Source organism: Pontiella desulfatans (assembly GCF_900890425.1).
Classification (GTDB): Bacteria; Verrucomicrobiota; Kiritimatiellia; order Kiritimatiellales; family Pontiellaceae; genus Pontiella; species Pontiella desulfatans.
Genome location: NZ_CAAHFG010000003.1, coordinates 922,314 through 979,984, shown reverse-complemented (window position 1 = coordinate 979,984; position 57,671 = coordinate 922,314). Strand labels below are relative to the sequence as shown.

The 57,671-nt window shown below is 52.6% G+C and carries 33 protein-coding genes (2 of these 33 cut by a window edge); 9 read left to right on the top strand and 24 right to left on the bottom strand.

Going from position 1 to position 57,671, the window contains the following annotated elements:
• A protein-coding gene (locus E9954_RS24670; RefSeq protein ID WP_136081932.1) for a hypothetical protein crosses the window boundary here: on the bottom strand, nt 1–1,501 show its start. It extends 1,895 nt beyond the left edge of the window; 1,501 of the gene's 3,396 nt are visible here — the first part of the coding sequence; its start codon is at nt 1,499–1,501; its stop codon lies off the left edge, out of view.
• Nucleotides 1,502–1,945: 444 nt separating this feature from the next.
• On the opposite strand from E9954_RS24670, the gene E9954_RS24665 reads away from it, so the two are divergent.
• The gene (locus E9954_RS24665) at nt 1,946–3,277 is read left to right on the top strand and encodes an ATP-binding protein (RefSeq protein WP_136081931.1); all 1,332 of its coding nucleotides are present in this window, start codon (nt 1,946–1,948) and stop codon (nt 3,275–3,277) included.
• Between the two features lie 207 nt (nt 3,278–3,484).
• On the opposite strand, the gene E9954_RS24660 is transcribed toward E9954_RS24665, so the two are convergent.
• The 16 genes from E9954_RS24660 to gnpA all read right to left on the bottom strand — a co-directional run bounded on the left by E9954_RS24660 (nt 3,485) and on the right by gnpA (nt 33,578).
• Nucleotides 3,485–3,862 carry a GxxExxY protein gene (locus E9954_RS24660; RefSeq protein ID WP_136081930.1) on the bottom strand — a complete coding sequence of 126 codons (378 nt, stop codon included), beginning with the start codon at nt 3,860–3,862 and terminating at the stop codon, nt 3,485–3,487.
• Between the two features lie 319 nt (nt 3,863–4,181).
• On the bottom strand, nt 4,182–7,370 hold the full coding sequence (locus tag E9954_RS24655) for a glycoside hydrolase family 2 TIM barrel-domain containing protein (protein ID WP_168442580.1): 3,189 nt from the start codon (nt 7,368–7,370) through the stop codon (nt 4,182–4,184).
• Between the two features lie 160 nt (nt 7,371–7,530).
• Nucleotides 7,531–9,765, bottom strand: a complete 2,235-nt coding sequence (locus E9954_RS24650; RefSeq protein WP_168442579.1) for a glycoside hydrolase family 95 protein — start codon at nt 9,763–9,765, stop codon at nt 7,531–7,533.
• A 192-nt stretch (nt 9,766–9,957) separates the two neighbouring features.
• Complete coding sequence (locus tag E9954_RS24645; protein ID WP_136081927.1) at nt 9,958–10,593, bottom strand: response regulator transcription factor; 636 nt, start codon at nt 10,591–10,593, stop codon at nt 9,958–9,960.
• Nucleotides 10,594–10,616: 23 nt separating this feature from the next.
• Nucleotides 10,617–12,746 carry a sensor histidine kinase gene (locus tag E9954_RS24640; RefSeq protein ID WP_136081926.1) on the bottom strand — a complete coding sequence of 710 codons (2,130 nt, stop codon included), beginning with the start codon at nt 12,744–12,746 and terminating at the stop codon, nt 10,617–10,619.
• Nucleotides 12,747–12,819: 73 nt separating this feature from the next.
• On the bottom strand, nt 12,820–14,481 hold the full coding sequence (locus E9954_RS24635; protein WP_168442578.1) for a sulfatase-like hydrolase/transferase: 1,662 nt from the start codon (nt 14,479–14,481) through the stop codon (nt 12,820–12,822).
• A 138-nt stretch (nt 14,482–14,619) separates the two neighbouring features.
• Nucleotides 14,620–18,498: a hypothetical protein gene (locus tag E9954_RS24630; RefSeq protein WP_136081924.1), complete on the bottom strand. Its 3,879-nt coding sequence runs from the start codon at nt 18,496–18,498 to the stop codon at nt 14,620–14,622.
• 403 nt (nt 18,499–18,901) lie between these two features.
• The gene (locus E9954_RS24625) at nt 18,902–20,272 is read right to left on the bottom strand and encodes a vWA domain-containing protein (RefSeq protein ID WP_136081923.1); all 1,371 of its coding nucleotides are present in this window, start codon (nt 20,270–20,272) and stop codon (nt 18,902–18,904) included.
• Nucleotides 20,273–20,552: 280 nt separating this feature from the next.
• Nucleotides 20,553–20,930: a response regulator gene (locus tag E9954_RS24620; protein WP_136081922.1), complete on the bottom strand. Its 378-nt coding sequence runs from the start codon at nt 20,928–20,930 to the stop codon at nt 20,553–20,555.
• 97 nt (nt 20,931–21,027) lie between these two features.
• A complete protein-coding gene (locus E9954_RS24615) occupies nt 21,028–21,663 on the bottom strand; it encodes a response regulator (RefSeq protein ID WP_136081921.1) in 636 nt (211 codons plus the stop codon).
• A 130-nt stretch (nt 21,664–21,793) separates the two neighbouring features.
• Nucleotides 21,794–24,064: a sensor histidine kinase gene (locus E9954_RS24610; protein WP_136081920.1), complete on the bottom strand. Its 2,271-nt coding sequence runs from the start codon at nt 24,062–24,064 to the stop codon at nt 21,794–21,796.
• A gap of 8 nt (nt 24,065–24,072) precedes the next feature.
• A complete protein-coding gene (locus E9954_RS24605) occupies nt 24,073–25,725 on the bottom strand; it encodes a sulfatase family protein (protein WP_168442577.1) in 1,653 nt (550 codons plus the stop codon).
• A gap of 13 nt (nt 25,726–25,738) precedes the next feature.
• Complete coding sequence (locus E9954_RS24600) at nt 25,739–27,781, bottom strand: beta-galactosidase (RefSeq protein WP_136081918.1); 2,043 nt, start codon at nt 27,779–27,781, stop codon at nt 25,739–25,741.
• Nucleotides 27,782–27,803: 22 nt separating this feature from the next.
• Nucleotides 27,804–29,801: a beta-galactosidase gene (locus E9954_RS24595; protein WP_136081917.1), complete on the bottom strand. Its 1,998-nt coding sequence runs from the start codon at nt 29,799–29,801 to the stop codon at nt 27,804–27,806.
• Between the two features lie 30 nt (nt 29,802–29,831).
• The gene (locus E9954_RS24590) at nt 29,832–31,373 is read right to left on the bottom strand and encodes an MFS transporter (RefSeq protein WP_136081916.1); all 1,542 of its coding nucleotides are present in this window, start codon (nt 31,371–31,373) and stop codon (nt 29,832–29,834) included.
• Between the two features lie 18 nt (nt 31,374–31,391).
• Nucleotides 31,392–33,578, bottom strand: a complete 2,187-nt coding sequence (gene gnpA / locus E9954_RS24585; RefSeq protein WP_136081915.1) for a 1,3-beta-galactosyl-N-acetylhexosamine phosphorylase — start codon at nt 33,576–33,578, stop codon at nt 31,392–31,394.
• 239 nt (nt 33,579–33,817) lie between these two features.
• Here gnpA and E9954_RS24580 point away from each other — a divergent pair, with 239 nt between their 5' ends.
• Nucleotides 33,818–34,981, top strand: a complete 1,164-nt coding sequence (locus E9954_RS24580) for a substrate-binding domain-containing protein (RefSeq protein WP_136081914.1) — start codon at nt 33,818–33,820, stop codon at nt 34,979–34,981.
• Nucleotides 34,982–35,054: 73 nt separating this feature from the next.
• Entirely contained in the window at nt 35,055–36,161 is a 1,107-nt protein-coding gene (locus tag E9954_RS24575) for a glycoside hydrolase family 43 protein (protein ID WP_136081913.1), read from the top strand.
• A gap of 78 nt (nt 36,162–36,239) precedes the next feature.
• On the opposite strand, the gene E9954_RS24570 is transcribed toward E9954_RS24575, so the two are convergent.
• The 6 genes from E9954_RS24570 to E9954_RS24545 form a co-directional block, all read right to left on the bottom strand.
• Entirely contained in the window at nt 36,240–39,323 is a 3,084-nt protein-coding gene (locus E9954_RS24570; protein ID WP_136081912.1) for a glycoside hydrolase family 2 TIM barrel-domain containing protein, read from the bottom strand.
• A 4-nt stretch (nt 39,324–39,327) separates the two neighbouring features.
• Nucleotides 39,328–41,325: a beta-galactosidase gene (locus E9954_RS24565; RefSeq protein WP_168442576.1), complete on the bottom strand. Its 1,998-nt coding sequence runs from the start codon at nt 41,323–41,325 to the stop codon at nt 39,328–39,330.
• A gap of 11 nt (nt 41,326–41,336) precedes the next feature.
• The gene (locus E9954_RS24560; RefSeq protein ID WP_222847305.1) at nt 41,337–42,878 is read right to left on the bottom strand and encodes a sulfatase family protein; all 1,542 of its coding nucleotides are present in this window, start codon (nt 42,876–42,878) and stop codon (nt 41,337–41,339) included.
• 173 nt (nt 42,879–43,051) lie between these two features.
• Nucleotides 43,052–44,473, bottom strand: coding sequence for a hypothetical protein (locus tag E9954_RS24555; RefSeq protein WP_187357967.1), 1,422 nt, complete (start codon nt 44,471–44,473; stop codon nt 43,052–43,054).
• Nucleotides 44,470–46,101 carry a right-handed parallel beta-helix repeat-containing protein gene (locus tag E9954_RS24550; RefSeq protein WP_168442575.1) on the bottom strand — a complete coding sequence of 544 codons (1,632 nt, stop codon included), beginning with the start codon at nt 46,099–46,101 and terminating at the stop codon, nt 44,470–44,472. Before E9954_RS24550 ends, E9954_RS24555 begins: the two co-directional genes overlap by 4 nt.
• 32 nt (nt 46,102–46,133) lie before the next feature.
• Nucleotides 46,134–48,071 (bottom strand): family 78 glycoside hydrolase catalytic domain, encoded by a 1,938-nt coding sequence (locus E9954_RS24545; RefSeq protein WP_136081909.1) that lies wholly within the window; start codon nt 48,069–48,071, stop codon nt 46,134–46,136.
• A 143-nt stretch (nt 48,072–48,214) separates the two neighbouring features.
• Here E9954_RS24545 and E9954_RS24540 point away from each other — a divergent pair.
• The 6 genes from E9954_RS24540 to E9954_RS24520 all read left to right on the top strand — a co-directional run bounded on the left by E9954_RS24540 (nt 48,215) and on the right by E9954_RS24520 (nt 56,413).
• A protein-coding gene (locus tag E9954_RS24540; protein ID WP_136081908.1) for an IS3 family transposase occupies nt 48,215–49,389 on the top strand; the annotation gives its coding sequence in 2 pieces (ribosomal slippage) (nt 48,215–48,479 and nt 48,479–49,389; 1,176 coding nt in all).
• 206 nt (nt 49,390–49,595) lie between these two features.
• The gene (locus E9954_RS32745) at nt 49,596–49,742 is read left to right on the top strand and encodes a hypothetical protein (RefSeq protein WP_168442574.1); all 147 of its coding nucleotides are present in this window, start codon (nt 49,596–49,598) and stop codon (nt 49,740–49,742) included.
• Between the two features lie 584 nt (nt 49,743–50,326).
• Nucleotides 50,327–50,920 carry a type IV toxin-antitoxin system AbiEi family antitoxin domain-containing protein gene (locus E9954_RS24535; RefSeq protein WP_136081907.1) on the top strand — a complete coding sequence of 198 codons (594 nt, stop codon included), beginning with the start codon at nt 50,327–50,329 and terminating at the stop codon, nt 50,918–50,920.
• A complete protein-coding gene (locus E9954_RS24530) occupies nt 50,917–51,837 on the top strand; it encodes a nucleotidyl transferase AbiEii/AbiGii toxin family protein (protein WP_136081906.1) in 921 nt (306 codons plus the stop codon). Before E9954_RS24535 ends, E9954_RS24530 begins: the two co-directional genes overlap by 4 nt.
• Before the next feature lie 929 nt (nt 51,838–52,766).
• Entirely contained in the window at nt 52,767–53,837 is a 1,071-nt protein-coding gene (locus E9954_RS24525) for an integrase core domain-containing protein (RefSeq protein ID WP_222847304.1), read from the top strand.
• Between the two features lie 563 nt (nt 53,838–54,400).
• Nucleotides 54,401–56,413, top strand: coding sequence for a right-handed parallel beta-helix repeat-containing protein (locus E9954_RS24520; protein WP_168442573.1), 2,013 nt, complete (start codon nt 54,401–54,403; stop codon nt 56,411–56,413).
• Here E9954_RS24520 and E9954_RS24515 read toward each other — a convergent pair whose 3' ends face one another.
• Nucleotides 56,414–57,671: the 3' portion of an arylsulfatase gene (locus tag E9954_RS24515; protein ID WP_136081904.1), read on the bottom strand. 155 nt of this gene lie beyond the right edge of the window; 1,258 of the gene's 1,413 nt are visible here — the last part of the coding sequence; its start codon lies beyond the right edge, outside the window; its stop codon occupies nt 56,414–56,416.

The following is a 57,671-nucleotide window of genomic DNA, read 5'->3' as shown; positions in this document are numbered from 1 at the left end:
TCGATGTGGAAACAACGGCCGAACCGAGTTCATTCCAAATGATCTGAACATCGGCGGTCGCAACCTCATTGGGGTCAAGCAGCGCCGTATTGTTGTTGAAGATTACCTCAACCACCTGGTTGGACGGCGTCGGATCATTCAAAACAAACGAAGTCGGAGTCACGGAGAATGCGCCGGAGGCATCATTGATCACGGACACGGTAGACACATTCACGTTGGTCGGCGGATTTCCGGCCAGATAGGAAACTTCAAGATCATTGGTAATGATATCGGTTGCATCCGGGAAGGACATGGCCAGCTCATCCGAAGGATTCAGTTGCAACACGTTCGGCTCAAGATCGGAAACCGTTCCGCCCACGAGTACGTTGTCGATAAATGTGCCAATCCAGCTACCTGCCGCACCCTCGAGATAAACGGTGAATACCGCCTGTTCGCCGGGTTCCAGCGTGTTATCGCCTGCCAGAAGGGTGGTCAAATCCAGGTCGAAATCATCCGCATCGCCTGTCAGTAAGCTTGTGCTGATCCCCGTAATATTGGTCAATGTACCTGCCGAGATGTCTCCGGAAGAGGAAACCGTAACCGCATCAGGAGCAGCATCACTCGCACGCCCATAATCAAAATGGAGATCGTCGAGGAAAACATCCTTGGCGCTTGTGTTATCGATGGTTAACGTCACGGTTCTTTTTCCCTCAGTCGCGGTAACGAGAGCTAGCGCGCTGGGGGGCTGGACGTCAGCGCCCGGATTCACAACCGACCCGAACGTTCCATCGGTGGATTGGTGATTGTTTTTCACCCCGTTCCCACCGCTAAACGAGCCGGTCAATTCCGGAACAATGAAATCAGCACTGGTGAATGTGGTGTCAAAACTTGCGAGCGTGGGATGCTCCGCCGGCAGCGTACCCGTCGGACCGAACTTGACCTCATCGATCCAAAGCCTGTACTGCGCGTTAGCGCCCGAAAAGATTTTTCCGACCCGCAACTGCATGTACTGGCCCACTACGCCGCTAAGCTCTGCAGCAGTGAACGTAGACGTATAGTTGTACATGGTGTCTTCCACTCCTGTTGAAGCGTTGGTTCTAGCTAGGGCCTCCGTGTAGGGGCCTGCCAGGTCCGAGCTCGTAAGAATTGAAACCTTGAACGTCGTATCACCTGTATAAGTCGCGTGCGGTGTCCCAATCGCGTGCCAAAGACTTACTTCATAGTCTTTTCCGCTTTGAACGGTGACTCCCAGATTTTGGAAGGTTGCGGAATTGGCTCCGTACCACTGCCACTGAATTGCATTCGGAAGGGAAATTACATTACCGAATTGGGCGTTCATTCTCATCCCGCTTCCGGTTTCCGTCGAGTCCCAAGGGCTCGTTCCCTCATCAGGATTATTGCTGCCGGCGGCAAACGAGTCGAACCCTCCATCGATAATCAGATCCGTTTCAATATATGCCTGGGCGGTACCGACACCGGCCAGGAAAACGGCTGTTAACAGTGCTACTATGCCTCTTTTCATCTCATTGCTCCTATTTACTGATTCACTTCCGGTTCCGCCACCCGGCGGAAACCACGACATCGGATCCGGCACCCGCCGAACCTTTTTTTCAATCTATGTCCCATTTATATCACGTCCCTTTTCAAACCGTCTACTAGAGAGATGAACAGGTCAGAAAAGCGGCGGCGGCCGTTGATCAGGGCAGGCTCGGATCGAATGAAACCCGTATGTCCACTCAGACAGAGCGTCCATGGCCAACAGTGCTGCGGTAGCGCGGGTTTCAGAGTGCAACTGGCTTAAGAGATTCTCGACATGTTTTCGAACCGTCTGCCTACTGATGTCGAATATCCTGCCGATTTAAACCATCAATATAGTTGATATTTGGCATTGTTAATCACGTATTACCATTGACATTCGGGATTGATCCTATAATTTACAGGCATTATCTGTATCCGGAGGTTGACGATGAAGCGGATCGCCGAAGAAAAAATTATAAAGTGGGCGAATTCAGCCCGACGGAAACCATTGATTATCCGGGGAGCCCGACAGGTCGGGAAAACCTGGCTGGTTGAAAATTGTCTGGCAAAGCAGTTTGACCGTTACGTCAAAATCAATCTGGAAAGCCAGCCGCACTACCATGGAGCGTTCTCGGGAGAACTCAGTCCGGAGGTCATGCTGAATGTAATCGAAGCGAGCGCGGGCCGGATTATTCCCGGAAAAACACTCTTGTTTATCGACGAAATCCAGAGCTGTCCGCGGGCCATCACCGCCTTGCGCTATTTCTACGAACAAATGCCGGAACTGCATGTGGTGGCCGCGGGTTCAATGCTTGAATTCGCCTTTGGAGAAATTTCAGTTCCTGTCGGCCGGGTGCAATATCTTCACCTTCAGCCGATGACGTTCTATGAATTTCTGCTGGCCATTGGCAAAGAGGTTATGGCGGAAAAATTACTGGAACCTCCATGCGGCCACCCGGCCGAAATTGTCACCGCCATCCATGAGCAACTGCGAAACTATTTTTTTGTCGGCGGGATGCCGGAAGCCGTTGCGGCATATCGGGAATCCGGCTCCTTGCTGGAGGCCTACGAAGTGCACTCCGAAATTATTACATCCTACCGGGAAGATTTTGCAAAATACCGCCCATCCGTCGATTACACATGTCTGGACACGGTTTTTGCGACCGCGGCCAAAACCGTCGGGCAGCAGATCCTTTACACCCGCCTTTATGAACATGCCACGGGGAAAACAAACCACAAGGCATTCGACCTGCTCTGCAAGGCAAAGCTGATGCAGCGGGTTGCTTCGGCAAACCCGTCCGGTCTGCCCCTGGGCGCGGATGGCGGAAAACGGTTTAAGGCCGCCATGCTGGACATCGGCATCATGCAGCATTTATGCGGCATCCCCCCCTCTGCCGCCGTGGGAAAGGAAAACCTTCTGTCGGTCTACAACGGACAACTTGCGGAACAGTTTGTTGCGCAAGAGCTACTGGCCTGGCACGGTGAAAATCTTCATTATTGGTCAAGAACAGCCCGCAGCGCCAATGCAGAAGTGGACTATCTGGCGGTCCGCGACGGACGGATTTATCCGGTTGAGGTCAAATCGGGGCCGTCTGGTCGCCTGAAAAGCCTGCACCTCTGCCTGAAAACATACCCCAACTGCGAACAAGGCTGGGTTTTGCGTGATGGCCCCTACGAAGAACTGCCCGAACAGAAACTGATATTCTGGCCCCTATATTCCACGCCTCACCTTGGAAACCGGCAACATTACCCCATGATCCTAGATTCGGGAACGGCCTAGTTTACTGTAGATGCAAGATTTGAAAGCTGAAACCTCGATGCTTTAAAACTGCAGCAGATGCCGCAAAATCGGGTTCTTCACGGAAGTGCGTTCCGGCACTGGATTAGACTATTCAGAATAGGGTTGTTTTGCCCACAGATCCGACACGAATGGGCGACAGAAATTTATCCCGGCTGCGCCGCGTCGCTAATCGCTTAAATTTCTGCCTCAAAGTACGAGACGTTTCCATTCCAGTGTGCCTTTGTGGCCAAAGTTTATGAGATAGCCAACTTTTTTGCCGGTGATGGCCAGATAGTTAAGCAATTGTGATTCATGCTCAGGAATTAATTGTTTTACAGCCTTCAGCTCAACAATGATTTCATCAAAAACGAAGAGGTCTGGAATAAAGTATGGTTTCAGTTTGAACCCTTTGTAATAAACATCCAACCGGAACTGAGGATCATAGGGGATTTTTCGACGCTGAAGTTCAGCTTCCAGGGAAGCCTGATAAATGTCCTCCGAAAGATGATGCCCCTGCTCATTATACACTTCCAAAGCTGCACCGATCAGTTGATACCCCTCGTCTTTAAATAGAAAATCATTCATCGGTTCATAAGAATACAGCTGGACACCTAATCATAAAGACTTTTTAAATGGAAAATGTCAGAGCTGTCATTTTTGAGCGATTAGCGACAGCGCGGAGCGGTGTAAAAATGATGGCTTGTTAGTGATCGATCTGTGGGCAAAGGCAGTCGAAGCAACGTTATCTGACTTTCAAGACGCACTTTCGTGATGAGGCCAAAATCGGCCATCCGAAGGATGGAAATGAAGGAAACAAACAGCCTGCCCCACAGCATGCAGGATTATTGTTTGTTTTTTGGACAAGGCAGGCGAAAGCCTTCGATACCCAACCTGCAACAGATACTCAGCTCCCGTCCGAACGCGCCACTGCGGCGTTGCCGGTGGCTGAAATGAACGGCGCCAGAATGAACTCAAACGAATGGGTACCGGGCAGGAGGCGGTAGCGCTCCAGCGGTTTTCCGCCCCAGCTGTTGGTTCCTCCCAGACCGCTCTGCTGTTTATCCACGTTGACGGCGATGAAGTCGCGGTCCGGCAGCTCGTGCCCGTGTTTTGCGCGGGCCAGATCCTCCTGGGAATAATTTCCCGCGCTGAAATTCAAACCCGCGGGTCCGGAGAGTCTGATGCCGCGCCCGTCGTTCCCAGTAAACGCCACCCAGCGCACATCCGCACGGTTGCCGTTTTCCTGCGGGGTGACATAGGGGTGATGAAGCCCGTCTACCGAATTCCGGAACAGACCGATCTCCGCACCGTCCTTGCGATCCAGATAGTTCTCATGGGGTCCGCGCCCATACCAGGCCACCTGGTCCAACATTCCGTCCAGTTTGAAAGACATGCCCAGCCGCGGAATCACACCCTGCTTTTTCGGCTCTGGTGTTTCCAGCTTCCAGGCCACCCGCACGGAACCGTCGCCGGCAAAAGAATAAGTCAACGTGTATTCGGACTCCACCTCCGGCAGCCGGAACCGCGCTTCGATGCTGCGCGTTGTGCCGCCCTGCTCTTCGGGAATGAGCGAGACCAACTGAATGTTTTCGGTCGCTTCGCGCCAAGCCCCCCAGAATCCCGGTCTGATATGGGTATCATTATCAGTTGGTGCCCGCCAGAAGTTGGGCTTTAACTTCCCTTTTAGCAGCTCCGATCCATTCACAGCATAGGAAGAAAGAAAACCGCTCTCCCGGCAGATTTCAGCTCGTACGTTACCCGCTGAAATCACAAAGCAGTCGTCTTCAGAGCTCACCGATACGGGCTGATCAGCAGCGGAAACTGTCGCCGGCGGCTGTTTTGCTGAAACAAGGAACTGATCCCAGGCCACTTCATGCCCTTTTTCAGCCCAGGAAACGTCATCTTTCAGCCGGAAAGAAAGCTTCACAAAATATTCCCGGTCGGGCCGCTTCACATAATCCTTCAGAGGAACCTCGATCGCGGCCGCTTGCTGCGGCGCAATTTCCGGCAGATCAAGTGATCCGTCCGCGACCGGAACCCCGTCTTCGGTCAACTGCCATACCGCGTCGAATGTTTCCAAACTTTGAAAAAAATATTTATTCTTCACCAGGAACCGTCCGGCGGCGGCATCTAATGCGGTCACGCCGATGTTCTGGTGCACCTTCTTCACTTCCCGCAAAGCCGGGCTCGGGCGTCGGTCCGGCAGCACCAGCCCGTTCACCAGAAAATTACCTACATAGTGCTCATGACCCTTCTGTTTCGTGTGGATGGTAACGGGACCGAAATCGCCCCCATAGGCAAAGTATTCTCGGCCATCATCCGTGTGATTGACAATGGCCTGATCCGCCCAGTCCCAGATAAAACCACCCTGCAACGCGGGATATTTTTCGATCACTTTCCAAAGGTCGGAAAAATTACCGACGCTATTACCCATGGCATGGGCGTACTCGTTAAAAATATTGGGGCGGGCAATAAACTCCTCATACGGGAAAAACCGTTTCCACTTTGTGGTCTTAAAACTGTCCGGTCCGGCATAGGCCCTTTCCAACTCGTCCGCTTCCACGTACCCGTCGTCCAGAATATCAAACAGGTACCCGCCGTCTTTCTCATCGGGATGGAACCGCATGTCGTGGTAGATCACCGGCCGGTCGGGCGAGATCTCACGAATCCGGTCGCGTGCACGGATGAATGCATTCCCCGCTCCGCACTCATTGCCCAGCGACCAGATCACAACCGCCGCGCGGTTTTTGTCGCGGTGCACCATACGCTCCACACGATCGACCACCTGGTCGCCCCACACAGGATCATCGCCGGGCAGCGGGCTGACCGCGCATTCCCATGGGCCGCTGACGACCCGGTTTTCATGCGACTCCACATTGGCCTCGTCATAAACATACAGGCCGTATTCGTCGCAGAGGTCCATAAAGTACGGGTGGCTGGGATAGTGCGAGGTGCGCACGGCATTAATATTGAACCGCTTCATCAACAGGACATCCTCGAGCATGCGCTCCCGCGTTAACGCATTGCCCCGCCGCGGATCCATCTCCGGACGGTTCACGCCTTTAAGATAGATCGGCTTTCCGTTCACCAGGAACTGGTTGCCGACCACCTCCACCCGTTTGAAGCCGATGTTAATGCACGTTGCCTCCACCACTTCATTTTCAAGCCGGAGCGATACAGCCAGCTTGTAGAGGTGCGGTGTTTCCGCGCTCCATTTCAGGGGCTTATCGATCGCCAACTGAAGATTCAAGCGGGCTTCCTCGTTCGCAACAATCCTTCCGGAAGCAATAACGGTTTTGGCATCGCGGCTGTCATACAGATCACAAACCACCTCACCGGCAGGCATCGCGGCTTCGGACAAATTTCGCACATCCGCCGTCACATCGAGCACGGCATTTTCATAGCGGTCATCCAGCCGGGTAACCGCATGGATATCGCGGATATGGATCTTCGGCTTGGAGAAAAGATAGACATCGCGGTAAATACCGCTCAGATCCCACGTATCCTGATCCTCCAGATAGCTGCCGTCGGACCAGCGGTACACCTCGACCGCCAGCGTGTTTTCCCCCTCTTTGAGGAAGGGACTGAGATTAAATTCAGCGGGCGTCATACTGCCCTGGCTGTAACCGACACGTTCGCCGTTCAACCAGATATAAAAAGCCGACTTCACCCCGTCGAAATGAATAAAGGTTTCCCGGCCGGCCCAGTGTTCCGGAAGGTTGAATGAACGCCGATAAGAGCCGACCGGGCTGTAGTCCGCCGGAATAAAGGGAGGGTTGTTCGGGAAGGCCATGGGCTGGTTCACGTAGATCGGAACCCCGTAGCCCTTCATCTGCCAGTTCGAGGGCACCTCAATCTCGTCCCAGCCTGAAACATCCGCTTCAGGCTGCATAAAGTCCAGGGGGCGGTCGCCCGCAGCTTTCACCCAGTGGAATTTCCACATACCGTTCAGCGACTGGACAAATTCCGACTCATGCCGTGCGCGTTTAAGTGCATCGTCCACCGAACCGAACACCCCGAAGGTGGCATGAGGCGGTTCCTTGTTGATTCCGATAACCGCAGCGTTCTGCCAGTCGGGCTGTTCTTCCCCCATAGCCGGAATTCCGCCCACGAAAATCACGGCGACAACAAGTGCTATAACACTTCTACGCTGAGGTGGGGTATTTCCTCGCTGTGGAGGGGCATTGTCCCCAATGCCCGCGGACGCTGAGGACAGCGTCCCTCCAGACTCTAAAGTTACATGCCTCATCATATTACCGCTCTTTAAAGCAGGCAGCGGTCATCGTGACCGCACCGCCGGATTTCGGTGAAATCAATTTTACGCGGTCGCCGTAACGCATAGTGGCCGTTTCCTGGAAGCCCGGATGGATGACGGCCTCGACCAACTGTCCGTTGTCCCAGCTGAGATCCACCGTAAAACCACCACGGACGCGCAGCCCTTTCACGTTCCCTTTCGGCCAAGCATCCGGCAGTGCCGGCAACAGGTGGAGTTCGCCGGCGTGCGATTGAACCAGCATTTCCGCGATACCGGCCGCTCCGCCGAAATTTCCGTCAATCTGGAACGGCGGATGGCTGTCGAGCATGGACGGCATCATCGATTTCCTGAAGAGCAGCATCAGGTTTTCATGGGCCGTATTTCCGTCCAGCAGCCGGGCATAAAAATTAATAATCCACGAACGGCTCCACCCCGTATGGCCGCCGCCGGAAGCCAACCGCGTTTCCAGCACTTTCACTGCAGCCTGCATCATATCCGGCGTCTGCTGCCACGTGTATTGACGCCCCGGATGCAGCCCGAAGAGATGCGAGATGTGACGGTGCCCCGGCGACACCTCCTTTACGCCGTCGGTCCATTCCAGAATACGACCGTCTTCTCCGATTTCAACAGGAGCAAGGCGTGCAAGGGCCTCAGTAAGCTCCGCTCGGAAGTCCTCATCCATGCCCAGCAGGGTTGCGGCCTCTATACAGGCGGTGAAATTTTCATGGATAATCTGATGGTCCATAGCCGGACCCATGCAGACCGCTGCGTGGTAGCCGTCCGGAGCAATGAAGCGGTTTTCCGGCGAGATCGATGGCCCCGACACCAATTTGCCGGTATCCGGATGCACACAGAGATAATCGAGGTAAAACAGGGCCGCCGCCTTCATAAAGGGATAGCCCCGTTCCCGCAGGAAAGTTTCATCGCCGCCATGAAGATAGTGTTCCCAGAAATGGGATCCAACCCAGCCCCCGGCCATCGGCCACATGCCGTAATTCGGTTTACCGAAGCCGGTGGTAAACAGCCAGGCATCGGTTGTGTGGTGTGCGGCAAAGCCGCCGCATCCATACATTTCCGCAGCGGTTTTATGTCCATTAGGCAGCAGCCGTTCCGAAAAGGTTAAAAACGGATCGTGGCAATCTGCGAGATTTAAAATCTCCGCGGTCCAATAGTTCATCTGCATGTTGATATTGACGTGATAGTCCGAGTTCCACGGCGGGTTGACTCCATCGACCCAGATGCCCTGCAGGTTGGCCGGCATTGTTCCTGGGCGCGAGCTGCTGATGAGCAGGTAGCGCGCGAACTGCGTATACAACACCATGAGAGCAGGATCGTTAGAACCGCGTTTGATGGCGTCGATTCGTTCATCGGTCGCAAACTTCGCGGCTTCGGTTTCGCCCAGGTCAATACTGAAGCGATTATAGAAACGCTGATATTCAGCTACATGGTCAGTAAAGGCCTTGTCAAAAGAGCGCGCCGAAGCGTCGTTAAGCTGCTGAGCAGTCAGCTCGGAAGGATCCCCGCCGGCATAATCGGTCGCGCCGGTAATCACCAGCAGCACCGAATCGGCCTTTTCCACGTGGATACCGCCGTCAACCTGCTGAATGGATCCGCCCGCATTGAGCACCCGCAACCGGCCATGTGCTTTCACTCCATTGCCTACGTGTTCGTATAGATGAATCTCAGCGCCTTCGGCCGTGATCGACGGCGCCCCGCCCGGACGGGACAGCGACAGCTCGCAATTGAGCATTCCAGGTTTATCCGCCGAGAGGCGGATATAGATTGCCTCATCAACAGCCGACGCGAACATCTCGCGCGTGTATTCTGCACGATTTTTCCAGTCACCGGACTGAAACGTCACGCGAGTGATCGCGGTTTCAAGATCCAACTCGCGTTGATAATGATCCGCTTTTCCCAGATCCGGAAAATGAATATTCAGATCCGCGAGCGCTTGATAGCAGTTGGTTCCGGCTGGCAGCCGTTTGCCCAGGAGTTTCTCGCTGATCAGTTTTTCAGCATCAGCGAAGCGGCCGGCAAAGAGTAACTGTCGGATTTCATCGATATGCGCATGGCCGCCCACCTTATCGGCATATTCGCCATTTCGGCTCCAGACACTCTCCTCGTTGAGCACGATCCGTTCGTCTGCCACACCGCCAAAGATCATCGCGCCCAAACGCCCGTTGCCAATCGGAATACCATGATCCCATTGCGGAGCCGGTTGTTTATACCACATCCGCATCTCATCCGATGCCTGACTGCCAACAGCCGTCAGAAGCAAACAAGTCGCACTCAAAAAAACCTTTTTCATTTCTGTAATCCCTTGATTTCATAGGGAACATAAACGGATGTCCCCTTTTATACTGAGAACATCCACTTTACTGAGAACAACCGTTTTGAACTACTGGTTAACTGAACAGGTGAGCCATCAGATGATTCCGCTTCGCAGCGCTTTGGCCACCGCTCCCGTTTGAGAGGAGACTTGTAGCTTCTCGTAGATATTGGATAGGTGAAAGCGTGCCGTACGGACCGTAATATCCAGTCTAGCGGCAATTTCCTTTGGAGCTAGATCTTCTGCCAGATGTTCGAGCACTTCAATTTCCCGGTCAGAAAGGTTGAAGGCCTCCTCGGGAGCCGGACGCCGTATCTCTTCGAGCACGATCCTGGCGACTGACGGACTCAAGACAGACTGCCCCATAAAGATGTCACGAATCCCATTGATGATCTCATCCTCAGTCGCAGTCTTCAGCAGATATCCGGCCGCACCGTTTTCCAGCGCCTCCAATACGGCTTCTTTTTCTTTGAAGGTGGTCAGAACCAGCACGGTGATTTCAGGGGCCCGTTTTTTCAACCGCTTAATGCCTTCAATGCCGCTCATCTTCGGGAGCCCTAAATCCATAAGTACAATATCCGGGTGCGGTTCCTGCTCTACGGCTTCAAGAAATTCTATGCAGGAAGGAAAGGTGTGCGCACAGGTAATCTTCTCCCTGCGCTCAAACATGCCCTCCAGCGAACGACGATACACGCTATCATCCTCAACTACCCAAACCGTCATCGGTATCATATTTTTCCTCGCTTCATATCCATTCAGTTTGACGTATTATACGCCTTGGTCGGTTCCCGCTGCAGCGACGTTAACGGAAGGATTAAGCAGATTCGGGTCCCTTTACCGGGCGTTGAATTAATATTCAACACGCCACTCAGTTCCTCTGCCCGTTGTCGCATGCTGTCCACGCCCCATCCCCGCTTTTGTTTCCGGACGTCAAACCCGCAGCCGTCATCTTCCAGACAAATCTCCAGCATCCGTTCCGAATCCATACCGACCGACATCATGACCCGTCCTGCCCCGGCATGGCGTGCACAGTTATGAACCGCCTCCCGGAAAAACATAATCAGATGCCGTTTACAGCTGAGGGAAACCTCAAGGTCGGGCAAATCAGGATGGATATCACATACCACATCGACACCGCTTAAGATCCGCTCCGCCCGTTCCTGCATTTTTTCAATGAGTGCCGGTAGGCGGATGACATCCTGATCCGTCACCCATACCACTTCGCGCAAGGATGATGCGGCCTCTCGCGCCATTAGGGATAAGTCATCCAAAGCGGACTTCATCTTTGCATCCTCCGTCATGTTCGCCAGCCCGCCGGACGTTAATGAAAGGCCTCCAAGACTGCTGCCCACTTCATCATGAAGATCGCGGGTAATCCGCACCTTCAGCCCTTTAAGGATGCGCCGGCGCTGCAACCGCTGCAACCCCATGGCAACCAGCAACCCCACACAAAGCAGACTGCCGCCCCAGATGCTCAAGCGCAACTGATGACTCCGCCAGGCTTCCCTCGAGGAACGCAGCTCCTGATTCACCTCATTCAGGCGGCGATCCAGCGGCCTGCGCTGCGCCAACCCCATAATCCATTCGGTCTCGGATAAAATCCGACGTCCCCTGCAGTTGCCATCCACCAACCGGGGCAGCGTATGAAGATGATGCTCAGGAATTCCCGATGCAGAAATTTCACATCCTTCAGAAAATACCTGCCCATGCTCCGAAACCGAGATTTCACCGATGCCCAGAACGCGCTGCCCATGATCTTCCCGCAGCGCATCAATCGTAAACCGGATATAGCGGGCGTCATAGGCATCGCACATGATGCGCAGAATATTGTTGTGATACATCTGCGCCCGGGCGTCATCAACCAGAATACGTTTTACACGTTTAAAATCCGGATCATCGGAAAGCTCCACCAGAATGGTTCCGGGAAAAGCATAAAGCGGGGCCACAATGCGGTCCGGAGCTTCCGTAGGCCAGAACTCCACACGACCAACCTGTTTTACGGTCCCCAGATCCAGGACAATCTGAACCGGTTCAGATGCTTCTTCTCCAAAACGAACCAAAAAATCCTGCCCCTCCTCTACCCGCTCTTCACTCAGAGGCACCCCGAGGCCGGCCAGCCCGTCATACAGGTATTCGACATCCCAGAACGGCTGCAGCGAAAAAGAATCCGAAACCTCAAACCGCTCAATGGAACTGGATCCCCAAACCGACATATTATCGGCAACCTGGCCATCCACCCCTTGAAACAGGTATAATTCGTTCAAGGCATAAAATGCATGGCCCAACTCGGAAGTAACATCCGGAACCGTAAGACGAATCTTCGCCACTTTGCTGTCCGGCATTCTGAAGAATACGGGATATCGCCCGGGATCCGGAAAATCCTCCCCCATCCAGTTCACTACCTCAACCCAGTTGAGGTTTTCCTGCACGAACCGGTTTTCCTGCTCAGACCAAACGCCTCGCTCCGATTCCAGGACCTCGATCCTGAATCGACGGGGAAAAGCATAGTTGCTGTCATGCCGATCCCTGGGATTCATCGCCGGAACCATTGAAATGCCCGCTAACACGGGTCGGTTGACAAAATGGACGGTTAACTGGTGCGAGGATAATTCTCCATCCTGCTTGGCGTAGCCGGAATGATACCCCAGACGGTTAGGAACCAAGGCGGGATCAAATTGCGGAAGAGCAGAGATTAACGCCAGCAACTCGCGCTGTTCCTCTTCCAACCTCTGTATCCTTGTAGGAAGCCATCGAGGCCGATCAGCCCCCTCGGCATGCAGCATCAAACGGTACGCCTCAGCGTTTAGCGGATCAACAGCTTCGGCCTGGATCGTCATCCCTACGATCCATCCCGACAAAATAATACTGGTCCACCTGAGGTTCACTGCTCACCACCTGCCATTATCGGTATAAGATGGCGCATTTTTCTGCAGAAAACAACTGGCGAACTGAACAGCTCTACGTTTCAAGTTCCGGTCGTGAAAGTACTCCATCCCCGTTGGCATCCCGCTGGGAAAATGTTTCTTTCTCGCGGGCCTCGTTGTAGGGCTTACCCTTCTTTTTTGATTTGGCTTTTGCGTGCTTCAACCATTCCTCTTCGGTTACGGATCCATCTTTGTCCATGTCCAGCACCGAAAACCAGTCCCATTCTTTTACGGGCTTTTTCTTTTCGGTCTTAGCCAGTGCCGGTGTAGCCGTTTTCAGCGGATCTCCAGTCGGAGAATTCCAGGCCACCGCATCAAGTTTTGCCTTAAACTCATTCACGAGATCCGCGTATTCCGGATGGGTTGCCAGATTGTTCCATTCATGCGGGTCATTTTTCAGGTCGTAAAGAGATACCCGATTTTCCGAAACCGTAAAGCGATAGCGATCCGTCACCAGACCGTAACGGCCCTTTGCGCAGGTATAGGTAATGTTGTCCCACTCCGCTTTTGGATTCTTCAGCAGCGGAACGAGGCTGTCGCCATGAAAACGCACCTCATCCGGTTTCTCGACACCGGTCAGCTCCAGCAGCGTCGGATACAGATCGGTGTTATCCACCACCGCATCCACCGTTGCACCGGAAAGACCGCCCGGAACCCGGATCATGAGCGGCGACCTCATGGAAACATGATAGGCCGTGTTTTTACGCCATAAGCCATGATCAGTAAGATGATAGCCATGGTCGCCCCACACCACGATAATCGTATTCTCGTAGAGCCCTTCATCTTTCAGCGTCTGAATCACCCTTCCCATCTGCGCGTCGACGTAGGAGGTGCAGGCCATGTAGCCGCGGATCAGCTTCTGCGCCGTCGCATCATCAACGCCTTCGTTCCAAACCTCATTCTGATTCTTTGGGGAAATCTCTTCTTCATCCACCGTTTTTTCAGCCCCCTCCGGAATATAGGCCAGCTGACCGGCATCCTCCGGGTACATATCGAAATATGTCGTAGGCGCGGCCCACGGCATATGCGGGCGAAGGAAGCCACAGACGATGGCGAACGGTTTTTCCGGATCGCGTTCTTCTGTAATGTAGGAAATCACGTCATCAGCCGTCTGGCCGTCGTTCAGGAGGTTATCCGGGCCATCGACCGAAAACCAGGCCAGTGCCGCCGGACCACGGTTTGTTTCCATGAATTGCTTAATGTGCTCCTCGCGCCCGCCGGTCTCCACCACAGCGGCGACGATTTTCTTATCGTTCGCGCCGCCTTTGCCCCCCGCGATATCCCATGCCGACTTATCCGGCCCGGGGACATTCCCGTGATACACCTTACCCCGCGCCGCCGTCCAATATCCCGCCTCGCGCAGTACACGCGGCCACGTTTGCTGCACACTGACCATCTGCGCATGATTCGGCCATTTCCCATTGGTGGGCTGGTTATCAAACCGAATCCCGTTCAGCATCGTCGCGCGCGATGGATTACACAGCGGATAGGCTACATAGTTGCGATTAAACCGAACCCCTTCTTTGGCCAGCGCATCAAGATGCGGCGTAATCGGTTCCGGCTCGCCATACGCACCGACGAGCGGCCGCAGATCATCAAACGCAAAAAACAGGATATTCGGCTGATCATTCGCGATTGCGTTTCCAGCTACGCCCAACATCACAGCGCTCAGTAAGAGCAAAAAACCATCTCTCATTTCCATTCCTCAGTAGGTATCCATCCCACCTCAGTGCGACCCGCACAGCTGGAGGGAAAAAGTATTTATGAAGCAGGAGACTCGAAAAAGCTACTGGTGAAACCTCCAGTCACTCTCCTGTAACGACCCGCCGGGTATTTATTCCGAAACCTTTAGACGAATGAACTGTTCCGGCTCTTCGGTCAAAACCCGGTTGGTGACCGAATCCATTTCCGCATCAACGGCACCATAACCGACATCTATCACAGCGGACGCACTCCAGGTTCCTGATGCCAGATTCGTTGTGGCCTCAACGGTGTAGTTCAATCCTCGCGTCTGATAATCGTTTCGGCGGCAGTAGACATATTCCAGCCAGTTGGTTCCAAGGATTGGAACAATTCCAGAGGTTGGAAGAATGCTGGATGCATCATCACTGTTCGGATCGCCACCGAAGATGTATTCGGTCCAGTTGTCCATGCCGTCGGGTTCGAGGTCGGCGGTTTTCCAGGCATTGGAAGCATAGAGTCCGAAGCTCGCGGCCCATGCGTCATAATTCGCGAAGCCGGAAACAACGATGCCCACATTATCGATTCCGCCGCCGGTGTATTGGCCATTGGCTTCGGAACCCTCCAACCGGAACACGGCATGCTCTCCATGCGCCAGCGTAGAATCGGAGAGGTTGGTTAATCCAACCGAAAAATCTTCATAATCCGCCGCCCAACCGAGGATATTGCTGACAGTGACCGTCGCCAGTGACGTGTTGTTTGTAACCGTGAGGTCACCTGAAAGATAGCTGACGGTAACGTTGGTTGGTGAATCATCGAACCAGCGGCCAACATCGAACTCCAGCGATTCCAGCTGAATGGTCGATCCCGTATTATTGGTAACGGCCACGCTGATCCGGCTCTTTGCGGTGCTGTGTTCAACACCACGCACTTCGTATGCACCGTTCACTTCAGCAGACGCGCCGGCATATCCGCCGAAGGTTCCATCGGTCGATGACGCCGCCGCGCGAATGCCCTGCCCGCCCGGTGTAATGACGCCATTGATGCCATAAACTGCTAAAGCCGGTTCCACTTCTCCATCCCACGCAATACCGAGCACGGATTCTGCAATAGGCTGCAGTTTTTTAAGCATCAGCAAGCGGAGCCCCCCCGCGGGAATATCAAGCGATACCCCCTCGCCGGAATCAACGAGCGTGGCCAGTGGCTCCGTCTGCGAGCCAAACTGGTCATACACCAGCCAGGTTCCGGCCGCCGCTCCTTTGGTGAACTGAACCGTCCGATCCGTGGGCGTGAGGGTATTTGAATCCATAAGCACCACGAACAGGGTATCGGGATCCGCCTGATTTTGCGTCACCTGCCAGAAGCATTCGCCGTCCGCATAAAACATCATATTGGTTCGCTGAGCCACGAGCTCAGCAACAATCGTATCGCGGGCGGTTTCCAATGATTGGAACTCGTCCCAGTGGTCGCCGTCGGTCTGGTAGGCGCGTGTGCACCAGGCATTCGCTTCGAGTTCAGCCCGGTCCGCATAAGGAATCACCGGCACAAAGCCGCAGGGCGAAGTGGGCAGCAGATTATCCCAGCGCCGCCGGTTGTTGAGCATGATGGCGGTCAGGTCGACATCGGGCACATCCCGATACGCATCCCAGCAGGCCAGATGGTTGATCACATAATCCTGCGTCGGCGCGGAGTAATCTTTGTAGTTGTGATTATAGGTCAGTTGCCGAAGCCGGGCATAATTAGGCTGATACAATGCGGCCGCCACGGGAGAAACCCCCTTGAGTTGACTGCGGTGCGGGGTGTTGGGGTAAATCCCCGCTTCGACCATCTTGAGGAAATTAAAGATGCCCTGCCGGTAGGCGCTGCTGTATTCCGGACCGGTTCCGTCGCGTTCATAAAGTGGATTCATTTTTCCCTGAATCGAGGTGATGCGATAGACGTCTGCACCGAGAGCATATTGCGAGAGCAGATGCCGGAGCACCACATGCCCGTTGCGCATCCCGCCGAATTCCGTCACCCGATTAGGCGTCAGGTTATCGCCGATCGAATTACAGCCCCAGCTCTCCACATCGCCGTTGAGCCACAGGCCGGCGCGCTCCGCAAAACTCCAGTCCAGATCACTCACGTTCGAATTTTCAACCCCCGGAACAAACACATCTTTATAGGCGGGAAAATAGGTAGAGGCCTGAGACGGAGTCATGATCGAAAAAACGGCCCCTTTCGTGCAGATCATGATCTTAGGCGGCGCAACGCCCAGTGTGAAAGCGCGAGCGATTACGGCATCCATATGCGGTTTATAAACATCGATGTCATGCGCTTCGGAAAGCTCTTTGGTGCGCGCCATCATGTAGCAATGTCCGTTATGGATGGAGGCTTCGAAAATATCGGCCAAATGGTCGGGACTGATATAAAGATTGGGCCCTTTGCCGATGTTCAGACAGAAGTGGGCCCCGCGCTGCGCCAGCGCGGCTGCGACATTTTCCAGACCGTTAGTGGCAGCGGGCTGCACGGTCGTCCCATTCGCCGCCGGACTGATACTGGCGGTTAAATAGATGCGCTGGGGTTCGTATCCGATTCCGAATAACTCATCAGTCCACTCATCCATTGCGGCGACCACCTCATCGGCACGCGCTGCAACCAACCCCGGATCGGTTTTATCCCAGGTACCGAGGTAGCCGGCAAAATAGTCAACGTACCAGATGGGCTCCCCGGCTTCGGCCTTGGCACCGGCAAACGCAGTGATATCCGCTTCGAGATCATCCAGTGTGTTCCGCACCGTTCCGAGCACCCCGTTACCGTCGATGGTCTTGGCCTGACTTTTCCAATCATTGGAATTCAAATCCACCACATAGAAATGGTCGTCGCCGTTAGGCGGCCCGGCCAGTACTATTTTATCAAGACCGCCGGAGCGACTTTCCAGTCGGGCCCCGTCGGTAAAATGATAGAGCGTGTGGGCATAGCCATAATCCTTTACCCGGAACCGGTTGTTGGCGCTTTCGGTCAGGTCATAGTCCACCAGATAGAGATCATCGCCATAGATCGTGAGCATTTCCGGCCCCGGCCAGGCACTCCAATTGCGGAAGTCACCGGGAATCCCCTGCTGAAGCAGATATTTTCCGGTGTCCGTATCCATATAGACATCCGTATATTCCTCCTTGAACCGCAGCCGCTCGCCCGTTGTGAGCAGGGTCGATAATGCCTGTGTTCCGGCCCCGTTTTCCGGATGCAGCACGCCCCAATGCCCGACGAGTTCGTCATCGCCGTCGCCATCCATATCATAGGCGTGCGGCAACTGTTTATCCGTCCATCCCATGGACTGCTGCACATCGTTAACCACCAGCTCGACCGGGTTCCAATAAGACGGTGCGGTTAACGTTTCGAGATCAATGATGGTAAAATAATTACCGCCGGAAAATGCATTATTATCGTAGAACGCAATGACTTCATCTCCCCCAACGCCATCATAGTTACCCACGACCACCCGCCGGATCACACCCCAGGACGGCGGACGGTTGTTTGAAAGAATGGTTCCGTTTTCATCCAGAATGGTTATCTGCCCATCCACACCACCGGTGATGATTCGGATTTCGCCGGACGAGGTTTGGCCTGCATCCACGCAGTACAGTGCTCCCGCGCTGACCGACCAATCCGCAAGGAGCGAACCCGATGCTGAAATGATTCTCAAATGACCATCCGTACCCGGAACCAGAATTTCATCCCCCGGATAATTGGTAGTCGCCTCCCCCGCATCGATCATAATGTTAAACGAACACGGCGTCTGGTATTCCCATAACCGATTGGTTGCGGAATTTGGATCCACAATCAGATCCGGTCGTTGAAAAGAAATCACTTTGCCCTCAATACTCATGCCAACGACATAGTCTTTTGAACCGACTTCATCAAAGTCCGCGGTGGTCACATGAATCAGGTTATCGCCCTGCGTATTGTAGGGTTGGAAAGCACTTTGGGCGTCTGCAGACTGAAACAGACTTAAAACTGCAGATACACAACCTGCTTTTTTCCAACTATTCATCGCGCACATCCTGATTATAAACAGACCGTTGTCGCGTGCCTTAGTGCACGAAATAACAAGGGATAGTGCAATGAATGAGGATTTAGATCTACTGGCGAAACCTCTAGGCTCTGAAACGATTCAACAAAACGTCTCTAGGCCTCTATGTACTAGGTAGCGCACCCCATTACGGTTTCTCCCTATGCAGGGCAGACCTTGATTAAGATTGCCTTCCGACCCAATCATAAAAGGCTAATATATCGACTTCAAACGGGTGGGCTGGCAGCGGTTGCAGTCTTCATCAAAATACTTACCGACGGGCACTGTTCTTAGGTTTTCCATATTTTCAAACAGGTTTTCACTGGAAGCTTTATAGGAAACTACTTTTCCTAACGCATCGGTTACCACAATAAGATGCCGCATCCTATTTGACGTAGCTTTGAATTTCTTCAAGGCCTGAAACGGTTTGATACTGACCTTTGCAGATTTGAGTCAACTGACTGAAGTTGGCCGAGGAACGCTCATCCGAGCCAGCATCCTGTCGAATGAATTGCACCACGTTAAGTGAGAAATCAACCTTCCCACTCTTCTTTTTAAGACCGCTGGCCGTCTGCACGTCCTTCGGCCGATACTGATCTTTCATCATCACAAACGCCTGAGCAAAATCCTTTGGTTTGTAATAGTAGTAATCCGGCTCCGGCGGACGCTGCGTGCCATCAAAATAGGTGCGGATGATTCCATATTCACCACCCGAAATCACTTTCGGCGGTTGTCCTGCGGCTTTGCGCTGGGCATTTTCCTCAGCGAGCTTTGCCCGCCCTTTCTCCACATTTTCAACCCACTTCTTTCCAGCGGACGTTGTTTTTTTCCACTCGTCCATCGTCGGAACGTTTTCCAAGGCCACCCGCTGATGCCCCCAGGAGTTACTCAGGATGAATACCGTATCCGCCTGTTGCTGCATGGCGCACATGGCGGCATCATACCAGACTCGTCCGCCACTCCATTCATCTCCGTAAATAGATCCGCCTTTTTTCAGAGGTTCAGCAAATTTACCGATGCGGTAATTTCCGCTTTTGTTCACGCCCCCCGAACCGAGCGTTTGAATACCGAAATTTCCCGACTTCGCAGCATTGGCGGAGGCATTAAGCGGATCCAGCCAGGCCTTGGTTTTTGCCGCATTCGAATCAGTAGCGGCCACCAGCGCCGGAAAAAGGGTTTGCACCTGCCCGCCCTGAAAGATACAGACATTAAACAACGCCGTGGGCGGAAGCTCTTCGACAATGCGGACCATTTCATCCTTGATAATGTTATAGGCCGGGATGCCGCCCATTTCATCGATGAGCATATGATTGCCGGTATCGAGAATCAGAAAAATCTTTTCGCCCTTGCCCTTCACCCCGAAAATCTCAATTTCGGGCATAGAGAAACCCAGGCCTTCACCACCGCCTAACCCCCCTACGGCTCCGGCGCCCAGACCGCCTTTCACACCGGTAATTTCGGGCATCTTAATGTCCGGCATATTCTGATTCATTTTCGGCTGAACCACAATTCGCTTGCGCAGCTTTGGTTTTTTGACGGACTTCTTTTTGATATTAACCGGAACCTGCAGTTTTTTGAGCTGCATTTTCGGTCGATTCACGGGTTTGGCTTCAAACGCTTTTTCTTCCTTCGTGATAACGGTCACCGCCACAAAGGATAAGGCCACCACCACCAGCAGCGCATGAATTGCCAGACTCACCACCGCCGCGCTCGATTTTGCGTGGCTGCCGAAAAAACCTTTTCTGTTCGCTTTCAAACTGTACTCCTAATTACGTACCTATTCCACACCAGTAAATAAGGTATCATGTCCCTCTTTAAAATGTACTGGTGGATTAGACAGGTTGGATCGCGTTGCGGCCTTCAGGTAGCGCAGGCCGCTTATACGTTCAGGAATATTGCTATTTTCCAAGCATTGGACTTCCGGCTTTACGGCCCGGCAACAGTCCCGTCTTGAATTTAGGTGTACTTTTCCAATCATTGGAAAAGAGACGATTCCGGACATTCATCCGAATGAATAATTTCTGACCCCATATCAATCAGGCAGGTACACGGCTTTCGTAAACAGCCCACAGACCCTTAATAATTTCCGGGCCGCCGGATTCCTTTAGCAGATACCCTGCAGCACCGGCCTCCAAAGCGGTCTCGACCTTTTCCTTTTCCTTAAAGACCGTCAATACCAGAACGGAAACGTCAGGGACCATATGCGTCAGCTGGCGAATGGCCTCTGTCCCACTCATTCCGGGCAGCCCTAAATCCATCAGAATCATTTCGGGTACATTGCCCGATTTAAGTTCATCGAACAGCTCAATGCATGATGGGAAGACGCGCTGAACCGTGATGCCCTCTTCAATTTCAAGCGACATCCGTAGGTTCCGGCGGTATCCGGCATCATCTTCTACAATCCAAACGTTCATTCTTCTTACCTCGGAAAATCCTTATTTTGCACCTAGGTAAGATACGATGTACTCGAGAAGTCATCTACTGGTTATTTCTCTAGGTAGAGCTGAACCCTTAGATGAGGCCGGAACGAAGCGCTTTGGCCACGGCCCCGGTCTGAGACTGGACCTGTAGTTTTTTATAAATATTGGAGAGGTGAAAACCCGCTGTACTGATACTGATATTCAGCACATCTGAGATTTCTTTAACCGCCAGACCATCTGCGAGTTTTTCCAACACCTGGATTTCCCGTTGGGAAAGGTTGAATTCATCAGAGGGCGCCGGCTTGCGGAGCTCCTGAACAACAATCTTGGCAACCGCTGGACTTAAAGCGGACCCGCCCATAAAGACCTGCTGCAACGCTTTAACAATATCAGGCCCTTCAGACTCCTTCAGCAGATATCCGGCAGCACCGGCATCCAATGCCTCCAGCACCTTTTGTTTATCCTTGAAAACAGTAAGAACCATTGCGGCCAGATCCGGAGCTTCAGTGGATAACTTACGAATGGCGTCCAGTCCGCTCATACCCGGCAGGCCCAGATCCATCAGCACCACATCAGGTGCCTGATTCGTTTCCAGCGCTTCGAAAAACTCAATGCAGGACGGAAAAACCCGCTCCACCGTAATGTGCTCTTCCAGCTCCAGCGACATGCGCAGGTTCCGGCGATAGTTCGCGTCATCTTCAACCAGCCAAATATTAATCGGTATCATCTACCTCACTCCCTTATAGAATATCGAACAAGGAACAGAGTCTGTTCACTTCCAAAGGAAGCACAGCCCTCCAACACGTCAAAATTCGATACTCGTTATTCGTTATTCCAAATGAGGGTGCAACGCAACCTCAGTTGGAGGTTTTGTAGGTATGGTCCGTCTTATGCAGCAATGCACTTAACGGCACAGACAACTGTATCGTTGTCCCCTTACCGGGTTCTGAAATGAGCTCCATCCTGCCTCCAAGTTCCTGCGCCCGTTTCCCCATACTGTTGACCCCCCAGCCATCCCGTATGGCATCGGGATCAAATCCAACTCCGTTGTCATGTATACGCACAGTCAGCATATCATCCCGAACGAAAATGGCGAGTTCCACCTCGGTGGCTTCTGAGTGCCGGGAACAGTTATGAATCGCCTCCTTGAAAAACATCAGCAGGTGCCGTTTAAACGGTAATGGCACCTCCCGGTCGGGGCACGTATCCGGCATGGAAACGACAAGTTCCATGCCTACCAGTACGCGCTCAGCCCGTTCAGCCAGTTTCTTCAACAATTCCGGCAACCGGATTCTGGACTGGTCCAGCACCCATACCACATCTTTAAGGGCTGCCGATGCCTCACGCGCCATAAGAGAGAGTTCGGTGAGATCCTTCTGGGTTGCACCGGCATCCTCCATCCGGCGGGCTGCCAGCGTTATGCCACCCAGGCTGCTTCCCACTTCATCATGCAGATCCCGCGTAATACGGAGCTTCAACCGTTTAAGCACATGCCGGCGCTGCAGGCGTTGTAATCCCATCGCCGCCAGAAGTGCCAGGCACAGCAGGCCGCCTCCCCATATACTGGCACGCAGTTTAAAGCGGTTCCAGGCAACCCGGGCCAGATCCAGTTCCTTCCGGACCTCTGTCAGGCGCCGGTCAAGTGGCCTGCGCTGTGCCAACCCCTTAATCCATTCCGCTTCCCGCAGAATCTGCCGTCTCCGGCTGAACCCATCGACCAGGCGGGGCAATTGCGCTATACTTCCCTCCGGCATACCGGTTGCGGTTACTGCGCAATTGATCGACCATACATCATCAAACTCGGAAACCCGGACCTCGCCCAGCCCCATTATGGTTTTCCCTTTATAACTCGGGAAATCATTCAGAGTCAGCCGAAGATACCGCACTTTTTTACCCTGAGTTATTATATTCAGCAAATTGTCCTTATTCAGATGCTCGTGAAGCGTGCTTTCTTCAACAAGGATGACGTTATTGAATTCCGGATCATCGGAGAGCTCCACCCTCACTTTTCCAGGAAAACCGAAATGCGGGATGGCCATGCCCATAGGGGCTTCAGCCGGCCAAAGCTGTACGCGGCCAATCTGCTGGGCCTCACCCAGATCCAACATAATCTGTACAGCTTCCTCCTGAGGTTCCTCTTCACCCCAGGCAATCATAAAGTCGCCGACATCAGACAACTCTTCGCTTAACGGCATACCCAGTCCGACCAGCCCATCGGCCAGATATGTTGCATCCCATAGCGGCGGTTTAGACAGGGCGTTTGACGCGGTAAGCTGCACCGTCGTCCAGGCCATCATGTTATCTCCAAGACGATCGCTGTTTTCAGGTTGCCGGAACAGATACATTTCGCCCAAAGCATTATACGTCGATGCCTCCTTATCCATCAGGGTCATCCGGAGCTGATGCACACGGGGATTCCCGATTTCAAAAAAAACGGGATACGGACCGGGATCCGGAAAGTCCTCATCCATCCAGTTAACGACTTCAGTCCATTCGTAGGGAGGAGACGGAATATAATATGCACCCGCCTTGTCCCCGATCCATCGTGCACCCCGGTCAATCACCTCGATTTTGAAACGACGGGGAAATGAATACCCCCCCGCTTCCCCCGGCACAAAGGCCGGAGCCAAAGCGATCGCGCCAAGCCCTGGATCATACTCAAACTGCGCACTGATATGAGTGCTCAGCCCTTCTGGATCGTCCGGTTCCCTCGGTATGGAATGGTAGCCGAGATGATCAGGCAGCGGTTTCGGGTCGTGCTGCGGAAGACGGGAGATCCGGTCCAGGAGCTGCCATTCCTCGTCCTCCAGTTGCCGGATACGATTTGGCAGAAAGCGACTCTGGCTAGCCGCCCCCTCTTTTGCCCCCTTCAGCTCCGAAGGATAGCATGGGTCGACCGGTTCAGCAGAAGCAATATGACCCTGAAGGAAAACGCCTCCAAAAACAGTAACCAGAGCCACATGCTGAACACGGCAAACGATGGGGGGAATTGAAATCGGAATCCTAATTTCCATAGCTGATAACCTACTACACTGAAGGTAGAGTTTCAATCGCTTTACCGCCGGACTCGAAGCATCCGTATTCTCTACTTCAAAAATCCCGGAAAAGCTCCTGCGGGCAGCATTCAAATCAACCTTTACTTATAATCCTGCATCGCTTTCCACTTATCCTCACCCCAGGCAACCGGTTTCGGGTATGCAGCCGATTCGCGTTTCCAGACGCCTTTCAGCTGCTCAACTTTTTCCGGAAACTGATCAGCAATATTATGCTGTTCACCGGGATCCTTGGTGTAGTCGTACAGCACATAATGTGCAGGGATGCCATCCACCGCATCTTTATAAAGATCCGGAATGGTTTCCGACACGTACCGCAGAATATATGTATCGTCCGCGACAATATACCCCGAAGGCGCTTTTTCGCGGGACACATTATGGGTGAAGAATGAGGTATATCCGTTAAAGGCCCAGACCCGGGCATGGATTCCGCCAATGGCCAGGTGATCCCGAACCTTGGACGTTTCACCTTCGAGCATCCAGGGCAGTAAAGACTGACCGTCCAGCCCTTCCGGCAGTGTTCCGCCCCCGGCATCGACAAGGGTCGGCAGGATATCCAGCGTTGAAACCAGTTGCTCTTTAACCGCCGGCTTTTTAATTTCGGCCGGCCAGTAGAAAAACAACGGCACACGGAAGCCGCCGAGATTCAGCATCCCCTTATGTCCGGAAAATGGCGCATTGCCGGGTAAAGGCGACGCGGCACCGACCGCACCGCCGTTATCGGAAGTAAATACAAAGATGGTATTTTCCGCTTCACCGCGCTCGGCCAGAAACGTCTCGATCTGACGGACACATTCATCAACCCCGAAAACGTGGGCATAAAAGTTATCGAGATCGTAAACGCCCGAATCAAACCGTTTGAAATATTTTGCAGGCGCCTTCGGTTTCAGCGGATGGTGTGCCGTGTGATAATGCAATTGAACATAGAATGGCTTATCCTCATCCAGGCTCTTCTCCATAAAGGTCAGTGCCTTTTCTGTGAAAGCGTCCGTGTTATATTTTTTGACAACTCCGGCATGTTCGAAGTTTTCCCATACATTCTGGGCTTTGTAATAAATACACTCCCACATGTTGTAGCCGAAATAATAATCAAACCCGTTATTGAGCGGATGATCCTTGGGCACGACGGAACCGCGATACCCCGCGTTCTTCAACTCCTTCATGATATGCGGATAATCCTTTTCCAGCGTGTAGTAACTGTATTTTTCCGGATTCTTCACATCATGCTTTTTCAGAAAGCGCTGCACCATATCGCGATCGCGTGAGCCCACATGCCACTTACCCACATGTGCCGTGGCATACCCGCGCTCTTTCAAACGTTCCGCCAGATGGGAGTTCGGTTTCAGACCGTGAGCTTCGGTGTCGATGTTACGATAGATACCCCAGCGGTTCTGCAGGATACCCGTCGCCACCCCGATTCGAGAAGGGGCACAAAGGTTACTGCAGGCAAATGCATTGTTAAAACGGACTCCCTTATCAGCCATGCGACTGAGAGTCGGCGAAGCCTTTTTCAGCTGTTTGAAAGCCTGCTCCGGCGTATATTCAGAATGTTCAGCCACGTGGGCCAGCATTTTGGGATCGATATCTTCAACCGTCAGTCCCCTCGAAAAGGCTTCCAGTTGTGAATACCCGAAATCATCGAGCATTATGAATACGATATTCGGCTTCTGCGCGCCCGCACTTATGGCGAGACATCCGACCGCAGCAATGAACGATTTTCCAATAGTTTTTATCATTCCGCTTCCTCTCTTATTTTTCAGCACGTTTTTCATACATGCTCTGCGCAGCATCCTGAGCCGCTTCGGCCAACGTCGGATACGCGCGGTCGACAATGCTCACAAAACCTATCCGGTAGTTTTCACCGTCATAGCGCCCTGTCGTCACATGGTCCGCCCATTGGAACCAGTGCGCTCCCGCAACGTTTGGATGCTCCAGCACTTCATCGATGTATGCTTCAAACAGTTCAGCCTGATGATTCACATCCATGGAGGGAATCAATCCGCGGCCCCAGATACCATGCGTACCGGTTCCATAATGGAATTCACCGATCAGCCATGGACGATCCACTTCCATCGGCGCATCAAAGCCCTTCGGCGAAACTTTATAGATATTGAAGCTCACCACATCGCAATGACGTGACGCGACTTTCTGAACAACGGGATTCGCACTGCCATAAACTGCGCCGTGAATACGGCATCCCAGATAAAGCGTACCCGGAAGGAACTCTTTAACCGCTGCCGCACATTGGGAAAAGTAGGCATCGGCATGATACTCCAGACAAAGAGCCATATCCTCCCAAAGCGCTTCCTTACCCGATATATCATCTCCGGGCTTCCGGATGGCATCAAACGAAGCAAAGTCGGTTCCCCAGGCTTTATTGAGCACTTTGATGTTGGAATATTTTACTTTAAGACATGCAATCATGCCCCGTTTTGCCGGAACCGATGAATCCTGGTCGATGATCTGCATAGGCAGTCGGTTCCCGTTGCTCCAGTGCAGTTCGTTATCAATAAAGATGCCCAGGTTCCACGGGTCATTAGCATATTTTTCACCGAGCGCCTTCATTTCCGCCCGCAGCCCGTTTTTGAACTCTTCCGAAAACGGATCCGGCACTTTATCGAACCCGCCGACACTCTGCTGACCGGGATGAATAATGAGGGTATAGGGCACCCGCTTCTGACCCAGAACGGATTCGATAGGCCAGGCACCGCAGGTATTCAGCCCCCACTCGAGCATGCGGCCCAGACAAACCTTCGTGTGATCGGTGATCCAGGTTTCACCATACTTTTTCTTCAGGTTGCTGTAGAGATAGTTGAAGACGACTTCCCCTTCTTCGAGCTCGCGGTCATCTGCTGTCCAGAGCCGGGGATCTTTATCAGTACTTGGTTCAGGAAAAAACTGTTCACGTCCCGTAATCAGCGTTGATTCACCGAATCCGACTCCGGTAACACCCAGCGACCAGAACAGATACCCTTCCGGATCAACAAACCACCATTTTCCATCGATCTTTTTGGTATAAAAACGTCCCGTCGCTTTCTGGCGCGGGCCATTCAACCATCCCCCGAATTTGCTGTATTCAGGCAGCGGCCCGTTCGAACTGTATTTTCCGAGATCCGTTTTTCCATCCTTGGGAAGTTCAGCGAGGTCCATCACCTTGCCATCCCAGGTTTCACTGACCAGCTGACCGGCTTCGTCCACCAGCGGCTGCGGCAGATCATCGGGCGTGGTTTTATCCAGTGCATATTCGCCCGCCCCCCGCGGCAGCGAGAATTCAACGGTATTATCCTGCCCGTTCAAACCATCCCAGATCACGGTAAGATCCACCTGAAGCACCTTGCTGTCCTTCGGAAAAATCCATTTTTTCTGATACCCCGGAAGTGCTTTGGTTCGACTGAAATATTTACTCCACGGAGAGCCTGCCGGCAAAGCATCACGAAAGACCAGCACCTGAAGCTCACGCTCCTGACCGGCCTCGATAAAACAGCGCCCGTCAATCTGGCGCAGCGGATCGTTCGGGTCGCTCGTCGCCTTAACGCGAAGTTCTATGCGTCCGGCCGTTTCATTTTCGGCCTCGACTGCAAGATGGCTGAAATCCGAAAGATCCAGCTGTTCAGAATCGTAGCGCAGCACCAGTGATCCTTTACCGGACGCGCCCTTCAGTTTAACCGCCAATTCATCGGAATCCGATTTCAACAGTTTGCAGTCTCCGACTGCTTTTACTCTCGGAAGTGCGGCCAGACTTGCGGAAACCATCATACAGGCCATACTCGTCAATATCGTTTTCAAAAACATCGTCTTCTCCAGGGTTGCCCCGTTATTTCTTTAAGATCAAAGACTGCACGGCATCCATACTTATGGTGCCTTCTACTGTAGATTGCGTCAGCAGATCAAAATATTCACCTTCCGGCAAGGTGACATCAACCGGTTCATAGTTATGGTTCATCACAAACAGGTAATCCTGATCGCCATTCGACCGCACCACGGCTTCAACATTTTCAGGTGCATCAACCACCGGTTCGACGCCCTGTTCTGCACAGACCTGTTTCAGGAACTGCTGCATGAACGCCTTGTCCGGCAGCGTGGCGACATAGTAGGCCTTGCCCTTCCCGAAGCTGTTGACCGTCAGCGCGGGTGACCCTTTGAAAAAGTCGGAACCGTACTCGGCCAGCGATTCCGCGGAATCCAACTGCAGAATATCGCACCACAGGCGCGCCTCAAACTCCTGTCCATCCTTCATCTTCATGCTGTTCTTGATGTACGGCTTCATGGCTTCAAACTCCTCAACCTTCAGGCCGAGTACGTCGCTGAGCGGACCGGGATAACCGCCATTGAATACTTCGTCGTCCTCATTCACGACCCCGCTGAAGAAGGTGGTGATGAAGGTTCCGCCTTCGGCCACGAACTTTTCAACCGCCTCTTTGAAGCCCGGCTTGACCATGTACATAATGGGCGCGATCACGACCTTGTATTTCGAGAAATCGCGATCAACCGGAACAACATCGGTTGTGATATTCTGCTCGTGCAGCGGATAGTGATATGCCTGCAAGTTTTCGAGATAGTTGAGCAGCGCCGTCGGGCCCGGCGTAAATTCGCAGGTCCACCAGTTGTTGTAATCCATCACAATGGCGACATCCGCCTGTACGTCGCTGCCGACCACTTCGCTTAGGCTGGGCAACTCGTTTCCGAGCTGAGTCACCTCGCGAAAAGCGCGCGAGTTTTCGCCGATATGCGGAACCATCGCCGAATGAAATTTTTCCGAGCCGTGAACAGAAGCACGCCACTGGAAGAAAAGGAATCCGTCGGAACCGCGCGCCATTCCCTGATGGCTCCAAAGCCGCATCACGCCCGGTTTTTTGTTCACATTCGCCAGCCGCCAGTTGACCTGACTCGGGGCCTGCTCCAACAGCACGAACGGTTGATCTTTCAGACCGCGCATAATATCGTGGCTGAGCGCCGCCTCGCCCGGGTGGTTGGTGGTTTTCGGGTCGGGGAAGGAGCTGACTGAGATGAAGTCGATCATGTCCGCCCAAGCGTGATAATCGAGCATCTTGTATTCGTAGAGGAAGTTGGTGGTGATCAGAACGTCCGGCGTTATTTCGCGCAGGATATCGATTTCCGCCTTGGCCACTTCCATATAGCACTCGTTGATGAACCGTTTCCATTCGAGCAACAGACTGGTGCTGTGCTGATGGGCCGTCTTCATCGGCGGCATCAACTCGTCCCAGTCATAGATATTGTTGCCCCAGAAATAGAGACCCAGCCTCTGGTTCAGGTTTTCGCAGGTACCATATTTATCTTTGCACCAGTTGCGGAATTTATTGATCGAGATTTCGCTGAAGTCCTGACCGACCATCTGGGAGAGCTCGTTATTCACGTGCCACATTGACAGCGCCGGATGATCCTTATAGCGCTCGGCCAGTTTACGAACCAGCGTCGCGCTCAATTCACGATATTTCGGGCTGTTCGGATTGAAGCACTGACGCGAGCCGTGATTCCAGCGCAGACCGGTTTCATCGGTCGGCAGAATCTCCGGATACTTTTTCGCCATCCACGCCGGAGTCGAAGCCGTCGCGGTTCCTAGGTCGGCAACCACGCCATTCGCAGCGAGCGTATCCATGATTTCGTCCAACCACTCAAAACACCAGGTGTCTTCATCCGGCTGGAGTTGCCCCCAGCTGAATACGTTGATTGTGGCAATATTCACGCCCGCTTTTTTCATGAGGAGCATGTCCTCGGCCATCACGTCCTTCGGGAAGTGCTCGGGCGTGTAGTCGCCCCCGAAATAGATATTTGGTAGTTCAAATTTTTTCATAGTGTTTCTCTTGTTTCAGAATAGTGATGGTTAAGATTCGCCGCGCTTTGCTTCGAGTTTTTCGCGGTTTTCCTCAGCCTTTTTCTTGTTGAGCGGATAGAAGGCCAACAGCACGAAACAGAGAATCGCCGGACCGGCCGCGCCAACACACATGGCCACGCGCATATTGAAATAGGTGGCCGGCGTCTGTTCTGAAAGAGCCGGATCAAAGCCGATCATAGCCAGGAAAATACCGATCAGCACAAAGCTCAACGCGAAAGAGGCCTTGCTGGCCCATCCGTAGATGGCCCCGAACATGCCCTCGCGGCGGTGTCCGTTTTTGATTTCGTCGTCGTCGCACACATCCGCAATCAAGGACTGCCCCAAAACCCCGACTCCGATCCAGAAAAAGCCTCCGGTCAGCGGGTCGAGCCAGATCAGCGATTTTGCAATGGCGGCCAGCGAAGAACCGGATTCCGCGAGACTGCCCCAGACAAGCGGATCATCAAAACGACCCGGTCGATAAACAATCCAGCGGATCAGCGCATTGAGAATCATCATACCGTAAATGAACATGAACCCGTGAATCTTACTCATTTTTCCCGTCAACCAGACGATCAGCGGAATACCGAGAACACCGACAACTGCATAGCCGATCGTCACGATGAGCTTCCACTGCGTACCGAGAGCTACATCACCGTCAGACAGATAATAAATCAGCAAGTACCAATCCATGTTGCTGGCAAACACGCCGGCAATAATCGTGAACACGGCCAACGAACAGAGAATCGCAAAAGCCTTGTTCTGAAGAGCCAGCTTAGCCGACTGCCAGAAGGGATCTTTTTTGCCCTGATGCTCTTTCAGGTTGAGCTCGTAATTGCGCTCTTTACCAAAGAAAGCTGGCAACATACCGAACAGAGTCATGCCGATCCCGCCGTAAATTGCTGCCGCAACACGTATCCCTTCCATTTTTTGGAGCGCAGTCAGATCATTACTGTCGGCATAGCCGTATTTGCGCGCAACAAAGATCAGCGAGAGCGGAATCAGACCCATATAGGTCATCTCGCCCAGGCGGTTCCAGAAGGTGACATAGCCCTGCACCGCCGTGCGCTCGTCGTAATCCGGCGTCATCTCATAGGTCAGCGCCATGAACGGAACCGAGAAGATGGTGTAGGCGGTATAAAACAGCAGACTGGTCACCAGAAACCAGGTCAGCTTACCCGCATCGCTCCACCCCATCGGAATCATCCAGATACTGGCAAAGGTCAGTCCCATCAGAATCGCGCCGCCAAAAATAAACGGACGGCGACGACCATGCTTCGACTTAAAGTTATCGGAGAAATTACCCATAATCGGGTCGGTAATCGCATCCCACAGCAACGGAATAGCCAGTACGATTCCCACCCACTGGGCGGGAATCCCGAGAATCATGTTCAGAACACCCTGCCCGGTCGTCCGGACACTCTGGTTACCAAGAGAAACGGTCAATCCGCCGGTCCCGACGGAAAACTTCTCCTTGAAGCTGAGCTTGCCGCTCTTTTTAGCCGCAGCACGGTCGCTGACGTCATTTGTTATTTCGTTTGTTCCGCTCATGATCTGGCTCCTTATTGCTTAAATTTTGTTTCCGGCGAAGTCGAACCACTGCGATGCGTTTGCGTCGAGCTCAACCGTTTTGGTGTTACCCTGCCCGTCCGTAATCGTGGTCGTCTGCGGCTCATTCGAGCTGTTGATCACGATATATTTTCCGGTTTCCGGGTAGCCCGCAATCTCGGTTTCAATATTGGAAGAGAACCACGTTTTCTTCATGTCTTCTTCACGGCCGGCGGCATACCAGATGGCGCGCTGCAGCAGACGGTTCTGTTCGGCGCCCAGCTCGAACCCGGCCAGGTACACCCCGCGTCCTTTTCCGAAATCGTTGGTGGCAATGGTGACGCTGCCTTCGTCATCCTTCGCAACAATCTGCGTGGATTCGATGCATGGATAGATGGTCTGCACATGCTTGCCGAGCTTCGGATCGGTCGACGCCAGGTCTTCCGCAAGGAAGTGTCCTTCCGAAATGTCGGTCGGAAGGACTTTCTTCGTATCGTTCGAAAGGCCGTATTCCTTCTGCACGCCGAGCACGTCCCACAACTGATAAAATGCGCCGCCGTTTTCGTGGGCGGTCGGGTCCAGCAGTCCGAGGAAACCGCCGCCGTTGTCTACAAATTCGCGGATGGAGGAAACCACGCGCGGATCCGTCCAGTTTTCGCCGCCGCTCCAGGAGGTGCCGGCCAGACCGAAGTTGAGGATCACACCGAATTCTTCAGGCACACCGCCCCGAATATCGTCAAAGCTGATCCATTCGATATCGAACGGCTGCCCGGAGAGCGATTCCGTGATGCCACCGAGCGGCCACGACTGATCAAAGCCCCAGGAACGATCGCGCCCCCAGGCATTCAGGATGCCCACTTTGAACGGAGCATTCTGAACCGGCGTAAACCCGGTATGTTCGCAAATCGCATAGTATTCCCGGGTCTGATACTCCAGGTACTTAATAAAGTCCGGATACTTGATCGCCAGGTCGAGATAGCCGCCATAGCCGATGCGGTGCACCAGCTTACGCAGCATCGCGCGGCGGATCCACATCCAGTATTTTTTGCAGTCGCGAACCGGATCACCGCCCTCTTTAAAGGTCGGCTCATTCAACAGATCCACTTCGAAGAAATAGGGATAGAAGCGCAGTTCTTTCACCAGGTCCCCCGGCACATCAGCCACGCGGCGTACTTCGCGTCCGTTGATGCACGGGCCGATAATGCCGTCATAGCCGATTTCCTGAAAAGCCGGCTTATACGGCTCGGTACCGATCCAGTGGTCGCAGTAGAACAGGATGGCTTTCTTTCCGGCATCGTGTACCTGCTTCACGCAGTCCCTGGCCCAGCCGACCATAAATTCGTGGGTAAACTCGATCCAGTCCAGATACGCCCTGGTCGGCACACGGTCGGTGGAGTTGAAATAGCCGTCATCGATGAGATCATTCGGACGCAGGCGATAGCCTTTCTTTTCCTCAAACTCATCGAGTGCCTGTGCAGACATGCAGTCCAGGTACCCATACCAGTCCTGATAAAGCGTTTCACGTTTCGGGTTGGTGATGATCGGGAACTGATAGGCCATAGAAGTAAAGCGGACCCAGTCGGTATTCGGATGCGTTTCCAGCCACTTGTCGAGGAACTTTGCAATGTGCTCGCGGGTTTCGGCCTTGCGCGGGTCGATGCCGGACTGGTGCGGTGCATCGCCCCAGTCGTTGGTGATGTGGTTGTACATCGACGTGGTTTCCCAGATCTGATAGACGAGAAAATTGACACTGTAGACATTCCATTTTTCGCAATTGCGGACCGTCACGATGCCATCGGCATAATCCCAGTCGGAAACCGGAACAATGGCACCGGTCGTACGGTTGACGACTTCCCAGTATGTTGCGGCATCGTTAATTTCATCGATACGGTACTGTTCTTTGGAGTAGCGCTCGAGAATATCGATTTCCATCACAGCCTCACGCGCAGTCTGCGGCGTGGAAAACAGATATTTCTGCTGATTATCCTCCGGGTGCTCGTTGTTCCACTCCTGATCTGCACGGATCAGACAGAGGGTGGAATAGATGTCATACCCCAGTTCTGTGATGGATTCCGAAAGGACCGTGCCGTCCGAATCGCGGAAGGCATCGGCTCCCCAGCGCTTGGCCAGATCCAATACGACCTCGTCCAGACCGGCCTGCGCCGGCAGCGTGAATCCGCCTTTTTTTGCATGTATTTTTTCGCTCATATTTTCTCTCCGATAAGGTGGTTACATCCATACAGCCCCTTAAACAGGAAGGGCTCCATTGAAAACGCGCAATATGACATCCGCCATTGCGCTTGTACATTATTATTTTTATTTTATTGCGCACTTTAGTTTAGATAAACAAGCATATATGGCACTTTTTATTAATACTTAACCAATTCTTACTTGCACTATTTTACAATCAATCATATAAAATGCGCAAATAAGCCAGGTAATAGATTATGGATCACAGCAGAAAACTCATCGCGCTATCGCTTCGCTGGTATGACGTGCGCATTCACCAGGGCATTCTGGAATATGCCAAGACCAAGAAGTGGGATATCGTGGCCATGCCTCACATGGGCCTGGCACTCGATATACCTGAAGCCGATGGGCAGATCGTCATGCTTGGCCCGAATGACCTGCGACGCTCCCGCCTGGTTGAAAAGTACGATGTGCCGGCCATCGACTTAAGTCATTACAGTTCGCTGGATATACCGCGGGTGTATCCCGACAACACCAAGGCCGGACGCCTGGCTGCGGAGGAGTTCCTGAAGAGGGGTTTTAAAGAGTTCGCCGTCTTCAGCACGCAGTCACACTGGTATGTTGACGAGCGGCGCGGCGGTTTCTGCCATGCCATTGGCGAAAAAGGATATTCCGCCGCCAACTGGCATATGCCGCAGACCGATCATCAGAAAGGCTCATTCAGTCCCAATCCCGAAGACCGTGCGATGCTCGAAAAGTGGCTAACCGATTCGCCCAGGCCCATCGCCGTATATGCTATTGAAGACGAGGGCGCGGCCCTGCTGATGAGGGCCTGCCACCGCCTCGGACTTGCGGTGCCGGAACAGGTGGCCCTGATCGGCACCAACAACGATCCCGTCATCTGCCCGTATACCGAGGTTCCCCTGAGCAGTATTGACCTGAACTGGGAAGGCGTGGGGTATGCGGCCGCAGCCCGGCTCGACCGTCTCCTGCAGGGTGAACATCTTGAAGAGCCGTTGACCCATGTCGAGCCCAAGGGGCTGGTTGCACGCCAGTCCTCGGATATCCTCGCGGTAGAGGACCTGCGCGTAGCCACCGCTCTCAGCTATATTAAAAACAACAGCCACCGTCATCTCAGTGTCGCCGAAATCACCAAAGAAATCGACGTTCCCCTGCGCACGCTTCAATGGGTGTTTAAACGCGCCATGAACTGCAGTATCCAGGACGAAATAAGCCGGTGCAGGTTGGAGCGCGTTAAAAACATGCTGCTGAATACCGATCGAAATGCCGGACAAATTGCCGAAGAGCTTGGTTTTTCATCTGCGCAGTACATGAATCATTTCTTCAGCAAAGCCATGGGACAAACACCGAATGAGTTCAGGAAGCAGGCCCACCCGAACCGATACGAAGATGAATTGTAATTTGGGGTCAAACCGATGCCCGCTTAACCAGGCTCTTTCCGGAAGCCGGCCGGAGCCCATACCTTAAACGATTATGAACTACAAATACTTCACCCCCGGATCCATCTGGAACGACACCGACGGAACCCCGATCAATGCCCACGGCGGCGGGTTGCTTTTTCACGACGACACTTATTACTGGTATGGGGAACACAAGATTGAAGGCACCGCCGGAAACGTGGCCATGGTCGGCGTGCACTGTTATTCCTCCCCCGACCTGTATAACTGGACCGACGAAGGCATTGCCCTGACCGTATCGGACGATGAACACAGCGAGATTGCAAGAGGCTGTATCCTGGAACGGCCGAAAGTGATCTTTAATGCCAAGACCGGAAAATTTGTAATGTGGTTTCATCTGGAACGCAAAGGGGAAGGCTATTCCACGGCCCGCAGCGGCGTTGCAGTGGCCGATAGTCCGGCCGGACCGTTCACCTTTAAACACAGCCTGCGACCCAATGCCGGACACTGGCCGGTCAACGTAACAGAAGACCAGAAAGATCCGGAATCCATCGCCGCCGCCCAGGCCCGGGATCAAGAGTTCATTGGCGAACAAACCCACCTTCACCAGCACTACAATCTACTGGGCTCTCATTATGAAGGCGGGCAGATGGCCCGGGACATGAACCTGTTTGTTGATGATGACAGCAAGGCCTATCATGTCTATGCCTCAGAGCACAACGCCACCCTGCATATTGCCGAGCTGACGGATGATTATACCGGCCATACCGGGAACTATGTGCGCCTGTTCCCTACCCGCTTCATGGAGGCTCCGGCCCTCTTTAAACGGAAGGGGAAATATTTCCTGTTGGCTTCGGGCTGCACCGGCTGGGCCCCGAATGCCGCCCGCTCCGCCCTCGCCGCCGACACCCTGCTCGGTCTCTGGACCGAACTGGAGAATCCCTGCCACGGTACTAATCCGCAAAACAACCTGGGGCCGGAAAAAACCTTCGGCGCACAAAGCACCTATGTCCTCCATATACACGGGAAAGAAGATGCCTACATCGCCCTCTTCGACATCTGGTGCCCGGAAAATGCCATCGACGGCCGCTATGTATGGCTGCCGCTCACGTTTGATGACGAAACCCGCTATAGCATTCACTGGCATGACCAGTGGGATCTATCGCTGTTTGATGCCGGGTAATAGGTAGGGATCTGTGCCCCACAGGTCAGCGCACATTTCCCGTCCATAAAAATGGCCGCTTAATGATAACGAAGTTTTTTATCTGGATCCGGCAACCGGGACCAGGCGATAGCGGTAGGTATAGGTGCTGTTGAGCAACCGATGCTTATCCAGTGGCGGCGTTTTCCAGGAATTAATCCCGCCGACTCCGCTCTGCGCCGCATCGACATGCAGGTAGATCGAGTCCGAGCGTTTCATCTGAAAACTATACTTGGAATTCCGCATGGTCTCCGGACTGTAGAACCGAGCATCGATTCCAACCGGTCCTCCTTCGGCAGCCACGAGCAGGCCATGTCCTTCGTCATCGGTAAACGCCGCCCAGCGGACATCCGTTTTGTTTCCGTTTTCCTGCGGGCGTGAATAGTCGATCCACTGCTCATCCACCGTTCCGGCGTAGCGGCTGATCAACTCAAAGTTACGATCCATATAGGTTTCGCCACCGCGACCGAACCATTCCATATTTTCCAGCGTACCCGCCAGCTTCCACTGCATACCTGCCCGAAGCGGCGGGCCGATTTTTTCAGGCAGTTGCGAAAAGTCAAACGACGCGTCAACCACGACCGCCCCATCGGGATAAACCGTATAGACTGCGGCAAAACTGCTTTTCACCGTCGGCAGCATCTTGCGAACCGTGACTCTGGCCACGCCGTCCGCGTTTTCAACGCTCACGCTTTCAACCCGCGCCTTCCCGCTGGCAGTATGGAGCGCCGGATTCACTTTAGGGTTCTTGCCGATATCATTGTTGACCAATGCGCGGGAGATTTCAGGGAGGCCGCCGCCGACTACCAGTGCCCGCCCGCCGGCCTTATATGATGCCAACGTGCCTGACTTTTTATCAAAAACAACTTCAAAATCCCTGCCCGTTACAACAAGGGCCTGCTTCGATTCATCCACCGAAACCGTTCCCTTGGCCGGAACATAAACCGCCGGGGTTCCAATCGGCAGCTTAAACTGGTCCCAGGCCAGCAGGTGTCCATCCTGAACCAGCGGATGATAGGTTGGCTTCGCGCAAAACTTCACGATCAGAAAATATTCTTTTCCGGTTTCCGGAGTCAGTTCAGGAAGATCAAGATGCACCGTTTTTTCCGTGTGCGGCGCAATATTCAAATCCGCAACTGCACCTTCCGCCACCTGAACGCCATCGGCTTCAATAGACCATTTTCCGGTAACCACATCAGACAACGCCGAAAAATCAAACCAGTTCCGGATATTCACGGTCCCCGCCGAAAGATCGACCGCTGAAACATGAACATTGCGCTGCAGCCATTTCATCGCATAGGTGCCCGGGTGCGGCACCTGTCCCGCACTGACCAGACCATTCATGCAGAAATTGCCGTCCGTAGGGATGCCGGCCGGCGTCTCAAACCAGCCGCCATAGGCATAGAAGGTTTCCTTTACCGGCCCTTTTCCGATGGTTCCTTTAAACTCTTCCGGCACCGGGATACGAATCCCCTGGTCCATCCAGTCCCAGACAAATCCCCCCTGCGCCGTATTATCTTCATAGAACAGGTCCCAGTATTCCTTTGCACCACCGTTCGAATTTCCCATGGCATGCATATATTCGCAGATGATGAACGGTTTTTTCCAGTCGCTTTCCGTGTACGTGCGGATTTTGGCGGCGGAGCTATACATCGTGTTAATAATATCGGTATTTTCGCGATCTTTTTCTGTGCGTTCGTAATGGACCGGGCGCGTCGGATCATTGGCTTTCATCCACTGATAACAGGCCGCGATATTTTCACCGTCACCGGCTTCATTCCCAATGGACCACGTTATAATCGACGGGTGGTTTTTATCCCGTTCAACCATACGTTGAACACGGTCCATATGTGCAGTTTTCCACTCTGGCTGCTTGGCCAGCGACTCCGCCCCATAGTCCATACCGTGCGATTCAATATTGCCCTCATCCCAAAGCATGATCCCGTATTCATCACACAGGTCATACCACATCGGCATATTGGGATAGTGGCAGGTACGCACCGCATTAAAGTTGTTCTCTTTCAGCAGCTGGATATCGCGGATCATGGATGCACGATCAATGGTGTGTCCGGTATCGGCATGGTGCTCATGACGATTGGCCCCTTTGATCAGCACCGGCACGCCGTTCATGCAGAAACGGCTGTTGATAATTTCCGTCTCACGGAAGCCGACGCGCTGCGGAATAATTTCAAGCACCTTGTCGTCGGCATCGTTCAGCGTTAGTAAAAGCGTGTAAAGGTTCGGCGACTCAGCCGTCCACTTCCGGGGGTTGGATACTGGATGCACGATACGGGATACAGGATGCGCCGTTTCTTTTTCCAATACAACCTTACCGTTTTCATCGAGTAGAACTACGCCGACCGATCCGTAGGTTCCGGTAATGTCCAGCTCTATGGCGAGCTCCGCATTGTCATAGTTTTCATCAAAATCAGTGACCACCGTGAAATCACGGATGTGCGTTTTCGGAGTACTCCACAGATAAACGTCCCGATAGATGCCGGACAGACGCCAGAAATCCTGATCTTCCAGATAGGAGCCATCGCACCAGCGGTACACTTCGACCGCCAGCGTATTTTTACCGTCCTGCAAATACGGCGTAAGATTAAATTCCGCCGGAGTGCGGCTACCCTGGGAATACCCCAGCTTTTTCCCGTTCACCCACAGATAAAAAGCTGACTGAACGCCATCAAAAACAATAAACGTATCGCGCCCTTTCCAATCCTTGGAAACTTCAAATTCGCGGCGATAGGAGCCCACCGGGTTCCACTCCGTCGGCGCATGGGGAGGATTCTTTTCGAAGGGATATTTTATGTTGGTGTAAATTTTGAGGCCGTGCCCTTCCATCTCCCAATTAGCCGGAACCGGAATCGTCGTCCAGTCGCTCACATCATACGCCGGTTTATAAAAGTCGACCGGCCGATCGTTCGGAGAGCGTGTCCAGTTAAACTTCCAATCCCCATTAAGCGACTGAAACCATTTTGATGCCGTGCGGTCATACTGAACCGCCTTTGCAGCATCATCATAAACCATCATGGTTGCCCGCGGGGCCTCCCGGTTTACCTGAAGGATGGATAAATCATTCCACTCCTGAGCCTGTGCACTGAGCGCCAAACCGGCCATAAGGGATATTAAAAAATGTTTCATTATTTCACTCCTTCTCCAGAGTTTTTCTAAGGGGGTACATTTCGTCTGTCACCGTCCGGCAGGCTTTCACCATTTCCGGATACGGGGTGTCCGTTACATCAACAAAACCAATACGATAATTCTCGCCGTCTTTCCGGCCGGTCAGCGGCTGGTCCGAAAACTTGAACCAGTGCGATCCGACGATCAGCGGATTCTTCACTGCTTCCCGCGTATAGTTGCGGAACAGTTCAGAAACATGATCGATATCCATACCCGAACACAGGCCACTGCCCCACATCCCCCGTTCCGTCACGGTTCCAAAGTGATATTCACCGATGATAACCGGCGCATTAAAACCTTCCGGCGGCTCAAAACAATCCGGCGTGTAGTCATAAAAGTTAATGCTGACCACATCGGCATATTCACTGCAGATATTCAGTGCGGTCTGATTTTTCGAATGATTAATGCGGCTGCCCAGATACAGTTTATCCGGCGCCCCGGCGCGCATGGCCTCCCGGCAGATCGAATAATATTCCCGATACCATGCCTCGCTGAATTCCAGCATATCCGCATGGCGCTGTTCGCTCCATTTCCCTTTAACAGGAGCAACCGCATCCCAGTCCGTAAAATCGGCATTCCATATCTGATTCAGCTCCTCAATCGATGCATACTTTTCTTTCAGTTGAGTAATAAACACCTTACGGCTCGCATTCTCCACCCCCGAAAGCAGTGCCTTGGTTGCCGGAGTGGCCGGTTGGTGAAAAGGCAGTTCATTATCAATAAAAAAGCCGATGCACCACGGATCAACCGCTTCTTTCGGGAACTTTTCCACGGCGTTGAATACCGCCGAACGGTAATCCTCATGAAACACATCCGGCAGGCTGCTATGCGCATGCTCATCCGGTTCATGCAACGACGGACGGCGAAAGTGGACGGCAACCACATAAGGGGTTTTCTGAAGGCTGTAAAAATCCGGACTGCTCCAGTTCCCCAGCGTATTCATGCCCCACGCACGAAGTCGTTCATGAACAAACCGGGGATACTCGTCGCGCCATTCTTCGCCGAATTTTATTTTCAGGTTACTCTGACGCGGGTTCCAGTTTCCAACACCCGGCGTTTTGGTTTTGCCCAAACCCAGATTAAAGCCTGTGGCACCAAACGACCAGAATGGACGGCCTTCCGGATCCAGCAAATACCAAACCCCGTTTTTTTCCAAGGTTTGGAAATGGCCGTTCGCCTTGAACTGTTCATCACCCGTCCAACCGCCATACTTCGTGCGGTTTTCCAGGGTCTGGAACTTTTCCAACCATTGGAGCTCAGCTCTATGGGCAGTCGAAAAATCTTCATCTGATTTGATCTTAAATTTCCAATCCGCCTGTCGGTTCTGGCCATATTTATCCGTCGCGGGCACATAATTATTTTTCAGCTCGTCCATTGCGGGCAGATAAAAATCGACGGCACCGCGCAGGTTGGAAACGGTACAGTTCACGGCATCCGCATCTGTAAAAAACTGTAACTGCACGCGGTTGAGTAACGATGCATTGATCACCCGCCAGCTCGTCTGCTGATGCCCGCCGGGATAGCCGCGCATTCGGTCGAATAACTTTTTCAGCTCCTCCGTCCGCTCGCCGACTTCGCCCCGGATAATTAACACAGGAAGTGTTCCGGTTACCCCAGCAGGAATGACGACCGCCCCCTTGTTGGTTCCCCAACCCTTATTTTTCTCGGATGAAACCTCTGCTCGAACCAGCACGGGTTCATCACCGCGATTTTCGACATCAAGCAGAAGCCAGAGTTTTTCTGAACAATTCCAGGTTTTTCCTTCCGGACGAATAGTCGCTTTTAGCGAAGTACCTTTTTCCGGCAGGGCGGCCTGGATGTGTCCATCCTCAAAATTGACCACCCGCATCGGCAGCTTCAGCGGACGCTGATCTTCCAAGGGCTGGATCATTTTTTCCGCACGGCACAGGGTCGTTGCAAACAGCAACGCCAACCATGGGAGTAGACTCAATCTGAAGTTCATACTATTCATCTTTACTTCAACGAACGGATCCCGCCGCTCTCAACCATTTTCTTCAGTTGCTGTTCCATTTCATCGGCCACTTCAGGATACTCCGCAATTACATTGGTGGTTTCCGAAGGATCCTTTTCAAGATGGTAAAGCGATCGCTCAATCGCCGGGCGGCCGTTGGGCCATTGAGGCTGAGACGGTTCGATATATTTCCAGTCGCCATTGCGCAGGGCCAGCCCGAAGGATTCCTCGATCATATATTCCTGGCCCACCTCATCCTTGCCGAGGAAAGCATCCAATGTACCGCGGCTGTCTGCCGCGTCATCTTTGGCCAACGGCTGATCCAGCAGGTCGGCAAATGAAGCCAGCAGGTCGATCTGATTCACTAAGGCATCCGATGTTCCCGGCTGGATTTTCGCCGGCCAGCTGACTATGAACGGAACCCGGGTGCCGCCTTCATAAATCTGGTATTTTCCACCGCGCCAGATGCCGGAACCATCATGTCCCTTTTCTCCTTCCTCTTCAGAGCAGAGGACGGTGGTGCCGTCTTCATAGCCATCGTCATAAACCGGTCCATTGTCGCTGGAAAAAACCACGATGGTATTTTCCGTCAAACCATGCTGTTCAAGCGTTTTCATGATTTCGCCGACGGTCCAGTCAAACTGCACCATGGCATCGCCGCGATAGCCCAGTTTGGTTGCTCCACGGAAACGCGGATGCGGCACACGCGGCACATGGATATCCTGCGAAGCAAAGTAGAGGAAGAACGGTTTCTCTTTGTGGTCTGCGATGTAGCTCTTCATTTCCTCCACAAATACATCCGAGAGCGTCGCATCGTCCCAAAGCGCGGACTTTCCGCCCGACTGATAGCCAATACGGCCGATGCCGTTGATCACGCTGTTATCATGACCATGCGTGCTGGGATAAAATGTCATCGCTTCACGATTGGTCCGGCCATCCGGATATTGCGTACTCCCCGGTTTCTGGACCTCTTTCAGTTTATTCCCGACATAGAGCGGGTCTTTTGGGTCCAGACCGATCACCCGGTGATTACGCATCAGCACACAGGGTACGCGGTCGTTGGTGGACGGCAGCAGGAAGGAATAATCAAACCCGACTTCCAGCGGACCGGGTTTTACATCTCCATTCCAGTCGACCGGCGTTCCCTTTTCTCCAATGCCCAGATGCCATTTTCCGATCACGGCCGTCTGATAGCCTGCTTTTTTAAACAGCTTGGGCAGGGTCAGTTTATCCGTCGGAACAATCAGCGGAGCATTTGGCGGAAGCACCCGCGCATTGTGGCGGAACCCATGAATCCCTGTAAGCATGGAAAAACGAGAGGGTGTGCAGGTGGCGGCTGAACAGTGCCCATCTGTGAAACGCAACCCCTGTGCCGCCAAACGGTCAATATTCGGGGTAGGAATCTTTTCCGAACCGTAGGCGCCTACATCGCCATATCCGACATCATCGCCGTAAATAATGACTACATTCGGTTGATCGGCTGCCTGAGCCAAAACCGCCAGCATTCCCGCAAGCCCGATACCCATTAAAAATCTATTTCTCATAAAATACCCAAGTTATTTATGCAGTACAACTTATGCAATACACAGTTATTCCACGATTACAATTACCCCTGAATCTATCTCAGACCCCCGAAAAAAACATCTGGTGAAACCTACAGGTCTGCCGATAAGACCACTCATTCCACAAAACGTCATCTTCAACCTCTCAAAACACGCTACTTCAAAACGACCCGCCTGTAGGGAGAAGAAATTGCGGTTTGCAGTCTTCTTCCCGGCGCTTCAACGCGCTTCCAATGACTCGAAAAAAGATCAACGCTTGCCGCCCCATTCCGGACCGGAATACGTCCGGACCAGCATGTATTATCCTCATCCCATTCCATTTCCACCCAGTTTTCATCGGTCATCAACTGCTTCAGGTAGGCATCCGACCCTTCCGGCGGACGGTCAAACATCCAATACAAGCGCCCTCCTTCGGCCGATTGATTTTCAGGAAACGTTGTGGTCACAACCACTTCGTCATTTTCACGATGTATTTCCATTTCCGGAACCGGAAGTAAGGAATCGGTCTTACCGGGGAAGAAGTGATGCAGCAGCAGCGCTTCACGATTCTGCACCCCTTTTATAGTGCCGGGATGGTTGCCCTTTTTCCCATGGCCGGAATTGGGTGGGTAAAATACCGGAATTTCCGGATAGTGCTCCCCGCCCCAGGCCACATCAAAACAGACAAAATCATGTGTCCCCGGCTCAAACAACAGGGCCGCGCCGCGTTTTTCCAATGCCTGGAAATTTTTGGAGATAAAGACCGCATCGGCCATTTCTCCAGCTAATTGCTCCAATTCCGCCCAGCTTCTTCCCAGTCGGAGCGCATCCTCGTTATACACCGGGCCATACGTTCCACCGAGGAAGCGGTGCGGGCGTTTGACGCCGGCCTGTTTATTGTAGTCCCGTAATCTATTCCAGGCCTTCGAATCGCAAAGACGCAATGGAGATTCCCAAAGCGGCGAAACCGTGCCATGTTGGGCAGTGATGCGTTCATCATGAATCAGGGCCACCGAGGGAGATGCCCCGTTTTTAGAGCCGCCGGAAACGGCTACTTTCCCCATCTCAAAATGAACTTCTTCAGCATACGCCGCTGTAATCGCCCGCATCAGTGAAGCCGGCCATCCCCAATACTGAATCGAATATCGGGGATTCAGGGTTTTCAGAAAACGCGAATACATTTCATTACCCAGCGTCTTCTGTCCCCAGGAGCCCGGTTCCTGCACAATCGTATGTACAATGCCGACACCACCCTCCAGCAGTTCTGCCTCTAAACGATTGAGTGCGGCATCGCCCTCAAATCCTTTCAGCTGATGTCCACCCGTCAGCCAGAAACCTTTTGCTTTCGTGTCAGCAGGAACAATCAACCGCACCGGCACCCGATAATCCTGACCCGGCCAGAGTTGGCCGACGCTGATCGTCATCACTTTTTGCCGGGTTTCCATTTTCCCGGAAACGGTATGCCAATCCTGCTGAACATCCTCTTTCAATGTGGAGGCATCACGGATTTCGGTCATATCGAAAAGGGCAGGAGCTGCAAATCCCGTCACCGTCCAGAACAGTCCTGTAATCACCAGTGTCCGAAGTATACCGATCATTTCCCTGCTCCCAGCGTTGGCGTTCCGCGGGAAAGATCAATCGGATTGCCGAAATAATCCTCGGTGGGATATGGCGGCAGATGTTTGAAGACGCCCTTCCCAGCGCCGGGAATCGGAGGACCGGCAACGGGAACACCGGCATGTTTCGCCGGACTGTTTACAGCAAGCCGAAATCGTTCAGCACCTTCCCCGCTGCCGGAAAACATCGGTTCAGCCATCACCGGATCAGAATCCATATCGGTAAACTCCGAATTGATTCCTCCGGAATATAAGTTGTTTTTCAGAAAAAGCGGTGTGTCGTTGTTTTTGACCATCACCCGTTTTCCGCCGATTTCACCACCGCCTTCATTCACAAAGAGATTGTTGTAAATAAAGGTGTTCTTTGCATTCATTTCAATGGCGGTACTGAAATCCCGATCCATGAAAACCGTATTATTGTAGATATAGGAATGCGTGCAGTGATGTTCTTTTTTTCCGGGGCCCACATTATTGATCCACAGCGTATGATTGCTGCTGCCCCAGTTCGGATTATCACGCCACCCGTCGTTCACACTGATGTTGAAGCGATACACTGCATTGGAATTCCCGCCGAGAATTTCAACAAAGCCCCCTTCGCAATCTTCCATGTAATTATACTGCACGAAGGTATTGATATTTTCATGGTCAATATGAATGCCGTGGGAATCCAGATAGCCCCGCGTACTCAGGCAGGTGTTGCGCTGAATGACCGTGTTCACACATCGCCAGGTCCACACCGAACTGCCCCGCCCCGGCATGCGGGAATCTTTGCTGGAGCCCGGATGATTAAACAGATTGTTTTCGATAAGACAGTTATACGTGCGAATCGGAAGCACACTGGTTCCTCCCAGATGATGAAACTCATTATTTCGGACGATCACATTTTCATTGTGATTGATCGGATCACGCGCCCCGTCCTGACTTCCACTATGTTTGATATGAATACCCAATCGCTGGATATCACTGAACAGGCAATCTTCAACCAGGATATTGCGGATGTTTTTAGGAGGATGACCCCTCCGGTTTCTGGAGGATGAAAACCGAATACCGGCCACTTCAATCCCATCAAAGTCATCCGGATTCAGCATGGGCTTCACGGCGTAAACATTCTTAAAAACCATGTTACGGACGATGATATTTTTCATCACCCGGCCTCCGGTATTATGAACATGCAGGCCATAGGCATCATCATCCTTTACACCGGACCGCGAACGGGTGCGTTCATTCTGAATCTCGAGTCTGTCAAAAACAATATTATCGTTGTTCAGCACATAGACCGCTTCCTGAAAATCACCCCCGTCCGAATGACCGGTTATGACCGGAAGTGGACCTTCACCATAGGATGTAATCCGAATGGGCTGATCTTTCGTTCCCGACCCATTCAGCACAAAACGGCCATCAAAGCGGTCATTCTTTTTGAAATAGATTTCATCACCAGGCTTCAGCTTCGTGCTGTTGATTCGGGACAAACTTTTCCAGGGACTGGAAGGCGTACCCTCTCCCGAATCATTTCCGCTTGAAGAACTCAGATAATATGCCGTTCCACTGGCAATCAGGGGGCTTGCTGAAAACAGCAGGCTTATAAGCTGAATCGATATCCAATGTTTCATTCTATAACCTTCATTCAAGCATTTAGCCATGCTTACCGCTCCACCACAACACGGTAGGTACCCGGCGACAGCTTCAGATACGGCCCTTCAAAGGGCGTCCTCTCTCCGTTAACCAGCATATGCCGGCTGTCAGAACGGCCTAAACCGGCTCTGTCCAGAGCCACTTCCGTCTCTTCCGGGACTGTCAGGTTTAGCTGAATGGATGAAGCATCCGCTTTCCATTCAACCGTGATCAATCCGCGGGGTGTCGGCACAGAACCTTTGCGATGAAGAATACGTTCTGACGCATAATAGTTAAGTTTGACCCGTTGCATGCCCGGCGACACCGCCTTGATACCCAACAGGTATTCAGTCATGAGCGCCGGTGGAAATGCACTTTCCGTCTGAGCATCGCTCCGACCGGCGGGGAATGGTCTACGTTTCCCGCTACGGCCGGTGGCATCCAGCCACCACTCTTCCCATAACGTTCCATTATGCTCTTCTTCCAGCATAGGGTTGAAGCGCTCCTCCAGCAGGGCAAACGATTCATCGATAAAACCGGCCTCACACAGCCCTTTGTGCAGAAAATACGACATCGCGGGCGTTACCATAATCGTGCCGTCATCATGTTTCACAAAATCGCCGGTTCCGGCAGCCAGCAGCTTTTCAGCAATGGCCTTCTGTTGCTCAGGCGATGCAATCCCCATCGCCAGCGCCATGGCATTGGCATGTTCACTGAACAGGTCCGAATGCACTCCATCAATCATGGCATCGCAAAACAGGCTGCGATCTTCTACATAAAACTCCGTAAGCCCTGCTCGCATCCGCTGTCCCAACGCCGCAAATGCACCGGCATCGTCTTCGCCGAAAAACTGCAGTACGGCAGCAAAATCCTCCACCGCGCCGAGATAGTGTCCATTCAGGCAGAAGTTAGCCCCGCGCCGGTCCTGAACGACATGGTCGAGCCAGTAGGGATACGGCGGCGAATCAATCAGACCGTCTTGATTAGAGTAGCCGGCAAACAGTTCCATCAGCTTGCGGGCCGCCGGCAGCAGCGCCCGCACCGTCTCTTCATCCCCCGAATGGATCAGGTATTGATGCAGGCCGCGGATCCAGAAACAGTTGGAATCCAGGATCACCATAAAGTCTCCTCCATGGCGCGGCGCGTAGGCCGGCATCATTCCGTTGGCCAGCTGCTCCTGGGCAATCTGGATCAGATAGCGCCGCTGTAGCGCGGTATCACCAAAAACCGGATAGTTTCCGAGACAGGCATAATAGGCGGTCTGGGCATACTGGCGGCGCTCGCGGTAATTGTCGGTATACGCGTCACTCGTACAGACCCGGATGGTTTCCGCCGAAGCATGCCATATCATTTCAAGTTCTGGAGCAGACGGGATGTTCACTGAACCCTGCTCAACAAAAGGATAAGCACTGCGACTGATAGATACATCATGTAGTACAGCGTCCTCAGCTGCCGTGCGGAACACCACCGCCAGCCAGCGCACCGGCTTTTCGTAAAAGGCGGTCCATTGATCCCGCTCCCCGGAACAAATCAACCGGTCGGTGTAGCGGGAGGCCGCAATCGTCTTACGGATTTCACCGCTCAGCAGATACGGTACCGACATAATATCAACCACCGTTCCTTCCGGGGCCTCAATCTCCAGCGACGGACGGCCATAAAGGACCTGCCCCACATCATAAATTTCAACACGGCATTGGCCGGCGCCCTCAACGTTAACGCCCGGGGTAACCGGCGAACCAGCCGCGATATGACCTTCCATCAAATACGGAATATCCCGTTCAACCAACGTCGTCCACGGAGGAACCAGATGGCCAGGTCGCTCATTTTTCTGCGGACTGGGCCAACCGACCGTACGTTTTAACACAGTGGCTTTTTCCCAATCGCTGTCCTCATAATCCAGCGTCATCCAGTCCCAGAATGCCATACGAAAATCTACATCATCACATCGTTCGGGATGAAAGCGTGCCATGAGCGGGGCATCATTATTCCAGCTCGGGTCTGCCGATACCTTCCAACTTGAATCTGTATGTATCGCTTCTGACGTGCCCCCTTTAAAGGAACCCACTCGCAGAGTTAGTTTTCTGCGGGTATAAACCTGATAAGGAGGGCAAGATGCCTATTAAGAAATACACGACGGAACAGATCATCGGATTACTCCGAGATGCCGAGATCCTGCTGGCCGAAGGTAACACGGTGGCCATGGCCAGTAAGAAGCTGGGGATCGCCGAACAGACCTATTACCGCTGGCGTAAGGAATACGGAGGCATGAAGGTCTCCCATGCCAAGCGGCTTAAGGATCTCGAAAAAGAAAACAGCAGGCTGAAAAAGCTGCTGGCCGAAGCTGAGTTGGATAAAGCGATCCTGAAGGAAGCCGCCTCGGGAAACTTCTGACGCCTGCCAAACGCCGGCGGGCGATTATTCATATACGGGATAGCTTCGGTATAGACCGGATCTCTGAGCGCCGGGCATGCCGGGTTCTTGGACAACCCCGCAGCACCCAGCGCAGGGAACTGAGGATCAAAGAAGATGAACCTATGCTGGTGCAGGAGATGATTGAACTGGCGACACAGTACGGCCGCTATGGTTACCGGCGTATAACCGCCATGCTTCGGCATCGGGGATGGAAAGTGAATCATAAACGGATCGAACGGATGTGGCGACGGGAAGGGCTCAAGGTGCCGTCTAAACAGCCCAAGCGGCGTAGACTGTGGTTGAATGACGGATCATGCGTGCGGCTGCGCCCCTCGGGAAAAAACCATGTATGGAGTTATGACTTTGTACATAGTCGTACCCATGATGGTCGGGCGTTCCGGATACTCAATATTATCGATGAGTTCACCCGGGAATGTCTGGCGATCAAGGTGGCGAGGAAACTGCAGAGCAAGGATGTTCTGGAGGCGCTTGGAAAGTTGTTCATTCACCGGGGCATTCCTGGATACATTCGCTCAGACAACGGAAGCGAGTTCATAGCCGTGAAACTGCGTGAGTGGCTGCAGAAGCTCGGAGTAAAAACGCTCTACATCGAGCCTGGCAGCCCGTGGGAGAATGGATACATCGAATCCTTTAATGGCAAGATGCGGGATGAGCTTCTTAATCTCGAAATCTTCGATACGTTGAGGGAAGTGGAGGTTCTGTGCGAATGGTGGCGTCAGGGATACAACACGGTCAGACCGCATAGCTCGCTGGGCTATCGGCCTCCGGTACCGGAGGCCGTCAGACCCCGGCCGTTGGCCGTGGTGCCACTGCGCTCCCCACCAGCTGTTGACTTAACCCAAATCCTAACTTAAAACGTGGACTCGCATATGGGGGCACGTCAGCGGGGAGAGCCGATCTGCGGCTACCGCGCATATGAAGATCTCTATGTCTCTGTCCGGGAGGGGCGTTCCCTTGACTTTATCCTGCCGTCGGACCCGCGTTGCTGCGCCCACCGCAATCTGCATGACAGCGTTACCTTTCGCCCTACTGCTTCGGCAACGAGGCGGAAACCTCCCGCTTGCCGGCCGAGGATCTGATGCTGCAGCATCGGGGCGTATTGGAAACGCTGGAACTGAAGCAGGCCCGTCCAGAGGACATCTTCCTGCTGAACCGACTGGCCAAGCTACTGATGGAAACAATCGAAGGCTTCCTCTCGAGGAACTGACTTTTTTGCCCGCCATTACGGGATCTACGGATCGGCATCGTGCTTGCCGTTGATTCCCCCGCGTTGGGTGCGGCCAAAATCTTTGCCACTTCTTTGCCACTTCTTTGGTCAAAGATCGGGTTTTTGCGTAAAATATCAGGGGCTATCAAGGAGAGGGACGAAGCGCAAAATATGTACCAAACCCCTGTAAACATTGGACAAGATGAAACAAAAGAGTGGTGGGTCCGGAGGGGCTTGAACACCCCGACCAAGAGATTAACAAGCTCAAATCCGAGAGTCACTGAAAACCATTATTGATCCGACACCCCTTCCAAAAGCTTCAATGCTTTTCTATTGTCGCTTTCCAGTTTTTGAAATGGCAGTTCGCAATACGGCGGCGGCTTCTGCGGGCGGGGCTACCCCGAACGTAAGCATGCTGGGCATGTTGCGTTGGAGGGCTTGTTTTAACTGGGCGCGCTGGGGTTTGAAATAGTACTCCATAACGATCTCAACCGCGGCCGTCATCATCACTTAAATTTAAGCAGAACCAATGTTTGCCAATCCAAGTTACTTATGCATATATACCTTGGAAACGGAAAGATGTAATGACGCGAACAGAACAGATACTGAAACTGGCAGACCAGAGGGGAATTATCCGTCCGCGCGATGTTGAGGCCGCCGGCATCCCGCGTGCCTACCTTTCAATACTGTGTAAATCCGGCCAACTTGAGAGACGCTCCAGGGGGCTGTATGCGCGCATCGACGCGCCAATAACCCAAAACTACGAACTGGAAGAAGTCGCCAAGCGCATTCCAAGCGCCGTATTCTGTCTGCTGTCGGCCCTGTCCTTTCACAACATCGGAACCCAAAGCCCACATGTCATCTGGATCAGTGTTCCCAAAAGCACATGGAAGCCGACCGTCGAATACCCGCTTAATCTCACCTATGTCACAGGAACCGCCTACTCGTTCGGCATACAGGAACATATTGAAAACGGGGTACCTCTAAAGGTCTACAGTCCGGCAAAAACCGTCGCGGATTGTTTTAAATTCCGCAACAAAATCGGCATGGATGTAGCCCTCGAAGCTCTTAAAGAAGTCTGGAGGGATCGAAAAGCCACTGCCGATGAACTGGTCGAAGCCGCAAAAGCCTGCCGTATGTATAATGTAATGCGCCCTTACATGGAGGCCATTGTATGAGCAACCCCACTCCCAGCAACCTTGCTCACTCCGTTTTCCAACGCCTGCGCAATTATGCAAAAGAGCATGGAGAAGACTTCAACCGTCTGCTTTCCCGCTATGCCATGGAGCGCTTTCTTTACCGGCTTTCAAAATCGGAGCATTCGGAAAATTTCGTCCTGAAAGGCGCCCTTCTTTTCATGGTCTGGGAACCGGACTATGGCCGGCGCAGCACCAAAGACATCGATCTGCTCGGCTTCACGGAAAACTCGCTCGACAACCTGACAGCCATCGCCCAAGAGATTTGCAAGACCCATGTTGAAGGGGACGGTATCGAATTTGACAGCGACAACATTCGGGCGGAACGGATTAAAGAAGATGCCGACTATGAAGGCGTCCGGATTCGGGGGTTTGCATTTATCGGGCAAAGTCGCATTCCAATACAAATCGACATCGGATTCGGCGATGCGTTGGTTCCCGGTGCTATTGAGGCAACCGTACCCACCCTGCTGGACTTCCCTGCTCCGGAACTGCGGTGCTATCACCAACTGACCGTAATCGCCGAAAAATTTGAGGCGATGATCAAACTGGGCGAGCTCAACAGCCGCATGAAAGATTTTTACGATGTCTGGAATATCATCCAGCATGAGGAAATTGCCGGAGAAGAACTGCAAAAAGCCTGTGTTGCCACCTTTGAACAGCGCGAAACCCCGCTCGACCTGAACCCTCGTTTCTTTTTAGAAGAATTCCCGGAATCATTCGGGAAAGAAGAACAATGGGCCGCCTTTGTCCGCAAGCAGGAACTTGAGGACATCGCTCCAGCCAGCTTTCGAGAAGTAATCCGTATTCTTCACGGTTTCTTCCGTCCAATGGTAGAAGCCCAACTATCCGGCGAGCCGTTTTCTTCAACATGGGCGTCCTCGGGCCAATGGCAGTAGAGAGCATGTAATATTTTACGCAGCTTCCGCGAAAAAGAGAAGGCTCCGGAAATGTCACTGGTGCTCTGAAACACCGGTGTTTCGATCAACGCCTGGAGCCTTTTGACGACCTCTTTGGGAGCAATACCCATAAACCCGTATGAAAGATGCTATATATTGGAACCAATATATCTGACTCTATTGCTTTATCCGCTGAGCTGACAGGTTCAAATCGGAGAGTGGTCATTCCGGAATACCAGAGGCATGAGACCACTGTCCATTTTCTGGATATGGATCTCGCCGTATTCATCATCGGCGTTTCCCGCGAACGAATTCTCAGAAACTCTCAATTCATCAAAAATGGCTCTGTAAAACTTCGGGGGAAACTTCGGGTTTTGCCCAGCAAAACTCACCGTTTTTCAGAAAGTTGCACCGCTTATTGACACCCAGACACATTCATGTATCATATTGATTACAAGGTTGATAAAGAAACGACATGCAACGCGCTTCATGGTTTAAATGCAGCTTAAAGTGGATGGTAATGCGAACTTCTCTATAACGACTCTCCATTCGGGTCGGTACGATCATGATGGTAATGCGAACTTGGTTTTCCGAAATTTAAGTTCCGTGAAGACAACGAGTTGCATCAAAAAAGTGCGAAACTGAGCCAAATCGACCCGATTTTCGCTTTTTGAATCACCATCCAACCAGCTACTCCTGATTGGATGGAAAGGCGAACTTGAGCCCCCTTTCAACCCCAGTTGTGCGAATGGCATTCCAGACATCTTTCGCTGGATTTTTTCGTCTTCTAATCCGGCTTTGGAGTGGCTCAGAACCTTCCTCTTCGGTAGGTTCATGAATTCATTGAGTTTCCGAGGGGTACGAAAACATGTCCTCTGACTTAACAGGTTGGAGTAGAGTCTGTTTTGATTTACGGGGTGTAAGGGTAGATGAGCGGTTATTTGAGTATTATTCAGGTCTTCATGATGCTTCTTCAGGAGAAATTCCGTCCTCGATACGATGCCCGGCTTCAATTGCTGACTTATCAGGTTAGAATGCTGCGAAGCAGGATTGATGATTCCAAGATTTACACGACACCTAAGGAACGAGCTGAGCTGCTTCGCCTTGGCAAACAGCTTGATCATGACATCTCCGACGTGATGCTCGTTGTTCAGCCCGCAACCTATCACAAATGGCGCAGACCGAAAGAAACCCAGCGTAAACGACCGGGAAGACCGCGCACACCACAAGCAACTATAAACCTGGTTATGCAGTTCGCCACCGAGAACATCACATGGGGATATGAACGGATTTATGGCGAATTGAAAAAACTGGGCATACGAATCGGCATCACGACCATCAGCGACATCCTTAAACGGGAAGGGCACCACCCAGTTCCCGACAAAGGCCGAAGGTTGCCCTCCAGTACATGGAATCAGTTCATTAGCTCCCATATGGATACTTTGATTGCATGTGACTTTTTCACGAAACCGATCTACACCTTCAAAGGAAAAGTTAATGCCTACGTACTGATGTTTATTCACCTTGGCAGTCGCCGTGTGTTTATGAGTCCAGCGACCTTTAACCCGACTGAAGAATGGGTAAACCAACAAGCGCGTAACGCCTCGATATGGCTGGACGAGATTGGTATAAAAGCTACTCATCTTATCCGCGACAGGGATACCAAATATGCCTTTTCGTTTGATGAACTCTGGAAGGCTGCAGGAACAAAAATTGTTAAAACACCGCCACGCACTCCTCAAGCGAATGGATACGCGGAAGCCGGCATCGCCATCGTTAAGAAACAATGTCTTAACCACTTTATCTGCTTCAGCCTTGATCATTTGAACCACATTAACAGAGAGTGGCTTGATTACTACAATTTCCACCGTCCTCATCAGGGAAAAGAGATTGATAACAAGGTGCTTGATGTTGACTTCCGCCCTACCGAAAAGGGTGAGATTAAAAGGGAGCAACGTCTCGGCGGAGTGATCTCGTATTACTACAGGGCCGCCGCTTAACCCTACTCCCACCAGCATCATCAACACACCACTATCCGCTCATCATGAGCGTCTAATCCGTCACACCCTGACAGCGGGAATCTGCTCACTTTCTATCGAAACAGCACTCACTACCACCCCCTTGCCAACTCAATTCGGATTTCATTTCAGATGGATTCTTTAATTTCGCCCAATGATCACGGTCATTTTCCGCTCAGATTAGTTTCCGTACCGACCACCTTTGGACTTGGTACATGCAGAAACTTATCAAAATTAAGCTCATTCCTGGGGTTTAATTAGTAATGAAACCCATATCCACAGTTTTGACGATCACATTCACGCTCTCTCTACAGGTTTCATGGAGTGCGGAATATCACGTCTCTCCGTCCAAAGGGAGTGACCGCAATAACGGGAGTATATCCAGTCCGTTTCAAACGCTTGAAAAAGCGACTGAGGAGCTTCAGCCCGGCGATATCTGCTGGTTACGGAATGGGAGATATCAGACAACATCTCTAATTTCCGGGCTCCATGGAACGGCTGACAACCCCATCTCATTCAAAGTATGGCCCGGAGAACGGGCAGTAATGGATGGGACGATGATTCTGCCCGCAAAGTGGAGCCGATGGAAAAACGGCATTTACAGGATGCGGCTGAAAGAACCGGTCTGGCAGCTCTTTTCCGGCAGTAAGCTGGTCTACGTGGCCCGTTGGCCGAATACCTCGTTTGATGACGGCTCAATCTGGCGCATGGAGGAATCGATGCGCTTTACCGACCGGACATTTGCCAAAGGACAGTTTTCCGGAAAAACGGCGGACGGCATCATCAGCGATCGTAATCCCGAACCACACAGTAACGGTTCCGATGATGAAGGTGTGGTTAAGCTTAAAGTCAAAGAGCATGTGAACCAGACCACCCTGGCGGAAACAAAAACTGATTTCACGGGAGCGGTCGCCGTTCTTAATCTCGGCCATTGGCTGACCTGGTCGCGGCCGATTACACAACATAAAGCCGGACAGGACTGGTTTGAATACGATCAAACCGGCACACGCATGTCGAAATATGTCGCCTACTACATCCTCGGCCTGCCCGCACTGGACCAACCTAATGAATGGTGGTATGACGCCGAATCAGAAACCGCCTATTTCCGGGCAGCGGATGACAGGAATCCCAATAAACTTCCAATCTCTGGAAAAACGCGCGATTTCAGCCTTAAGATTTCCGAATGCTCAAACCTGATTTTCCAGGGACTGGAATTTTTTGCCAGCACTTTTTCCATGACCGAATGTAGCCACGTCATCATTGAGAACAGCACGCTTTCTTATCCCTCAACCCATAAATTTATGCTCGGAGAATTCGGCTGGTTTTATGAAACCAGCAATGATCCGGATGATAAACGTAAACAACGCTATAAGTCGCGGGCCAATGTAATGACCCATGTATTAAACGAAGGCGAAGGTCCGTTTGGAAACATCATTCGTAACTGCGAGATTGCCTACCCGAATTCTCCCGCCATCTATATCGACAGTCCGGGGAGCATTCTGGAGAACTGTTATATCCATAATATTGAATGGGATGTGAATTCCAGCGGCGGAAGCGGATCCATTCCGACCGGACGCGGGGCCATCATACGCGGCAACACCATTCATTCCGGCGGAAACTCAGAAGGTATCCGCCCCGGTCCCGGCTCCACCGTGGAATACAACCGCCTCTGGAATATGGGTAATCTGCAACACGATGGATCAGCCATTAATATCGGAACCGGATCGCAGATCGGAACCGTGGTTCGCCACAACTGGGTGCACGACACCAATCGGCAGGGTATTCGTTTTGATTCCACCACTTCCCGTATGGGTTCCGAGGGTTGTGTTCACCATAACGTGGTGTTCAACCTAGGTCATGGCGGAAGCAAATTTAAGGGCGATCATCATTTGTTGTTTAACAACACCTTTCACGACACGGTCTTTGCAGTTCCGAACGGTTACGGAAATACACCTCCTCACAATCAGAACACCCTGGTTTGTAATACGCTGGCGGACACCATGGTCGCCTGGAGCACGCGGAAGCCGGATGAAAAACTGAATGCACGACTTGAACATAACCTAACAGGAGCCGGCTCCGTGGTAAACAACCTGCGGGATCCGGAACATCTCGATTTTCGGCCGAAGCCGGGATCCCCCCTGATTGATGCCGGTTTCAATATTACGCAGTTGCCCGGAGAACATATTCAGGTTCAGATTCCCGACTATGTCGGAAGTGCTCCGGATATCGGCGCCTATGAAGCAAACGACGAAACATACTGGATTCCCGGACGTCGGCAGAAAAGGGCCTCAACCCCCATTCCGCCAAACAAATCCATGGCTATAAAAAGCAATGCCGACCTGATGTTTCTTGGTGCCTATAAAGCCACAAAACATATTGTAAATTTCATGAATGCCGGAAAAGACCACAAAGGCCGAGTTGAGGTAACCGCCTCCAATATTATTGATCCCGGCCAGTTACAACCTGGTCAAACCTATACCTGGCGGGTGGATGCCATTATGCCGGACAACTCAATCATCGAAGGGGACATCTGGACATTTACCGTGGAAAGCAATTGATCAATCATCCAGGCTTGCGAAGGGAAATAGCTTCGAAGGCACGTGTTCACGACGGATGATCTCCTCCATTTTTCGACAAATTTCCGGATATGTATTGGCCACATCCTTTTGTTCTGCAGCATCAATGTTCAGGTTATACAGCTCGAGATGTCCCCGCTTACCTTTCAACTGGTTCACCTTAATACCCTTCCAGTCGCCCATTCGAACCGCAACCTGACCGCCGTTATAATTCCGGGCATTAAATTCCCAATATAAAAAATCGTGAGCCGCCTGAGGCCGACCCGTCAGCTCCGGCAGCAGACTGATCCCATCCAAACCGTCCGGCACCTCCGCACCCGTAATTTCTCCAAAGGTTGGAAGCATATCCCAGAAGGCCGAAATATGATCGCTGGTCGTTCCCGCGCCAACATGTCCCGGCCACTTGGCCAGAAAAGGAACCCGGATTCCACCTTCATAGAGCTGCCCCTTTTTACCGCGCAAGCCGCCCGTGCTGTTGAAAAATTTATAATCCGCCCCGCCGGCCGAAGAAGCGCCATTGTCGCTCGTAAAAATCAGCAGCGTATTTTCAGCAAGCCCCAGAGCATCAAGCTGATCCAGCAACCGGCCGATATTCCGGTCCATATGGGAAACCATGGCCGCATAGGCTGCGCGGGGCGTTTCATGCCCGGTATAGCCCTGGCCTGTTTCCGGCCTGTACCGGCCTTTAAACGGAGTCTCCGGCCACTGCCCTTCATACTGCTTTAGCGATTCGTCAGGAACCTGAAGCGACACATGGGGAATGGGCGTGGCCCAATAGAGAAAAAACGGCTGATCCTTATGTTCTTCCACAAAGGCCAATGCTTCTTTACGCATTTCATCGGCCGCATAGTTCGACCCTTCGATATCCTTATTATCCGGATACAAAACCTTCGTGTCATTTTTCCATAGATAGTCGCGGTAATACTGGTGCGCATGCCGTTGACAGTTATAGCCGAAAAAAAGATCAAAACCCTGATGGTTCGGATCACCTTCACTCCCTGGATAGCCCAGCCCCCATTTTCCTACACACGCGGTGGCATAGCCTTTGGTCTTCAGCATTTTCGCAATGGTAAACGTATCGGCTGGAATCGGCGTCTGTCCTTCATGCGGAAGCTCTTTGTTATTCCGGATATACGCATGCCCCTGATGCAATCCCGTCAGGAAAGAACAGCGCGACGGCGCACAGACCGCCTGCCCGCTGTAATGCTGGGTAAATTTCATCCCCTCCGCCGCAATCCGG

Coding starts and splice junctions, on each gene's coding strand:
- E9954_RS24580 (WP_136081914.1), top strand. CDS start 33,818: ATGGATCACAGCAGAAAACTCATCGCGCTATCGCTTCGCTGGTATGAC.
- E9954_RS24615 (WP_136081921.1), bottom strand. CDS start 21,663: ATGATACCGATTAATATTTGGCTGGTTGAAGATGACGCGAACTATCGC.
- E9954_RS24600 (WP_136081918.1), bottom strand. CDS start 27,781: ATGTTTTTGAAAACGATATTGACGAGTATGGCCTGTATGATGGTTTCC.
- E9954_RS24620 (WP_136081922.1), bottom strand. CDS start 20,930: ATGAACGTTTGGATTGTAGAAGATGATGCCGGATACCGCCGGAACCTA.
- E9954_RS24560 (WP_222847305.1), bottom strand. CDS start 42,878: ATGAGAAATAGATTTTTAATGGGTATCGGGCTTGCGGGAATGCTGGCG.
- gnpA (WP_136081915.1), bottom strand. CDS start 33,578: ATGAGCGAAAAAATACATGCAAAAAAAGGCGGATTCACGCTGCCGGCG.
- E9954_RS24605 (WP_168442577.1), bottom strand. CDS start 25,725: ATGATAAAAACTATTGGAAAATCGTTCATTGCTGCGGTCGGATGTCTC.
- E9954_RS24595 (WP_136081917.1), bottom strand. CDS start 29,801: ATGAAAAAATTTGAACTACCAAATATCTATTTCGGGGGCGACTACACG.
- E9954_RS24630 (WP_136081924.1), bottom strand. CDS start 18,498: ATGAATAGTTGGAAAAAAGCAGGTTGTGTATCTGCAGTTTTAAGTCTG.
- E9954_RS24635 (WP_168442578.1), bottom strand. CDS start 14,481: ATGAGAGATGGTTTTTTGCTCTTACTGAGCGCTGTGATGTTGGGCGTA.
- E9954_RS24545 (WP_136081909.1), bottom strand. CDS start 48,071: ATGGCACGCTTTCATCCCGAACGATGTGATGATGTAGATTTTCGTATG.
- E9954_RS24525 (WP_222847304.1), top strand. CDS start 52,767: ATGAGCGGTTATTTGAGTATTATTCAGGTCTTCATGATGCTTCTTCAG.
- E9954_RS24655 (WP_168442580.1), bottom strand. CDS start 7,370: ATGGGGGAAGAACAGCCCGACTGGCAGAACGCTGCGGTTATCGGAATC.
- E9954_RS24665 (WP_136081931.1), top strand. CDS start 1,946: ATGAAGCGGATCGCCGAAGAAAAAATTATAAAGTGGGCGAATTCAGCC.
- E9954_RS24660 (WP_136081930.1), bottom strand. CDS start 3,862: ATGAATGATTTTCTATTTAAAGACGAGGGGTATCAACTGATCGGTGCA.
- E9954_RS24530 (WP_136081906.1), top strand. CDS start 50,917: ATGAGCAACCCCACTCCCAGCAACCTTGCTCACTCCGTTTTCCAACGC.
- E9954_RS24520 (WP_168442573.1), top strand. CDS start 54,401: ATGGATGGGACGATGATTCTGCCCGCAAAGTGGAGCCGATGGAAAAAC.
- E9954_RS24650 (WP_168442579.1), bottom strand. CDS start 9,765: ATGTGGTATAAACAACCGGCTCCGCAATGGGATCATGGTATTCCGATT.
- E9954_RS24590 (WP_136081916.1), bottom strand. CDS start 31,373: ATGAGCGGAACAAACGAAATAACAAATGACGTCAGCGACCGTGCTGCG.
- E9954_RS24575 (WP_136081913.1), top strand. CDS start 35,055: ATGAACTACAAATACTTCACCCCCGGATCCATCTGGAACGACACCGAC.
- E9954_RS24555 (WP_187357967.1), bottom strand. CDS start 44,473: ATGATCGGTATACTTCGGACACTGGTGATTACAGGACTGTTCTGGACG.
- E9954_RS24570 (WP_136081912.1), bottom strand. CDS start 39,323: ATGAAACATTTTTTAATATCCCTTATGGCCGGTTTGGCGCTCAGTGCA.
- E9954_RS24565 (WP_168442576.1), bottom strand. CDS start 41,325: ATGAACTTCAGATTGAGTCTACTCCCATGGTTGGCGTTGCTGTTTGCA.
- E9954_RS24645 (WP_136081927.1), bottom strand. CDS start 10,593: ATGATACCGATGACGGTTTGGGTAGTTGAGGATGATAGCGTGTATCGT.
- E9954_RS24535 (WP_136081907.1), top strand. CDS start 50,327: ATGACGCGAACAGAACAGATACTGAAACTGGCAGACCAGAGGGGAATT.
- E9954_RS24550 (WP_168442575.1), bottom strand. CDS start 46,101: ATGAAACATTGGATATCGATTCAGCTTATAAGCCTGCTGTTTTCAGCA.